At 68.7% G+C, this 44,704-nt stretch carries 43 protein-coding genes and 3 pseudogenes (1 of these 46 running past the window's edge); 18 read left to right on the forward strand and 28 right to left on the reverse strand.

Going from position 1 to position 44,704, the window contains the following annotated elements:
* The 3 genes and pseudogenes from ABH941_RS36525 to ABH941_RS36535 all read right to left on the reverse strand — a co-directional run.
* Positions 1 to 1,795, reverse strand: the 5' portion of a protein-coding gene (locus tag ABH941_RS36525; RefSeq protein WP_370134823.1) for a DUF4012 domain-containing protein. Its footprint begins 98 nt before the window's first position; only the first 1,795 of its 1,893 coding nucleotides appear in the window; its start codon is at positions 1,793 to 1,795; the stop codon falls past the left edge of the window.
* A 15-nt stretch (positions 1,796 to 1,810) separates the two neighbouring features.
* Entirely contained in the window at positions 1,811 to 2,428 is a 618-nt protein-coding gene (locus tag ABH941_RS36530) for a hypothetical protein (RefSeq protein WP_370134826.1), read from the reverse strand.
* A 193-nt stretch (positions 2,429 to 2,621) separates the two neighbouring features.
* Positions 2,622 to 3,218 (reverse strand): annotated as a pseudogene (locus tag ABH941_RS36535) (sugar transferase); the annotation flags it as partial.
* 243 nt (positions 3,219 to 3,461) lie between these two features.
* Here ABH941_RS36535 and ABH941_RS36540 point away from each other — a divergent pair.
* Both ABH941_RS36540 and ABH941_RS36545 read left to right on the forward strand, forming a co-directional pair.
* Entirely contained in the window at positions 3,462 to 4,511 is a 1,050-nt protein-coding gene (locus tag ABH941_RS36540; protein WP_370134830.1) for a UDP-glucuronic acid decarboxylase family protein, read from the forward strand.
* 198 nt (positions 4,512 to 4,709) lie between these two features.
* On the forward strand, positions 4,710 to 5,441 hold the full coding sequence (locus ABH941_RS36545) for a WecB/TagA/CpsF family glycosyltransferase (protein ID WP_370134833.1): 732 nt from the start codon (positions 4,710 to 4,712) through the stop codon (positions 5,439 to 5,441).
* A 162-nt stretch (positions 5,442 to 5,603) separates the two neighbouring features.
* On the opposite strand, the pseudogene ABH941_RS36550 reads toward ABH941_RS36545, so the two are convergent.
* Positions 5,604 to 7,007, reverse strand: a pseudogene (locus ABH941_RS36550) (ANTAR domain-containing protein); the annotation flags it as partial.
* A gap of 1,023 nt (positions 7,008 to 8,030) precedes the next feature.
* Between ABH941_RS36550 and ABH941_RS36555 the strand changes: the two are divergent.
* The 6 genes from ABH941_RS36555 (at position 8,031) to cas6e (ending at position 14,239) form a co-directional block, all read left to right on the forward strand.
* The gene (locus tag ABH941_RS36555) at positions 8,031 to 8,753 is read left to right on the forward strand and encodes a DUF2637 domain-containing protein (protein ID WP_370134836.1); all 723 of its coding nucleotides are present in this window, start codon (positions 8,031 to 8,033) and stop codon (positions 8,751 to 8,753) included.
* Between the two features lie 818 nt (positions 8,754 to 9,571).
* The gene (casA, locus tag ABH941_RS36560; protein ID WP_370134839.1) at positions 9,572 to 11,053 is read left to right on the forward strand and encodes a type I-E CRISPR-associated protein Cse1/CasA; all 1,482 of its coding nucleotides are present in this window, start codon (positions 9,572 to 9,574) and stop codon (positions 11,051 to 11,053) included.
* Positions 11,050 to 11,568: a type I-E CRISPR-associated protein Cse2/CasB gene (locus tag ABH941_RS36565; protein WP_370134842.1), complete on the forward strand. Its 519-nt coding sequence runs from the start codon at positions 11,050 to 11,052 to the stop codon at positions 11,566 to 11,568. Before casA ends, ABH941_RS36565 begins: the two co-directional genes overlap by 4 nt.
* A gap of 4 nt (positions 11,569 to 11,572) precedes the next feature.
* Positions 11,573 to 12,799: a type I-E CRISPR-associated protein Cas7/Cse4/CasC gene (cas7e, locus tag ABH941_RS36570; RefSeq protein ID WP_370134845.1), complete on the forward strand. Its 1,227-nt coding sequence runs from the start codon at positions 11,573 to 11,575 to the stop codon at positions 12,797 to 12,799.
* Positions 12,799 to 13,503, forward strand: coding sequence for a type I-E CRISPR-associated protein Cas5/CasD (gene cas5e, locus ABH941_RS36575; RefSeq protein ID WP_370134847.1), 705 nt, complete (start codon positions 12,799 to 12,801; stop codon positions 13,501 to 13,503). Before cas7e ends, cas5e begins: the two co-directional genes overlap by 1 nt.
* A 4-nt stretch (positions 13,504 to 13,507) precedes the next feature.
* A complete protein-coding gene (cas6e, locus tag ABH941_RS36580) occupies positions 13,508 to 14,239 on the forward strand; it encodes a type I-E CRISPR-associated protein Cas6/Cse3/CasE (protein ID WP_370134850.1) in 732 nt (243 codons plus the stop codon).
* A gap of 357 nt (positions 14,240 to 14,596) precedes the next feature.
* Here the strand turns inward: cas6e and pqqB are convergent, their stop codons facing one another.
* The 6 genes from pqqB to ABH941_RS36610 form a co-directional block, all read right to left on the reverse strand.
* Positions 14,597 to 15,496: a pyrroloquinoline quinone biosynthesis protein PqqB gene (pqqB, locus tag ABH941_RS36585; protein ID WP_370134853.1), complete on the reverse strand. Its 900-nt coding sequence runs from the start codon at positions 15,494 to 15,496 to the stop codon at positions 14,597 to 14,599.
* 16 nt (positions 15,497 to 15,512) lie between these two features.
* Positions 15,513 to 16,619, reverse strand: coding sequence for a pyrroloquinoline quinone biosynthesis protein PqqE (gene pqqE / locus ABH941_RS36590; RefSeq protein ID WP_370134856.1), 1,107 nt, complete (start codon positions 16,617 to 16,619; stop codon positions 15,513 to 15,515).
* Positions 16,612 to 16,920, reverse strand: a complete 309-nt coding sequence (gene pqqD, locus ABH941_RS36595) for a pyrroloquinoline quinone biosynthesis peptide chaperone PqqD (protein WP_370134859.1) — start codon at positions 16,918 to 16,920, stop codon at positions 16,612 to 16,614. Before pqqD ends, pqqE begins: the two co-directional genes overlap by 8 nt.
* Positions 16,917 to 17,654, reverse strand: a complete 738-nt coding sequence (gene pqqC / locus ABH941_RS36600) for a pyrroloquinoline-quinone synthase PqqC (protein ID WP_370134862.1) — start codon at positions 17,652 to 17,654, stop codon at positions 16,917 to 16,919. Before pqqC ends, pqqD begins: the two co-directional genes overlap by 4 nt.
* Positions 17,655 to 17,682: 28 nt before the next feature.
* Complete coding sequence (locus ABH941_RS36605; RefSeq protein WP_370134865.1) at positions 17,683 to 17,844, reverse strand: hypothetical protein; 162 nt, start codon at positions 17,842 to 17,844, stop codon at positions 17,683 to 17,685.
* Positions 17,845 to 18,005: 161 nt separating this feature from the next.
* Positions 18,006 to 18,662, reverse strand: a complete 657-nt coding sequence (locus ABH941_RS36610; RefSeq protein WP_370134867.1) for a hypothetical protein — start codon at positions 18,660 to 18,662, stop codon at positions 18,006 to 18,008.
* Between the two features lie 514 nt (positions 18,663 to 19,176).
* Here ABH941_RS36610 and ABH941_RS36615 point away from each other — a divergent pair.
* A complete protein-coding gene (locus ABH941_RS36615; protein WP_370134870.1) occupies positions 19,177 to 21,747 on the forward strand; it encodes a choice-of-anchor D domain-containing protein in 2,571 nt (856 codons plus the stop codon).
* 92 nt (positions 21,748 to 21,839) lie between these two features.
* Here the strand turns inward: ABH941_RS36615 and ABH941_RS36620 are convergent, their stop codons facing one another.
* Together ABH941_RS36620 and ABH941_RS36625 are read right to left on the reverse strand one after the other, a co-directional pair.
* Positions 21,840 to 22,973, reverse strand: a complete 1,134-nt coding sequence (locus ABH941_RS36620; RefSeq protein WP_370134873.1) for a glycosyltransferase family 4 protein — start codon at positions 22,971 to 22,973, stop codon at positions 21,840 to 21,842.
* Positions 22,970 to 24,166, reverse strand: a complete 1,197-nt coding sequence (locus ABH941_RS36625) for a glycosyltransferase family 4 protein (RefSeq protein ID WP_370134875.1) — start codon at positions 24,164 to 24,166, stop codon at positions 22,970 to 22,972. Before ABH941_RS36625 ends, ABH941_RS36620 begins: the two co-directional genes overlap by 4 nt.
* Positions 24,167 to 24,740: 574 nt before the next feature.
* Between ABH941_RS36625 and ABH941_RS36630 the strand changes: the two genes are divergently transcribed.
* Positions 24,741 to 25,103 (forward strand): hypothetical protein, encoded by a 363-nt coding sequence (locus ABH941_RS36630; RefSeq protein ID WP_370134877.1) that lies wholly within the window; start codon positions 24,741 to 24,743, stop codon positions 25,101 to 25,103.
* A 32-nt stretch (positions 25,104 to 25,135) separates the two neighbouring features.
* Here the strand turns inward: ABH941_RS36630 and ABH941_RS36635 are convergent, their stop codons facing one another.
* From ABH941_RS36635 to ABH941_RS36650, 4 genes are all read right to left on the reverse strand, one after another.
* Positions 25,136 to 26,107 (reverse strand): peptidase, encoded by a 972-nt coding sequence (locus tag ABH941_RS36635; protein ID WP_370134880.1) that lies wholly within the window; start codon positions 26,105 to 26,107, stop codon positions 25,136 to 25,138.
* A gap of 22 nt (positions 26,108 to 26,129) precedes the next feature.
* Complete coding sequence (locus ABH941_RS36640; RefSeq protein ID WP_370134882.1) at positions 26,130 to 26,630, reverse strand: hypothetical protein; 501 nt, start codon at positions 26,628 to 26,630, stop codon at positions 26,130 to 26,132.
* 176 nt (positions 26,631 to 26,806) lie between these two features.
* Entirely contained in the window at positions 26,807 to 27,670 is an 864-nt protein-coding gene (locus tag ABH941_RS36645) for a universal stress protein (RefSeq protein WP_370134884.1), read from the reverse strand.
* Positions 27,671 to 27,771: 101 nt separating this feature from the next.
* Positions 27,772 to 28,152: a hypothetical protein gene (locus ABH941_RS36650; RefSeq protein WP_370134886.1), complete on the reverse strand. Its 381-nt coding sequence runs from the start codon at positions 28,150 to 28,152 to the stop codon at positions 27,772 to 27,774.
* 297 nt (positions 28,153 to 28,449) lie between these two features.
* On the opposite strand from ABH941_RS36650, the gene ABH941_RS36655 reads away from it, so the two are divergent.
* Positions 28,450 to 28,896 carry a hypothetical protein gene (locus ABH941_RS36655; protein ID WP_370134889.1) on the forward strand — a complete coding sequence of 149 codons (447 nt, stop codon included), beginning with the start codon at positions 28,450 to 28,452 and terminating at the stop codon, positions 28,894 to 28,896.
* Positions 28,897 to 28,925: 29 nt separating this feature from the next.
* Here the strand turns inward: ABH941_RS36655 and ABH941_RS36660 are convergent, their stop codons facing one another.
* The 5 genes from ABH941_RS36660 to ABH941_RS36680 all read right to left on the reverse strand — a co-directional run bounded on the left by ABH941_RS36660 (position 28,926) and on the right by ABH941_RS36680 (position 31,466).
* On the reverse strand, positions 28,926 to 29,138 hold the full coding sequence (locus tag ABH941_RS36660; protein ID WP_370134892.1) for a hypothetical protein: 213 nt from the start codon (positions 29,136 to 29,138) through the stop codon (positions 28,926 to 28,928).
* 225 nt (positions 29,139 to 29,363) lie between these two features.
* Positions 29,364 to 29,951, reverse strand: a complete 588-nt coding sequence (locus ABH941_RS36665) for a hypothetical protein (protein ID WP_370134894.1) — start codon at positions 29,949 to 29,951, stop codon at positions 29,364 to 29,366.
* A 252-nt stretch (positions 29,952 to 30,203) separates the two neighbouring features.
* Positions 30,204 to 30,467: a hypothetical protein gene (locus ABH941_RS36670; RefSeq protein WP_370134896.1), complete on the reverse strand. Its 264-nt coding sequence runs from the start codon at positions 30,465 to 30,467 to the stop codon at positions 30,204 to 30,206.
* 391 nt (positions 30,468 to 30,858) lie between these two features.
* Positions 30,859 to 31,230 (reverse strand): fic family toxin-antitoxin system, toxin component, encoded by a 372-nt coding sequence (locus tag ABH941_RS36675; RefSeq protein WP_370134899.1) that lies wholly within the window; start codon positions 31,228 to 31,230, stop codon positions 30,859 to 30,861.
* Complete coding sequence (locus tag ABH941_RS36680) at positions 31,227 to 31,466, reverse strand: hypothetical protein (RefSeq protein ID WP_370134901.1); 240 nt, start codon at positions 31,464 to 31,466, stop codon at positions 31,227 to 31,229. The genes ABH941_RS36675 and ABH941_RS36680 overlap by 4 nt, the downstream gene beginning before the upstream one ends.
* Before the next feature lie 190 nt (positions 31,467 to 31,656).
* Here ABH941_RS36680 and ABH941_RS36685 point away from each other — a divergent pair, with 190 nt between their 5' ends.
* Positions 31,657 to 31,854, forward strand: a complete 198-nt coding sequence (locus ABH941_RS36685; protein WP_370134904.1) for a DUF1918 domain-containing protein — start codon at positions 31,657 to 31,659, stop codon at positions 31,852 to 31,854.
* Between the two features lie 74 nt (positions 31,855 to 31,928).
* Here the strand turns inward: ABH941_RS36685 and ABH941_RS36690 are convergent, their stop codons facing one another.
* The 5 genes from ABH941_RS36690 to ABH941_RS36710 all read right to left on the reverse strand — a co-directional run bounded on the left by ABH941_RS36690 (position 31,929) and on the right by ABH941_RS36710 (position 36,631).
* A complete protein-coding gene (locus ABH941_RS36690) occupies positions 31,929 to 32,333 on the reverse strand; it encodes a hypothetical protein (RefSeq protein ID WP_370134907.1) in 405 nt (134 codons plus the stop codon).
* A gap of 86 nt (positions 32,334 to 32,419) precedes the next feature.
* Entirely contained in the window at positions 32,420 to 33,814 is a 1,395-nt protein-coding gene (locus ABH941_RS36695; RefSeq protein ID WP_370134910.1) for a DUF4331 domain-containing protein, read from the reverse strand.
* Between the two features lie 97 nt (positions 33,815 to 33,911).
* Entirely contained in the window at positions 33,912 to 34,232 is a 321-nt protein-coding gene (locus ABH941_RS36700) for a hypothetical protein (RefSeq protein ID WP_370134912.1), read from the reverse strand.
* Positions 34,233 to 34,904: 672 nt separating this feature from the next.
* On the reverse strand, positions 34,905 to 35,723 hold the full coding sequence (locus ABH941_RS36705) for a class I SAM-dependent methyltransferase (protein WP_370134914.1): 819 nt from the start codon (positions 35,721 to 35,723) through the stop codon (positions 34,905 to 34,907).
* 290 nt (positions 35,724 to 36,013) lie between these two features.
* A complete protein-coding gene (locus tag ABH941_RS36710) occupies positions 36,014 to 36,631 on the reverse strand; it encodes a hypothetical protein (protein ID WP_370134917.1) in 618 nt (205 codons plus the stop codon).
* A gap of 859 nt (positions 36,632 to 37,490) precedes the next feature.
* On the opposite strand from ABH941_RS36710, the gene ABH941_RS36715 reads away from it, so the two are divergent.
* From ABH941_RS36715 to ABH941_RS36725, 3 genes are read left to right on the forward strand one after another with little or no spacing between them, the layout of a single operon-like run.
* Positions 37,491 to 38,348, forward strand: coding sequence for a hypothetical protein (locus ABH941_RS36715; protein WP_370134919.1), 858 nt, complete (start codon positions 37,491 to 37,493; stop codon positions 38,346 to 38,348).
* Complete coding sequence (locus tag ABH941_RS36720; RefSeq protein ID WP_370134922.1) at positions 38,341 to 38,634, forward strand: hypothetical protein; 294 nt, start codon at positions 38,341 to 38,343, stop codon at positions 38,632 to 38,634. The genes ABH941_RS36715 and ABH941_RS36720 overlap by 8 nt, the downstream gene beginning before the upstream one ends.
* A complete protein-coding gene (locus tag ABH941_RS36725; protein ID WP_370134925.1) occupies positions 38,631 to 39,023 on the forward strand; it encodes a hypothetical protein in 393 nt (130 codons plus the stop codon). Before ABH941_RS36720 ends, ABH941_RS36725 begins: the two co-directional genes overlap by 4 nt.
* A gap of 184 nt (positions 39,024 to 39,207) precedes the next feature.
* Here the strand turns inward: ABH941_RS36725 and ABH941_RS36730 are convergent, their stop codons facing one another.
* Entirely contained in the window at positions 39,208 to 41,517 is a 2,310-nt protein-coding gene (locus ABH941_RS36730) for an FtsX-like permease family protein (RefSeq protein WP_370134928.1), read from the reverse strand.
* Entirely contained in the window at positions 41,514 to 42,227 is a 714-nt protein-coding gene (locus ABH941_RS36735; RefSeq protein WP_370134931.1) for an ABC transporter ATP-binding protein, read from the reverse strand. The genes ABH941_RS36730 and ABH941_RS36735 overlap by 4 nt, the downstream gene beginning before the upstream one ends.
* Before the next feature lie 137 nt (positions 42,228 to 42,364).
* Here ABH941_RS36735 and ABH941_RS36740 point away from each other — a divergent pair, with 137 nt between their 5' ends.
* The 3 genes and pseudogenes from ABH941_RS36740 to ABH941_RS36750 all read left to right on the forward strand — a co-directional run.
* Positions 42,365 to 43,207: a sensor histidine kinase gene (locus ABH941_RS36740; RefSeq protein ID WP_370134934.1), complete on the forward strand. Its 843-nt coding sequence runs from the start codon at positions 42,365 to 42,367 to the stop codon at positions 43,205 to 43,207.
* Positions 43,204 to 43,923, forward strand: a complete 720-nt coding sequence (locus ABH941_RS36745) for a response regulator (protein ID WP_370134936.1) — start codon at positions 43,204 to 43,206, stop codon at positions 43,921 to 43,923. Before ABH941_RS36740 ends, ABH941_RS36745 begins: the two co-directional genes overlap by 4 nt.
* Positions 43,924 to 44,026: 103 nt before the next feature.
* Positions 44,027 to 44,228 (forward strand): annotated as a pseudogene (locus tag ABH941_RS36750) (transposase family protein); the annotation flags it as partial.
* Positions 44,229 to 44,704 lie beyond the last annotated feature (476 nt).

The raw sequence follows: 44,704 nt of genomic DNA on the forward strand, positions 1-44,704 counted from the left end.
CGAGGGGCTGGCGAAGCAGCGTGGGCGACCGGTCGGAGGGTGGCTCAAGGAGGCGCAGCACCAGCGTGCGTGTGGACCGGGCCGGGAGTTCCAGGTCAAGCGTGTACGTCGGGTGGCCACGCTCGAGGCCGGGCTGCAACAGGACGGTGCGGCCGTCCAGGGTGGCGCCGACGAGGCTCGCCCCGGAGGTCGCGAAGTACGACACAAGCAGGCGGTTGTCGCCTGGGCGGGTCGGGTAGTTCGGGGCGTCCACCCGCTGGGTGACATAGGCCGGCAGTGCCGCCGTGGGAGCTCGGTTCGTGAGGCCCACCGTCACGGTGACTTCACGCCCTGCCGGCGTGGACGGTGCTGCCGTCCAGTCCAAGTCGCGCTCGAGATAGTAGTCAAGCTTGGTGCCGGCCGCGTTGTTGACCACCAGGCCGGCGAAGGGGGCCGGGCCCTCGGGGACTACACCGCCGACGGCGCGCGATTCAAGCTCTCGTTGCTCGCCCGGGTGCGCGCTCCATACCAGTACATGACCGCCGGACATGGCCGTGTGCAGCGCAGGCAAGAGCGCGGACAGTTGTGGGGAACCGTGCGCTGCGCCGAGAACCTTCGCGGCGGCCGCGCGGGCAACCGTGAGAAAGAACGCCTTGCGCTGGGACGTGTCCTGGTAGGTCGCGTAGCTGGTTCTTTCCGTGAGGTCCACGACATTGGCGCCGGTAAGCACTGTGCCGTCCGGGAGGCGGGTGGGTCCGGTGGCGGTGAGGAGGGGAGCCAGTGCGCTGGGGTCGATCGCAATCACGCCGTCCACGTTCTGGCCGCTGTGCTGATGCCATGCGGCGGCCCAGATGCGGGCTGCGTCGGGGAAGTGGGGGCTGAGGTTGGAGTTGACCCAGGTGCGCGTTGGCCCGTTGTGGCCGTACATGGCGGCGTAGTCGGCTCCGAGGTCCACTGCCGCTTCGGTGTGGGCCATCGCGGTGTCGTTGCCGAAATCCTCGAACCCGACCTGCCCGTGGTCGGCGGTGAGTACCGCGAAGGCTCCGGGGAGCCCTCCGGTACCGCGTGACTCCGCGGTGTTCTGGAAGACCATGAAGTAGCGCCGCTCGCCGTCGGCCCCCAGCACAGGCGGCAGCAGGCGGGCGGCCGTCGCCGCTTCAGCCGTCGCTGAGGCGATCTGGTCGAGGCGGTCTGCCAGTTGGGCTCGGGCGCGGTCGGCTTCGGGCAGCCAGGTGCTTCGGGGGAGTGCGTCGGTCTCGGCGCGTACGTGGGCAGCGGTGCGCGCTGCCCGGTCCAGAGCAGGGGCGCTGTCACGGAGGGCGGCGAGGTTGAGGTGCCCGTTGCCCTGGCCTGTTCCTGCGGTGAGTTGGGCCGCCGCGTGCAGGAGCGGGGGGAGCACATCGTGCGCCAGCCGGTTGGCGGTGTCCGCGGTACCCCGCACGGTGCGCAGGGGGGCGCCCACGACAGGTAGGCGCGAAGCGGCGTACCACAGCGGGCCGGTGGTGAGCCGGTGGGCTCGATTCGTGCGCATGGCAGCGGTTCTCAGTTCCACCGCCGGGTCCAGGTGAGGAGGAGCGCCGTCCCGGGATGTGTGCTCGGCGGAAACCAGATCGGAGGACATCCGCAACCGCTCCAGGTCGTGCTGGGCGCCGAGCAATTCCGAGCGGGCCAGCAGGCTGGTCGTGAAAAGCCAGGCGGCGGCTGCCAGGAGCAGGCCCGTGCCGACCAGCAGCACCTGGAAGGCGCGGCGCATGCGCCGCTGCCCAGCCCTGGGCGTGCCGGCCGGCTCGGTGTCGTGCTGGAAGAACGCATCCATGCGCTGCGGCCGTTGTCAGTCCTGGTCGTTGCGGGAGCGACGTCGGCGCACCGCCACAACCGCTGCGCCGACGCCGACAGCCAGCCCGGCGGCAGCGGTGACCTGCCGGGACGGGGCACCTGACTCAGACGTGGCGAGCGGCTTCTTGTATGCGGTGTCGAGGGCGTTGAGCTGCACGTTCGCGGACGCGTTGGTGCGCGGCAGGCTTACCCGGATCGGTGTCGACAGCACATGCTTGGAGCCCGGTGCGGTGACAGTGAGCTGATAGTCGCCGGGTGCGGTGTTGGCGGGGATGGTGACCTGACCGGAGACGTGGCCCTGGGGATCGGCGGTGAAGGTGGCCAGCCGCTGGGTCAGCGGGGCCCGCCGGGCCACCCCGCGGCTCGCCGCACCGGGCAGCGCGGTCGGCAGCGAGGGAAGAGTGACCTGCACCAGGATCGGCGGCCCCGAGGGAAGCGTCGCGGTGAAGGTGAGGTGGCCGCCGACGATGACGAGACTGGTGCTGACGCTGATGTCGCCGAGCCCGGGTGGGTAGTCCGCGGCATGGGCTGCCTGGGCGCAGGCCACGGGGGCTGCGGCGATGAGACCGGTGGCCGCGACCGCGAGGGCGGCGCGCTTGGAAGGTGTGGGCATCTCTCGGGGACTCCTTGCATCGACCCGGGGTGCTGGCCCCCGGGAGGTTTCAGTGGAACTCGAAACAGCAGGGTGCGACATCAGAGATGAATACGGACAAGCGGCCATGCTGTAACACGGTGGGCGCATAAATCCGTCGGATGGCGCAGCACGCACAGTGACCGGGACCCGCCGGCCGGGAGGTGGTCCGGGATCAGTAAGCACCCTCTCCGCGAAGGACGGCGGGAAGGGTGCGGACGATGATCGCGAAGTCCAGGCGGAGCGACCAGGCGTCGATGTAGTGCAGATCAAGACGAAGAGCTTCCTCCCAGGGAAGCTCTGACCGACCGCTGATCTGCCACAGACCAGTGATCCCAGGACGGACCAGGAGCCGGCGCCGGGCGTCCCCGGTGAAAGCGGAGTCCGCGACCGGAAGAGGTCGTGGCCCGACCAGGGACATATGGCCGGCCATGACGTTCAGCAACTGCGGCAGCTCGTCCAGGGAGTAGCGGCGCAGCCAGCGTCCGACCGGCGTGACGCGGGGGTCGTCCCGGATCTTGAACAGATGGCCGTCGGCTTCGTTGCGGGCTGCGAGATCGGCCCTGCGCCCCTCCGAGCCGACGTGCATGGTACGCAGTTTGAGTACGTGGAAGTCCTGGCCGTACCAACCGGAACGGAGTTGCCGGAAGAGGATGGGACCGGCGCTGTCCGCCTTCACAGCGAGGGCCGCCGCGAACAGGATCGGCGCCAGCAGGAGCAGCAGAAAGCCCGCACCCGCCAAGTCGATGGCCCGTTTGACCGTTCGGGGGCCGAGACGCTGCGCCTGGGACGGACGACCGGCGCGGCATCTTGCTGGAGAACCGAGCACTCCGCTTCCTTTCTGCTACCGAACAGGCGATGTGACGACCTGTTTGGAGCAATGTGCGCCTGCTATGCGCTTCAATTCGGGCGATACGGAATAAATGGAGGTAAGCATGACATCGCCTAGGAATTCGCGACCGACACTTCCGGCGGTCTGGGCACGCCTCCGGACCGGCGGTCCGAGAGGATCTTTATGCGCGCGGTAGTGACCGGCGGAGCCGGTTTCATCGGCTCCCACCTGTGTGAGCGCCTCCTCGCTGATGGATGCGATGTGGTGTGCGTGGACAACTTCCTCACATCCACTCCGCGCAACATCGAGCATCTCCTGAAGCATCCAGGCTTCCGCCTGCACCGACGGGATGTCACGCATGGTCTGCAACTGCGCGGCTCGGTGGACGCCGTGTTCCACCTGGCGTCCCCTGCATCACCGGCGGACTATCTCAGGATGCCGCTGGAGACCATGCGGGTGGGCTCCGCCGGCACCTGGCACGCACTGGACCTCGCGGCCGCCACCGGCGCCCGCTTCCTGCTCGCTTCCACCTCGGAGTCCTACGGCGACCCGCAGGTCCACCCCCAGCCTGAGGACTATTGGGGTCACGTCAATCCTGTCGGACCACGCTCGGTGTACGACGAAGCGAAGCGCTTCGGGGAGGCACTGACCATGGCATACCGCCGAACCTGCGGTGTCGACGCCAAGATCGTGCGCATCTTCAACACCTTCGGCCCGCGGATGCGGCCCGACGACGGCCGAGCCATCCCGACCTTCGTTCGCCAGGCAGTGCAGGGCGCTCCCATCACCGTAACCGGCTCAGGTACTCAGACCCGATCCCTGTGCTATGTCGCGGACGTGGTCGACGGCCTGATCCGCATGCTCAACAGCAGCCATGCCGGTCCGGTAAACCTGGGGAATCCCCACGAACTGTCGATGCTTCAGCTCGCCCAGTGGATTGCCGAACTCGCCGGCTCCACCTCCGGGATCACCCTGATCCCCCGCCCGGAGGACGACCCGGAGAAGCGGCGGCCCGAGATCACGGCCGCCCGTGAGCTTCTGAACTGGGAACCGAGCACACCGGTCGAACAAGGGATGCGCGAGACCATCTCCTGGTTCCGCCGCAGCCTCGGCGGTTCCGAGTTCGACCAGAACGCCGTTGCCTCGATGGTCATCGGACAGCAGTCCCGACACGACCTTCCGGATCCGGAGGCGTCGCCCGCCGCCCCACAGCCAGGGCCGCACGCCCACTGACCCGGCACCCGATCGATCCGGAAACATTCGCGTAGCCCGATATACAGAGGACCGACGACATTGGACGCACCCACCACACCCGGGCACGGCGGGTCGACACGATATCCACTCTCCAAGCACCTCCCGACGCCTGCCCTCGGATCAGTGCCGCCCGCGCCCCGGCCAGGACCGCCATCGCGCGTCCTTCGCTGCGCGAACGTGCCCATCCTCACGTGCCCACCTGTCGAGGCGGCGCGCCAGGTCCTCTCTCTCGCCACCTCTCGCCTGGACCGCGGGGCGGACATTCATCTGTGCAACGCCTACACCATCGCACTCGCCGATCGCGACCCCGGCCTAGCGACCCTGCTGAAGGAGGCGACAGCCAACTTCCCTGACGGCAAGTCAGTCGTCTGGGCCAACAGGTGGCTGCATCGCAGGCAGTCCCCACCCAAAACCGATCGCGTGTACGGCCCTGACCTCTTCCTCGACGTGTTCGCGCTGGGCGAGCCGATCGAGCTTCGGCACTACCTCGTCGGCGGCACTCCGCAGGTTCTGGTCGACCTACAGGATCGACTGCGGGAACGCTTCCCATCCGCCACCATCGTGGGCGCCGAGTCACCACCGTTCCGCACGCCGACCGACAACGAGCGCCGCGCGCAGGTGGCACGGATCCGCAACGCACGCGCCCAGATCGTCTGGCTCGGCCTCGGGACTCCCAAACAGGACCGTGAAGCGGCCTGGCTCGCATCGCAGTTGCCCGTTGCCGTCGTCGCGGTCGGTGCCGCATTCGACTTCGTCTCCGGGAACAAGCCGCAGGCATCACCGTGGATTCAGGACAGCGGCCTCGAATGGCTCTTCCGACTGTGCAGCGAACCCCGCCGACTGTGGCGGCGCTATCTGTTCGGGAACGCCAGATTCCTGCGATGCGTGGTCGCCCAGGCGATCCGCTGACGGTGGAACCGCGCCGAGTTGGCTACGGGCCTCCGCTGCCGAACCCGTCCCCGGATGAACGTGCACCCACGACGGCGCTGTCGGATCGGGGTGGGCCACCGGGGGCGACCCGGCAGGGCATCCGAGCAGGCTGACGTCGGTGGTGCCGTCGATGACATTGCGTGCCAGGTCGGCGAGCGACTGCCGATGGGCTTGGGCGTGGTCGCGCAGCAACACGAATGCCTCGTCGATCCCGATACTGCGGCCGGCCGCTACCACGCCCTTCGCTTGGGCGATGGCGATCCGGGACCGCACGCCCAGGCGAAACTGCCCATGCGCCGACTCGCGCAGGGCATCGGCTTCGGCCATGGCCGCAGCCCCCGGAGGACGGCTGACACTGCCTGGGCAGAACGCCGATTTTGCGGGTACCGCGCGCGGAGGGCGATCCAGCACGACGGCGTGGCTGCGGCTGGTCACCGTCTCTCCGGCCCCTTGCGGGGCAACCGTGTGCCGGGCGATTACCGCTCCACCGGCTGTGGCAATCGACAAGCACGGTTCGTCAAGGCTCCACCGCACTTCAACAGCAGCGTCGGACAGATCTGGCTGGACGGCGTAGAAGTTCCCCCGGAACGGCACCATGCCGTCGGACGTGACCGTGCGCATGACGCAGATCTGGGCCGGGAAGGGCGTGTCCGGCAACTCCTGCAATCTCTGCGCACCGGCGTGCACACCGCCGGCTGCACGCGCGATGCGGGTGAACTGACGGCGCCGGTCCATCCATGCTGCGAGCTGGTCGAGACTGTCCTGTGCGACCTGGATACGCGTGCCGTCGCCCACTGTGCTCCACCAGTTCTGGGAGACCGATCGTAGATCCTCCTCCGACATCACGTGTCGGCTGCCCTGCCAGGGCGGGAAGCCGATTCCGACCCCGTAGAACTCAGCCACCTGGGCAAATGCCCGCTTGACCTTGCCGGTCGACTGGGAGAACACGGCAAGTGGCTGATCGAACCGCCAGATTCGGGCCGTGCCTCCCAGGCGTCTCAGTACCTGGTCGATGGCTTCCACGAGCTGCGGGAAATCCTCACTGTCGTCCGTGAGTACTGCGCGCCAGCGGCCCGTGCTCGCGAGCGCGCCCACCAGCAGGCGGGCGCAGCTCCCGTAGCCCCACCGCGCGGGCGGGTCGGGAAGCTTGAGCCATGCGAACCTCACCTCCTCGCGTGCCGGGTGGGGGGCGGGCGCTCCGTCCTTGCTAAGGTTTCGGCAGCACAGTGCGCAGAGCGGCCGCACCTGGTGCTTGCGCAGTGCGCGCGTGAACGTCGAGTAGCCGCCCAGATAGCCCAGGGCGACGACTTCGTCGAACAGTTCGGTAGCCTGCATGTGCGCGGCCTCGGCCAGACGCTGGCGGCAGTACGGCAGGAACCGCTGGAACTCATCCGCTACGGGCCTTCGGACGCCGGCGACGCGTTCCCCTCCGAGGTAGTCCCGTACGGTCTTGCGATCGCGGGCCAGGTGCCGGGAGATCGCCGAGATAGACCATCCCTGGCCGCGCAGCGCACGCGCCTCCGCGTATTCCTCCTTGGTTAGCATCCAAACCTCCTTGCAAGGCTCTCCTGACGTCGCGCACTCCGAGTTCTTGAAGCCCGCTCTAATCCGGCCGGAAACATAACACAAAGGTTACCCAAGTCACACCGAAAAAAGGTTTCTCCTGCGCCCATGAACCCCTGGGCAATTTCGCCGAGCGCCATCGGATGCACCGATGACTCGTTTGCGCCACCCCCGATGTCGGAGCGTGATCAATTCACGGGAAAGGGGGGTGGTACATGCGCCACCCCCCTTCTCGGGAGGGGAGTTTCGCTGAGCGCCACTGTGGCCGAATACGGCTCATGCGGACGAAAGGCGAGGTAGCGGGGACGGCATCGGTGAATTTCGCCGAGCGCCACCGGAACACAGGGGTGGCGCATCGCGCCACCCCTGTGAGGCCCTCGGATGGTCAATCCGTGGGGAAGGCGCGCCAGTTTGCGCCACCCCCCTGGGAGGGGATTTTCACCGAGTATCAGCGGCTGTCACAGGAGTACCATGCGCTACTTTGTGCACTTGGGCATCTGCTGTCCCCATGCACAACCCCTGTAGTTCCGCTCTGTGCCTGACTTGCTGCGACCCCTCGACCAGCCCTGCCAGGGCGGGTAATTTCACGGAGCGCTCCAGGAACTGAATATAGAAAGACGCCCGTATGCCGTACATCGCCACCGGTGGGGTCCTCGTTTATAGAGCATGATTTCAATGCAACAGCCGAGGACTCTGCTGCCACAGGAGCAGGAGCCGATCTGCAGCCTCGGAAAGTGGCTCTTCGTCCCTGACCGAAGGAACCCCGCGGGCGACGTTCGAATCGGACATCTATCCTGCAACGGCGAGCGAGTCACCTTGCAATACTGTTCCGGCGTCCTTGCCGACTTTGTGCGGACGATCCGCCAGATCGAGCATGCCTTCCTCGCGCGATGCGGAACTGATCCGGCATCGGCCGGGGGGTGAATCCCGGCGCAATTCGGAGCAGGGACACCGCGGCCGGAGCCGCAAGCCGACGAGCGTACGGAGCGGTCCGTGTATGACCCTATGGGCGAGTTCTTTCCCCTCTACGGGGCCGGCGCTTACGCCCCCGCGCAGGATCGTGTGCGGGCTGCGCCGTACGAGCCGAGCGGTCGGCGCGACGAGCGTGTCGTGGGTGCTGCCTCGCGGCTCTCGTACCCGACGGTCGAGGCGTGGGGCGCATTGGGCGGTTGGGAGACCGGGGGAGACTTCCTGCCGCGTCCCGGTGATCCTGTCAAGGATTCAGCGGCGCGCGCGGGTACCGCCGTTCCGGCGCCTCGCAGGAGTCGTCGTCGCGCGGGACCACCGGCTGCGTCCCCGGTACTCCGCTGCCTTTTCGAGGTGCTGACCGCGGCGACCGTCATCGTCGTGTGCCTGCTGGGATACATGCTCTCCTACGGCCCGCTGCAGCAGCTGGCGTCTCCGAGGGTTCCGACCGGACTCTCGCAGCCATGGCCGGTCATCGTCTACGGGCCATGGCTCGCCGGCGGGCTGTCGGTCCTGCGGGCTGCTCTGGAAGGGCGTCAGGCGATGCATTCCTGGGTCGTGGTCGTTCTGTTCTCCACTGTCGCAACCGGGTTGTGTGTCGCTGACGTGCCAAGGACCCTGCCTGACATGGTCGTCGCCGGCCTGCCCCCGATCACTGCGGTGGTCTCCTTGCATCAGCTCGTGCGCCAAATCAGCTGCAGTCGTCGGAGTACACGGCGCAGACATACGTCCCGACGCGCTTCGCACAGGGCGTCCCGCTAGACCGCGTCCGCTCTCGGCCCGGGGGCCGAGAGCGGACTGTAGCGGCGGTGGCTGGAGCGGACCCGGAAGGGTGACGCACCGCCCGCGCCCCGTTGGAGGTTGGATTCAGTTGCGGCAGGGTGACCCAGGCATGCAGAGAACCTGCCCAGTCACGCACGACGGCCCTTGTGGCGATGACTGCGGGTCCGGCGCGGCGGCGCGAGCCGGCAGCGGAGCGCGGGTTCCCCGCGGGCCGGTCGCAGCGGGAGACGGGTTCGCGGTGCGGACGTGCATGCAGGACGTCGGCCGGGGCCAGGAGCATCAGCACCATGACTTCGTGCCTGCCGAGCCGATGGGATCTCCGGGAGGAGAGCACGGCTGGCCGGCGCCGGGGGCCAACGCGCAAGGACGTCCTGGTGGCGAATGCGCTCAAGGGGCGCCCGCCACGCCCCTCTTTGACGCACTCGCTGAACAGTGGCACAAATCCGGTCGAACGGTCCCCGGGGTCCCCGATCCGGAATGGCTGTGGCTCGCGGACGTCGGGTCGGGCCGCCGGCGACGTGTGCCTCCACCCCGTTGGGTGCCCCACCAGCAGAGCCGGTCGTTCGAGATGTGAGTGGAGGGCTGCCCCCGCGAAAATCGGATCAGATAACTACATCGCATGCAGTTGACTGCCCCGGAAGAGGCTTTCCGGAGACGTTTGCAGATTAGCTGACTTGCTGTGTGTGGACATTCATTCGAGCGAGCGGTCGTGAGATATCTGTCCCTTTTCGGCGAGCCAAGTCGTCCGGGGAGGTAATTCGTTCATCGGTGCAGTGAATGCGCTATTGTCGCGTGCCATGCAGCTGAATGCCGCGACCGATCCGTGGATCATGGTCTCCGATGCGAGTGGCCAGACCATCGAGGCCTCGATGGCCGCGGTGTTGGCCGACGCCGGTCAGTGGTCCGGCCTGGCGGGTGAACCACCAGTGGCTGCCGCGGTGTTGCGACTCCTGATCGCAGTCGTTCTCGATGCGACGGGCGGCCCGCGAGATGACGCGGAATGGGAGCGCTGGTGGAACGAAGGCCTTCCCGTGCACAGCATCAGCGCCTACCTGGACCAGCACAGGGAGCGCATGCACCTGCACTCGACGAGTTCGCCGTTCCTGCAGGACGCAGGAACGCCCGACCGAGTCGGAGTGAAGTCCGTGGCCGAGCTCGCACCGCATCTGCCCACCGGGCAGAACCCAGTGATCTACAGCGACAGCACTGACCTGAACGGACCCAATCCTGCGCGGTTCACCCAGGCTGAGGCGCTGCGGTGGCTCGTGGCGTTCCATCAGTTCACCCGGACGGGGATGTGGGCGAACGCGGCCGGGAGCGGCCCGGCGTCCGGCCGTGCCGGGATTCTCCTGGACCGTCTACTGGCCATTCCCACCGGCCCGACCCTGGCCCACACCCTCATCCTCAACCTCCCGACCGGGACGGCCGTCGGTCGCCCGCCGTGGCGAGCGGATGCACCCGTGCACGGACGTCCCCCCCGGGACGTCATCGAATTGCTGACCTGGCAGACACGGCACGTGAAGCTACTGCCCGATGCCGACAGGATGGTGACCAGACTGCTCGTGGCCGTCGACCCCGGGATCGACCCGGCTGTGCCCAGGGACGTGATCGCATCTCTCGACCTGCACATCACCGCAGTCGAAGCTCCGAAAGCCGCCGAGGGGTGGGCGTTGCTGGGCTACGAGCCGAACGTGGCGACCTGGCGCGCCGCCACGGCACTGGGAGCAGGAGCCAGCGGCGCACGGATGGTCCATGCCCTCGCCCAGCGCGCCGAGGTGATCGGCAAGACCCCGGTGTGCATCGAAACGGTGGGTCTGGCCGTCGAGGCGAAGTCGAAGTACGTGTCGTGGATGAGGGAGACCATGCCGGTCGCCATGCACACCACGACGCACATGCGCAGTGCCGTACTGATCGCGGAGACCGTCGCCGACGCTTGCGGGAGCGCGCTGCTGACCGCGCGACAGGACGCAGGCCTGGTGGCGGGCAACCCCCCTCGCGAGCAGCGCGCCCGGGTGACCCAGGCCGCGCAGCGGGCGTTCTGGCCCAAAGTGGATCGGTATGGCGTCGACCTGTCCGAGGAGTTGGAACGCGCTGCCGATGAGGGTGCCCGTGCCCACCTCTTGGACGCCTGGCTGCGCCAGGTCGCGTCCGCGGCCCATGACGCACTGGATTCCTGTACCACCTCGCTGCCCCCCGCCCCCCGGTACGCGGCGGCTCGCGCGCGGGGCCACCGCATCATCCGCGGCACCGTTCGTGATCTGGCTCAGGAGTGCGCATGAACGCTCCGACGCCCGACTGGGCGCGTCCCTTGCCCGACGCACTGGCACGGATGAAGACCAGGGGGAACCTGGGCGTACTGGCCACACTGCGCCGCGCCCTGCGCTACCTCCCTGACCGTCCCGATCCATCCGCGCTGCCCTACGTCATCCCCCATGTCCGGCCGTGGCGCGCCGCGCAGGACGCCGGCCTGCTGACCGCAGGCCTGTGGGCGCGCTGGCACACGGCCTATCACCAGCCCATCAGCGGCACTCTGGACCTGGGCGCCGCCCTGGCGCGGGTTCGGGACGAGAGTGTCCGGGAGCGCCACATCACTGCGCTGGTCAACGCGGCCCCTGCCACTCTTCCGCGTCGCCTGTCCGCCGCAGTCGACGTCCTGGCTACGGAGCACGTCGCGCTGGACTGGCCCAAATTGCACGCAGACGTCTCCCACCTGCTGGACAACCGTAGCGATCGGGTGCACCGCCGCTGGCTTACCAGCCTCTACCACCCCGTGATCGCCACCGAACCGGAGTAGCGCCGTGCCCACCCTCGAGATCCACATGCTCCACCAGCTTCCCCCATCGCTGATCAACCGGGACGAGGACGGCCAGCCCAAGACGGCGCACTTCGGCGGAGCCAAACGGGTCCGCTGGTCATCCCAGTCCGCCAAGCGAGCCATGCGCATCCACTTCGGCGACGCCGGACTGATCCCGGCGCAGAACCTCTCATCGCGGACCCGGAAGATCCCCACCCTGCTGACCGCCGCCCTCGCTGATCTGGGCCACAGCGCAGCGGACGCGCACGCGTTGGCCGTCAACACCGTCTGGGGCGCAGGGCTCCTGGACACCGATCCCGCCAAGGCGGCACTGAAGCAGTCGAACGTCCTGCTGCTGATCTCCGACCAGGAGGTCCGGTCGATCGCCGAGCGTGTGCACGAGCGCGCTGACGAGCTCCTCGCGGTCGCGGTGCCCGATCACACCATCTGGCCCTCAGGAGACGACGGGGAGTCCAAGGCGGCCGCGAGGAGGTCGAAGAAGGAACGCAAGGCGGACTGTCCTGCGGAGTTCCGCGAGTTGGGCAAGGATGCCCTACGCCGCCTGGACGCCACCAAGGCGGCCGACATCGCACTGTTCGGCCGCATGATGGCCCAGGCGCCGGAGGCAGGGGTGGACGGTGCACTCCATGTCGCCCATGCGATCGGCACCAACGCCATCGTCGACGACCTCGACTACTTCACCGCCGTCGACGACCACGCCGCCCCGGGCGAGGCCGCGACCGGGTTCCTGGACACCGCGAGCCTGACCTCAGCGGTGTTCTACCGCTACCACAGCCTTCAGCTCGGGCAGCTCGGCAAGAACCTCGCCCACGACGACAAGATCATCGAAGCGACCGTCAACGCGGCCCTGACCGCTTCGGTCAGCGCCATGCCAACCGCCAAGCAGACCTCCACGGCTCCCTGGACCCGCCCATCCCTGGTTCTGACCGTACTGCGCGAGGACCAGCCGTTGTCCCTGGCCAACGGCTTCTCCCGACCGGTGCGCGCCGACTACGGCAGCGACCTCATCATCGCCTCCGCCCGTGCGCTGGCCCGACACTGGGACACCCTGGGGCGCAGCTGGGGGCATCAGGGCGTCATCGCCGCCTGGCACACCTGGAGCGGGGAGCCCGACGCGATCACCGAACCAGGTCTGCCCGGCCAGGCCCTGCCCATCCGCGACCACCTCACCACCGCCGCCGCCCGCGCCGTTCTGCACACGGGACCCTGATGCCGACTCTCCTCCTGCGTTTGGACGGACCCATGCAGGCATGGGGCTCCTCCAGCATGTTCGAGCAGCGCGCCACAGACCTGCACCCCACCAAGTCCGGGATCATCGGCCTCCTGGCCGCCGCTCTCGGCCGTCCCCGCGAGGCGGACATCCTCGACCTGGCCGCATTGCGCTGCGCGGTGCGCGTGGACCAACCCGGAGAAATCCTCCACGACTTCCAGATCGTCGGCATCGACGGCTGGTACTCCGCCTCGGGAAAAGTGACCGTCGGTCAGCCCAAGCTCTCCCGCCGTCAGTACCTCGCGGACGCGGTGTTCACCGTCGCCGTGGGAGGGGAGAACACCGCCCTGATCGAGGACTGCGCCATCGCGCTGACCCGCCCCGCCTACGGGCTGTTCCTCGGCCGGAAGTCCTGCCCGCCCGCAGCACCGATCTACGTCACGACCACCGAACAGGATCCCGTCACGGCTCTCGCCGGCTTCCCCTACCAGGGGCGCCTGCGCGCACCCGCACTCCTGCGCATCATCGGCGAAGACCCGGCCGGCCCCTGTCTGACCGCCGATCAACCCGTCAGTTTCGCTCCGGGCCGGCGCACCTACACGGGCCGGCGCACCAGGACGACCTCGATCCCGACGCCCCTGCACTCCCCCCAACCCGGCGCCGCACCGTTCTCCGGCGGTGACCCCTACGAACTCGGAAGGTGAAGCGATGTCGCTGTACCTCTCCCGGATTGTCCTCGACCCCCGCCGCCGCTGGACCGCCACCATCCTGCGGAACTCCCAGGCCGCACACGCATTCGCTCTGACTCCCTTTGCCGGAACCCGCGCCGAGAACCAGGTCCTCCACCACCTCAACGCCCCAGCACACCAGGAACCGGTCCTGCTCATTCAGTCCGCCAGTCCCCCCGACTGGGAGCGTGCCAACCCCAATCTGGGCATCCGTCCCACAGTCAAGGACATCACCGCCTTCCACGCCGGGCTGCGGGCCGGCCAGAAGCTGCGGTTCCGCCTCATCGCCGCACCCACACGGACCTCCCCGGGCGGCTTCCCAGGACGCGAACGAGGGACCAGGCTCCCGCTGCTGGACCCCGACGCACAGACAGCATGGCTCACCCGTCGTACCGAGGGGGCCTGCGCCATCGACACGCTCGTCGTACTACCGCACGGCAAGCGGTCCGGGTGGCAGAGCACCTCGCGCGACGACGTCTACGAGCTCGAGAACAAGCACGGCCCGCGAACGATCACCCACAACCAGGTCTCCTACAGCGGAGTCCTGACCATCCGTGACCCCGACGAACTTCGGGCCCTGGCCGCCGTCGGTATCGGCCCGGGCAAGGCATACGGCTGCGGACTCCTGGCCCTCGCGCATCTCACCCAGAACCCAGGTCCCACAGACGGCCGCGCCGACCGACACGCCTCCGCCCTGTACGCACGGGGATGAGTCCAGCAGCCATGCCGGCCCGGCAACCTTGGCAACTCCACCCTGTACGCACAGGGATGAGTCCTCGAACCAGCAGGTTCCGACAGCAGAGACGCACTCCACCCTGCATCCGCGGGGATGAGCCTCCGAACGCGTCGCCGCACTACGTCGGTCGTGTCTCCACCCCGCACACGTGGGGAGTCGGTCGTGTCTCCACCCCGCACACGTGGGGATGAGTCCGTTCGCGAGATCTTGTTGGACATCGTGCTGAGCTCCACCCCGCATCCGCGGGGATGAGTCCTGCTCCTTACGGTCATGCCAGCCTGGTCCAGAGTCCGCCCCGCATGTGTGGGGATGAGCCGCCGTCCACCCCGCCGATCAGCACGTCAAGATCATCCTTTCGGAGGCGACCGCCGCACCGGTGGCCTCGATCACTGCGTGCTCCGGGGATGCGGCACACACCAGGGGGTTGGTGTTGTTGAGGTGCGTGTACAGCACGCGCATCCCCCCGTGCTCACGTGCGTGTTCCAGGCTGCCGCCGGGTCCTGCGATGGGCATGTGACCCATGCTGAGGGCGCTCGCGCCGCGACCAGTGGCCCGCGTCATCTCGTCGTCGTAGTAGAAGGTGCCGTCGATGATCAGGTAGTCGGCGCCGACGCAGGCGTCGTCGAGGTCGCGCGTCCACGCCGCCAGGCACGGGGCGTAGACCAGGGCTCCTCCGGTGCGCAGGTCCTCCACGCGGTAGCCGACCACCCAAGGCGCATCGTCGGGTGGCGCTGCCGCATAGCGGGGGCGCTTGGTGCCCAGGGCGATTGTGGTCACGGACAGGTGGCCACCGAGGCGCAGCGGCGTGCCGGGCGCCGTCGCAGTCCAGGTCCAGGCCCCCTCATAGGGCTGGAGCAGTCTTCGCAGCGGGAATCCCGTGTTCAGGGCATCGAGCACCGGAGCAGTGGCGTACACGTCCAGCGCCGTGGCTTCGCGCAGGGCAACCAGGCCCATGGTGTGGTCGAGTTCAGCGTCGGTGAGCAGCACCCCGCGGATCGGTGTCTGCCGGGGCGCGGGGCCGGGGGCGAGTTCGTCCGTGCGGAGAATCTGCGTTCGCAGGTCGGGTGAGGCATTGATGAGGTACCAGCCGCTGTGTCCGTCGGTGACGGCGATGGAATCCTGGGTTCGCCAGGCCGACGAGCCAAGGCCGCGCAGGCGCGCGCACGGGTTGCACGCACAGTTCCACTGGGGCGCGCCGCCGCCGGCGGCCGTACCCAAGATGCGTACACGCATGTCGGTCACCTGGTCTCTAGCGAGAGGGGCGGGGGGCGATTCTCGGTCGTAGCGTCTGATCGCCCAGCTGCGCGGCATCGGGGACCAGCAGGGCGGTGAGGGCGTCATGGTGCGGGGAGAGCCGGCACACCGGGTCGGTGGCGGCCGCGTCCCCGGTGAGCTGGAACGCCTGACAGCGGCAGCCGCCGAAGTCGATGTGCTTGCGGGGGCAGGCGGCGCAGGGCTGGGGCATCCACCGCGTTCCGCGGAACCGGTTGAACGCCCTGGAGGAATACCAGATCGCCGCCAGTGAACGCTCGCGGACGTTCTCGATGCCCAGGCCCGGGATCTGCGCCGCCCCGGCGCACGGGAGGACGTCGCCGTTGGGTGCGACCGTGAGTTGCTGGCTGCCCCATCCGTGCATGCAGGGCTTGGGCGTCTCCTCGAAGTAGTCGGGAAGAACGTAGAGGATCTCGAGGCGTGGATGACGTCGCCGGGCCGCAGCCACCACAGGCTCCAGCCTGACGATCTGCTCGCGACTGGGAAGCAGCGCAGCCCGGTTGCGCAGCGCCCAACCGTAGTACTGCGCGTTCGCCAGTTCCAGCCGGTCGGCTCCAAGCCGAACCGCCAGTTCCACGATCTCCGTGGCGCGTTCGATATTCGCCCGGTGCAGGACGACGTTCACCGTCAACGGCAGTCCCAGGCGCCGCACCGCCTGGGCGGCGGCGAGCTTGTGGTGGAAGGACGTGGTCCCTGCGACAGCGTCGGACCGTGCCGCGTCAGCGTCCTGGATACTGAGTTGGACGTGCTCCAGGCCGGCGGCGGCGAGGGCATCCATCGCGCCTGCCCCCTGTGGGACCCCGCTCGTGACGAGATTGGTGTACATGCCCTGTGCCGCGGCATGCTGCACCAGAGCAGCCAGTCCGGGCCGGACCAGCGGTTCCCCTCCGGAGAAGTGCACCTGCAGCACGCCCAGTTCACGTGCCTGGTCCAGGACGCCCCGCCATTGGTCGTCGGTCAGCTCCGGTCGGTAGGCTGCGAATTCGACGGGATTCGAACAGTACGGACAGCGCAGAGGACACCTGTAGGTCAGTTCGGCGACCAGCCCCAGTGGAGGGCCGACCTCCTGCGCCGTGTCACTCACCCGGTCGCCCCGGCACAGTGCCTTCGTCGATGAGGTACCGGTTGACCAGCGACGTGAGCACGTCGCTCACCTCCTCGCTGCGGACCCCGCGGTATGCGGCGCCGAGGCCGGCGACGATCGCCGCGACCGGAGTCGCGCCGTCGCAGCGAGCCACGATCGCTGCGGCAGTCTCGTTGAGCACCAGCACGCTCTCCGGAGACAGCAGCACGTGTGCATCGCGAACCCTGTCGTAGGCGAGGCGGACCCCGCGGCACAGTCGCGGTCCTACGACATCGATGCTCGCGACGGCCAGGTCCCTCATGCCATGGATCCCTCGGTGTACCGGGGCTCATGCTCCTGGCACGACGCCCCGTGCTCGATCGAATCGAGGATGTGCCACAGGACATCGCATTTGAACGCCAGGGCCGCCAGCGCAGCCTCCTGCTGTTCCCGTCCCACGCAGTGCGCGACCACCAGGTCCAGGGTGTAGGCGGAGTCGATGGACACCTGCTCGATCCGGTTCTCGAAGTACGCGCTGCCCTCAGCGGCAATCCACGGGTAGTGCCGGCGGAAGACGGCCACCCGGTCGAGCATGAGGTCCGGAGAGAACAGTTCGGTGAGTGACGCCGCCACCGACTGGATCCACGGGCGCGTTCGCGCAAAGGTCACGTAGGAGTCGACCGCGAACCGCACTCCGGGCAGAACGTGCCGCTCGTCGAGAACCTCCTCCCGGCTCAACCCGACCGCCTCTGCCAGGATCAGCCAGTCCGACAAGCCGCCCTCGGTTCCGGTGCCCCCGTCCTGGAAGGCGATGCGTGGCAGCCAGTGACGCCGTACTTCCGGGATCGGGCAATTCGAAACGATCGCAGCATTCTTGGCGGGGAGGCTCTTCTGGTAGTACCACCGGTTTGCCACCCAGGCCTGCACCGCAGCCTTGTCCAGGGCTCCCTGATGCATCCGCACATGGAACGGGTGCGTGTCCCAGTACCGCTGACGGCACGCCCACAACCGAGCTGTGAACTCTACCGGGTCCCACTCAGTGGCCGCAGTACGCATCAATCGCCCTTCTTCTCAACGATCGGACCTATCGGCGAGCCGAATAGTTGGTGACCTCAGCAGCTGTGTCGAAGCCGTCGAGCGAGGGCGTGAACCACTCTCGCACGACCAGCGGATCGCGGTTGTCAGCGTGCGTGTCGTCGCCTTCAACGGGCGCGCCGACGGTCGTCACCATCAATGTTGATCCCATGGGTTCTTCCTTTGTCGATGGATTTCCTTGAGTCACCGTAAACGCGGGGGAGTGCGTTCGCACGTGGGGTCGGCTCACGCGGGACGCTGAGCTCCGACGGCGCCGCGAGGTGGTGGGAGCGGACGAACCCGCCCCCACCGAACGTCACTCGGTGCCCGAAGTCAGTGCTGGGGCCTGTGGTGGTGGACCCTGTGGGCTCCCCTGTGCATCCGAGGGTGGTGGCCGTTGCCCTCGATGCGGTTCTTCACTGTGGCAACCACGCTGCCGCTCAAGGCATTGGTGTTGCGGGAGTCGACGTAGACATTGACGATGATCGGTCCACCGGGGCGGCTCGCGGAGCTGATGCGGGTGTTGTCGTACGCGGAGGCGTTCGGCGCGCCCCCTCCGCTGATCGTGGCCGTGTTCGTGACCTCCTCCGGGGCGCTCGGCGCCACATCGACCGTCAGCGTGATGGGTGCATAGCTCTGCCCGGGGTTGAGCACGTCGGTGCGGGTGCAGGACAGGGTGCCCAGAGAGCAGGTCCAACTGGGTCCCCCGTCAAGACCTGTGGCGGTGAGGCCGGTGGGCAGGACATCAGCGACCGTGACCGGAGTGGCATCGGTCGGGCTGGCTCCTGCGGCATTGGACACGGTGATGGTGTAGATCCCGGTGCGTCCGCGGGTGAAGTCCCCGTCGTGGGTCTTCATGACGCTCAGGACGGGACCCGTGGGGTCCGCGAAGGCGGGTGTCGCGATGGCGACGAGAGGTGCCGCGGAGCCGATGACGATCGTCGCCAACGCGGCCAGGGTGCGTCGGGCGCGGCAGGATTCCTGCGTCATGAAGGGGTTTGCTCCAATTCTCGGCATCGGGCGCGCAGCGCGTCCGATGTGTACAGGTGGCGGCACCGGACTCCAAAGCCTCTGACTCAGGTCATTCAGGCCGGCATTCGGAACCCGCCCGGAAATCGCCCTCGTTCGCTCAAGTCATGGCTCCGGCAGGGGCTGAAGTTGTCGGCGGGTTGGCGTCCGGCTTGCAGATGATTGTCTCAGGACTCCACGCCGGATAACCCCCCACTGGTGAGTCACACCCAAAATGGCTAAGCGGTTGCCATTCCTCCTCCATCATTTCTGGGCGACCGAGTGGGGAAAATCTCTGATTTCGACCGGACGCCACTCCGACAGTTGCGGTCCAATTGGGCGCAACTGTCCACCTGGGCCATCCCTTTGGAGTGAGTGCCAGCGCGGTCGCACTCAATCGGCGTGTGTTTCCCGGCGCAGTTTGAACAATGGCGGTTCCAAGAGGAACTTCTGACCCTCACTCACCTGACTGGATGTGTGGATGCAGTCCTTTCGCATGCCTTCCTTCGAGGGTCGCCGCCGGCCGATCCCTCTCCGATTCCGCTCCACCGCCGCTCTGGCCGCAGCCTCGCTGGTGCTGGGAACCGCCGCTCTGGCCACCCCCGTGCTCACCGCCACACCAGCTCACGCCGACGAGTCGACGATCTCGGTCGATCCCCTGCGCACGGGTTGGGACCCCAATGAACCGGGGCTCACTCCAGCGCAGGTGTCCAGCGCGGACTTCCACCGACTGTTCTCGACGAAGGTCGACGGATCGGTGTACGCGCAACCGGTGATCGCAGGGTCGACGGTCGTCGTCGCCACGGAGAACAACAACGCAGTAGGTATCAACGCCACCAGTGGAAGGGTCACCTGGTCCCGGTCGCTGGGCAGTCCCTGGCCTGCCTCCGTCAGCGGATGCGGCGACCTGGTACCCAATATCGGGGTGACCTCGACACCGGTCTACGACGCAGCCAGCGGCACCGTCTACCTCATCGCCAAGAAGAACGACGGCCCCAACGCGAACCACCCCCACTGGTACGTCCACGCGATCGACGCCGCCACCGGAGGTGAGCGCAGAGGCTGGCCGGTCCAGGTGCACGGAGCCCCCGTCAACGACCCCCAGCACGCGTTCAATTCGCTCACTGCCATGCAGCGACCCGGGCTGCTCCTGATGGGCGGATCGATCTACGCCGGCTTCGCCTCCAACTGTGATCACGGCCCCTACGTGGGTTACGTGATGGGGATCAACACCTCGACCCGCGGGCTCACGCTGTGGTCCACGGAGAGGTCCTCCGGCAATGGCGAAGCCGGCGTCTGGATGAGCGGCGGGGGCCTGGTGTCCGACGGGCCCGGCAGGATCTTCCTGTCCACAGGCAACGGTGCCTCGCCTGCGCCGGGCCCGGGATCGCGCCCGCCGGGCGAACTCGCAGAATCGGTCGTCCGGTTGGAGGTGACCGGCAACGGCACCCTCGAGGCGCGGGATTTCTTCAGCCCCTCCAACGCGGAAGCCCTCGACAAGCGCGACACCGACCTCGGCTCCGGAGGCCCGGTGGGCCTGCCTTCCCCCGCCTTCGGCAACGCAGCTCATCCGCATCTGATGGTCGAAGTCGGGAAGGACGGCAGAGTCTTCCTCCTGGATCGGGACGATCTCGGCGGCCGCGGTCAGGGGCCCCACGGCTCCGACAAGGTGCTCGGCACCTTCGGTCCCTTCAGCGGCGTGTGGGGACACCCCGGCGTCTGGGGCGGAGACGGCGGCTACGTCTACATGGTGGGCAGTCGCGGCCCCCTGCGAGCGTTCACGTACGGCACCACCGGCGACGGCCTGCCGACCCTCAGCAGCGCAGCGACCAGCAGGGAGTCGTTCGGCTACACCTCCGGTTCCCCGGTGGTCACCTCGACGGGAACCACCTCGGGATCCGCCCTGGTGTGGTCGGAGTACGCCAGCGGGTCCAACGGAACCAGGGCGCAGCTGCGCGCCTACGACGCGGTGCCCGTCAACGGCACCATGCGGCTGCGCTTCTCGGCCCCGATCGGTACGGCCTCCAAGTTCGCGGTACCGGCCACCGACGGCGGCCGGGTCTACGTCGGCACCCGCGACGGCCACCTGCTCGCCTTCGGCCGACCCACTCAAGCCGCCTTGCTGAGCAACCCGGTCGGGTTCGGCGACGTGTCAGTCGGTGCCGTGAAGAACGCCACGGTGACCGTGACCGCGACCCGGCCGGTCACGGTCACCTCGGTCAGCGTGCCACAGGGCGCGCCGTTCGCCACCGCTCAGTCCACGGGCAGCCTGCCCAGGACGCTGAGCGCCGGTCAGAGGCTGTCGGTTCCGGTGTCATTCGCTCCAACGACGCCGGGCAGAACCGCGGGGGCGGTGACTTTTCACACCAACCTCGGCCCCATCGGCGTGGATCTCTCCGGCAACGGCACACGGTCCGGATTCTCGGCATCACCGCCGTCGCTCGCCTTCGGCACGCTGACGACGGGCACCTCCCAGACCCTGGGAACCACCATCACCAACACCGGCACGACCCCTGAGACGGTCTCGGGAACAACTCTCCCGTGCCCGCCGTTCAGCGTGTCCGGCCTACCGGCAGTCGGTACCACCCTGGCCCCGGGCAACTCGTTCACCGTCCAAGTGACCTACGCGCCCACAAGTGCTGGGACCAACAGCTCCTCGCTGACCATCTCCGGAGCCGGTGGCTCCGCGACAGTACCGCTGACCGGCAACGCCGCCTCCGGTCAAGGACGGTTGACGATCACCCCCACACATACCGACTTCGGGAAGGTTCCAGTCGGAAAGTCCCTCACCAAGACCTTCGACATCGCCAACGAGGGCAACGTCCCGCTGACGATCAGCAAGGCCGCCCCACCCGCCGGCCCCTTCATCACCAGCAACCCCATCAGTGAAGGCCAGGTCCTGGCCGCCGGCGAAGTCGTCCACCAGTCCGTGACCTTCCGGCCCGAGCGCGCCGGCACAGCCACCGGCACCTACCAGATCGCCTCGGACGACGGCCGAGGACCTCAGAACGAGCTCCTCACCGGCACCGGGGTGCGGCCGTCGGCGTCCGCGCACGCCAAGCGATAGCGGACGCCGCGCACGCACGCGACACCACCCGATCGGCTCCGCCGTCCCAGGCCGAGCCGATCGGGTGGTGTCCCCGACCCCGCTGAGGGTCATCACACACACATCCGCAGGATCCCTTCGGCGAATTGGCGGCTCATGTGCTGAATCGTGTAGCGACCCGCGTCGGCCGCACAGCCCTGGCGCAGCCGCTCCAGCAGGTCCGGGTTGGAGAGCGCAGCCACGACTCCCTCCGCGTACTTCTGCGCTCCTCCGTCAATGATCAGGGAGTTGTGCCCGTGCCGCAGGTACTCGAACTCGGGGCTGTGGAGGGGCCAGCGGGTGGTCACCAGCGGTGTGCGCAGCGCGAAGGAGTCGACTGCGCACAGACCGACAAGTCCGGGCATCAGCATCAGGCGCGACACGGCGCCCAGCAGCGCCCGCTGGTCTCCGAAGACTGGTCCGAGATAGACGATGTTCTTGTATCGCGCGGCCGCCGACTGGACCATGGGCCGGTGCGGACCGTCTCCTGCGACCAGCAAGGTGAAACCGGGAAGCAGCCGGGCCGCATGCTGCACCGCCTGCATCAGGAAGGGGATCCTCTTCGGGCCGTCGAGCCTGCCCAGGTACAGCACGGTCCGCTCGGGGACCAGGCCGTGGTCTGCGGCGAACCTCGCCCTCTGTTCGGAGGTGACCCTTTCCCGGGCCGCCTGGAGAGAGCCGGTATCGGTGGCGTTGTTCACGACGGTGATACGGCTGGTCGGGAACCCATCGGCCGCCAGGTGGTCGGCACCGCCCTGGGTGTAGGCGAAGAACCAGTCGGCCCGGCGAGTCAGGCCGCGTTTCACCGCACGGGTCAGTGCCCCAGTGGTTCTGTCGTAGGTTCGGCCGTGTCCCCACAGTGCGACGGCGGGTGCGGACCGGGAACTGAGCAGCAGCGGGTAGGAGTCGAGGTTGTGCAGAGCCTGCTCCAGCACCACGACGTCGGCGCGGGACGCGAGCGCCCCCAGGTCACGCCAGACGACTGTACGGGAACCAAGACGGAACAGGCGCTGCCGTAGCTGGACAGCCCCGTCGAGTGCCACGGCGTCGCCCCGTGGGGCCCATTCGTCGGTGGGGCCACCGTGCACCACCGTGGGCTCGACGTTGTGATCGGTCAAGGCGGCGGCAAGGCCCTGGAAGAAGGGCACTCGGTACTGCGGGACATACGGCTGGACGATGAGCACGCGGCGCGGTCGGTTCGTGCTCATGCGCCGGTCCCCGTGCGCCTCCGCATGGCCCAGTGCTCGGCCGCGTCCTGGTAGAGACGCAGCATGCGGTGGAGCCATCGCGGCTCGCTGTACTCGGCTTCATACACCTCACGACAGCGCTGACGCAGCGTGGTCACGGCGAGTCGTGCCTCGGCGAGTGCGGACGCGAGCTGCGCGTCCGGTTGCATCACCAGGCCGGTTCCGTGCTCCCGGACCGCCTGGCTGACCGAGGAGCCGGGCCACGCGAGGACGGGAAGGCCGGCGGCGAGCGCCTCCGGGTAGACCAGTGGGGCTCCTTCGAAACAACGACTCGGGAAGACCAGGCCCCCCCAGGAGGGCAGTCTCCGGCGTACCTCGTGCCGTTCGAGTGCGCCCAGGAAGCGCACCGATGGCGGAGCGGCTTGGCGGCACGCCTGCAGGAGGTCGCCTTCGCCGACCACATCGAGCGGTTCGCTCTGTGGCCAGCTGCTCAGGAGTTCCAGGATGCCCTTCTCCGGACTGAGCCGCCCTACGTAGACCCATCTGGTGCGATCCTCCGCGGTGTGATCGCACGCGCCGGGGGATGAGACGAAGTTGGGCACCAGTGCCAGTCGGTCAGCAGGCAATCCCGCGCGGACGTACAGCTCTCTGCTCTGTTGGGAGAGCACGACCACCCGGTCGGCGCGCCGCAGCAGCGGATCCGCGGCCGCTCCTTGCCGGCCGGCCAGGGCGAGCGGCAGCGTGGCGAGACTCGAGCCCCGGTAGCAGCTGTGGCGCACCCCGGCCCAACGATCGCCGTCCGGGCAACGAGTGCATACGGCGCCCTCGCGGTAGAGCGTGGCGGCGGCACACAGGGGTCGGTAGTTGTGCACGGTGGCCACGAGCGGGCCGTCCCACGAACTCGCCCAGGAACGACCGAAGTTGGGGAAGAGGTTGTGGACATGGACGACATCCGGACGAAGACGCCGCAGCACCGCGGCCGGCGAGCGCCCCCGGCCGGTGGCCACGCTGAGGCCGGCGCGCGCTGAATACAGGGGCCGTTCCTGCTGGCCGTCCGTGTGAGCCTCCACCATGGACACGATGTGTCCTGCCCGTCGTAGGGCACGCACACTGTCGAGGACTGCCTGGTTCTCCCCGCTGGGACTGGCAGAACCGTAGAAGCTGTGCACGAGCGCTACTCGCAGACGGCGGGATGGAGCCACAGCAAGGGACATGTCTCCAGTGTGATGATTTTTCGGACATCCCGATGTTGCCCCGCCCGCGTGCATCGGCGATCGCGAAATTCCCCACCCCGATTGGGCTCATCATTGTTCCGCCCCTCGGAATATGTGACAGGCGGGTTTCATTCTGTATTTCGATGACCGGAGCGCTCGGTTAAATTCCTCACCACGGAGCACTCGAGAGTGGTTTTTGGGCGGCGTAATCAGTGCCGAATGGCGTGCTAGGATTCCGGTCGCATTGTGGCGCTCGGTCAAAATCCGGAGTCCAATGCACAAGGGAAGCTCCAGCTGAAATGGCCGCTATTATGATTTTTCGACTACTGAGTACAAGGATGGCACGTGGCGACGGAGCACGGCCATGATGGTCTCTGAACTGCTGGCCGGGAGGACTTCACCGCACGGCACCTTGCTCGTCGCTGTTGCCGTCTCGGCCGCGATGGCAAGGCTGGCAAACCCATGCATTCGGCCGTCCCGTAGTCCGGCTGCCGACAGGCTCGCATTTTCACTGCGCGTCGCCCTCCAAAAGATCCGCGTCTTGGGTCGTAGAAATTCGGGAAATTGAACTGACATGGACACCTGCATCTCAGTCCACGAAGCGATTCGCCGCAAGGCGGTTGGAATGACGCGAGAGCAAGTCGCGAGGGCCGTCGAAGTGGCCCGGATTCACGAGCGCCTACGCTCCTGGTCCAGCGGCAACCAGCAGGATCAGGCCGTCATTCGCGGCCTCGAACAGGCCCACGAGGAATGGCTGCGCATCGCCTACGTGATGTGCGTGGAAAAGATGACTACCTATCAACTCGACCAGGACCCCGCCGTTCATTTCTGGCTCCGCGATGATGGCCCGGAAGTTTGTGATCGAGGCCGCAGTCCGGGATCGGACAGCGCCCAGGGATGCCTCTGCTCCGACAGCGGGTCGGTTCGGAGCGCCTGACGCAGCACAGGGGAGAAGGTCGATGCCCGCGACTACGAAGGGCGGGCCGATCTGCGGCGCCCCCTGCGGTACACGAGAGAGCCGACGAGTACGGCGGCGGCCGCGGCGGCCGTTCCCAGCACCGCGGCCCGGCTGCCGGCTGCGGGGCCTGCTCTGACCGGTCCCTGTGCGCCGACACTGTGAGGGAAGGTCAGGGCGGCGGTGACGGCATGCCGGACCAGTCCGCTGGTCAGAGTGAGGTGGGCTGTCCAAGGCCCGTCCGGCAGGTGCTTGTCCAGGGGCAAGGTGACGTGTTCGGTGTCGTTGATGCCCAGTGTCGTGCCCAGGTTCGCGGGGAACGGGCCGGCGCTGAGGGATCCGGGCCCGTCGCTCAGCGAAAGGGACCCGCTCATGTCCAGGGCGCGCCCGCCGGTGTTGTGGACCCCCGCGAGGACCTCGGGCGTCCCGTCGGCGGCGCGCGCAGCGACCATGTCGATGATCCGGAAGTCGGAGGGGCGTTCGCCACCGGGTCCGACGTCGAGGTAGACGCGCACTCCGACCCGGTTGACCATCCGGATGTTGCCCACCGAGTCCGGCGCGCCGTTGTCCTGCGCCCAGATGACGGCGTACCGCTCGCCGCGCCACGCGGCCCGCGGCACGGTGATGGTGGCCTCGATCCGCGCGCTGCCGTGAGCGGGGACCTCGCGCCTGGCAGCGTCAATACGCACCCAACCGGTCAGCTCATTCGCGGTGCGGTCCGGAGCGAAGGTGAACGTGCCGTCCTCGATCCTGGCCGCCCCCGCATACAGCCCGACACTTTGCACCGTATCCGAAGTGTTGGTGACCTCAAGTCTGCGGTGGATGACCGCGCCGGGCGCGAGATGGTCGATGATGTAGGCGCGTGCACGCGGGTCCGCCTGGCGGCTGACGGGGGCTTCCAGCAGCCGGATGCCGATGCTGCCCGCGGGCTCGCTGCCCCCGGCCGTGGCGCCCGGGGCGTACATGAAGGTGAGCAGCACCGTCATCGCGCCGAGCGGGCACACTCGACTACGCCACCGAATGGGCCACCGTCCCGGTGTAGGTGCCGACGACCGCGGCGGCGGGCAGCGCGACGACGAGGGTGGGGTTCCAGGTCGCGGTGTTGTTCCCTGTGCCCGCAGTCAGAGTGAACGCGGTACGAGAGACATTCAGGGTCTGCGCCAACGCCGCGGTGGCCTGGCCCGGAGTGAACACCCCGACCCCGGTGCTCGCGGTCGCCGTACCCGACCAGTACGACACGGCAGTGCTCGGAACGGTCTCCGCGGTGGTGGCCCCGCCAGTGGTGAAACTGGTGGACGACACCGAGGCCGTCCACCCGGCCGTGAGCAGGGCCCGACCGTCGATGACCTGCACGGTGCCGAGCTGTGCGGAGATCGAAGTACCCGGCGCACCGGCGCCAAGGCTTGCTGTGCTGGGCACCGTGATCCCCAGAGCGCCTCCCGAAACGTTGAACGTCGTGGTGGTGTCGACCGGCGCGGCGTGAGCCGGCGCGGTGACGGTGGCACTCATCAATGCCGCCACTACGGGAACTACGTACCGCATACGCATGAGCGCTCTCCTCGCAGCCTCGGGGCAGGGTGTGTCGGACCCATTCAGTGATCAACATCTACCTCATGGCCAAGTCAAATTGCTGTATATGGGTCCGTTCGGTGTGCCCAACAGTCGCCTCTGGATGCGGCGGTCGGTCAGCTGGCCGGCACGACCGCGACGGGCGTCGGTGCGTGCGACAGGAGGCCGTGTACGACGTAGCCCGCGCCGACCGACAGGGGGCCGTGGTGCCGGTGCGCTCCGACGACCAGCAGGCGTGATCCGCGGGCCGCTTCGATCAGGACCGGAACGGCGTTGCCGTGCGCGATGCTCCTCGATACCGCGACATCCGGGTACTCCCGGCGGAAGTCCTGGAGGAGGGCGTCGACCTCGTCCGATTCCCGGTTCTCCCGCTCGGTCGGATCGGCGTGGCCGCCGAACCCGGGGTGCGCCTGCCATGCGCGTACGGCGCGCACCGGGATGCCGAGCTTCGCGGCCGACTCGAACGCGAACCGGATCGGCGCCTGGACCTCGTTCGGCTCGACGCCCAGCACGATCTCCTGGACCGGTGCCACGGGATCCTCGCCCCGTACGACGACGGCGGGGCTGTGGGCGTGGGTCGCCAGTTTCAGGCTGACCGACCCGAGCAGCATCCCGGCGAAGCCTCCGTGCCCGCGCGTTCCGACGACAACGAGCTCCGCGCCGCTGCTCAGGGCCACCAGCGTCTCGGGGGCCTCGAGTTCGGAGAGCTCGGTGGTGACGGTCAGGTCCGGATGGAGTTCCTGCAGTGCGGCGGCATGGCGTTGGAGCAGTTTCGCCCCGGTCTCGCGTTGGGTCGCGGTGAAGCCGGGCGGTTCATAGACCATGGCCGAGGCGCCCGGGAGATGCAGCGCGTGCACCAGCTGCAGCGACGCTCCCCGGTCCACGGCCTCCCGCGCGGCCCAGGCGGCCGCACGCGCGGCGTTGTCGGACCGGTCGACGCCCACGACGATGCGCCGCGGCGTAGCGGTGTCGGCTTCCACGGGGTCTCCGGCGGGATCGACGAGAACGGTCAACCGATCATCATCCGTCCCGGACCGTTTCTGCAGCTCCAGACTGCCATTCGGGCGAGTGGCGGCACGGCCTAGATGATGCCGACGATCTCCACTGGGATCTCACCGATCGTCTTCTGCTCCATCGGGAGTGCGTCCAGCCACGCGGCGGGGTGGCTGTTCCCTGAGGAGAACTCGTCCGGCATCTGCTGGTCGGTCAACATGGCGTACAGCACCCGATGTTGGAACAATGCGGCCCGCACGGACGGGTCCAGCTGGTGCTGGCGCTCCAGAAGTGGCATCCCGAGAACCCGCATCTCCTGGATACGCCCCTCGGGCGTGAGCCTCAGGTAGGAATGGGGCAGCAGACCGGGAGCGCTGCTCTGCGCGGTCCGTAGCTCCTGCAGAACCTCTACCTGTTCGATCAGTAGGACAGCGCGCACGTCGCCGTTCTCGAAGCCGATCGGATACATGTGAGGGACGGAATGGCTCGTGGGGGTCATATCCGAAACGATGACGCCCGGGATCCTCGACGTCTATCACCGACACCAGCTGGTCGGGAGGGGCCGCTCTCGATGTGCGCCGGGGCGTGAACAGCAACAGCCTGGAGGGAGAGGACCGGTCTTCAGGACCGGCAGCTCCTGCGGGCGGGAACCGTTGATTCCTCGGCTGCGGGGGAGGGATCTAGAGGCTGGTGAATGAGTTCCGGGACAGCCGGGAGTGCCGATTCGCGGAAGGCTGCACCGGGAACGCCGTCAGCGCTTTCGGCAGTGGACCTGCGCTGGATCCCGGACGACTTCGACAGCGCCGCCCGGCGGGATCTGGGTGTGCCGCCCGGAGTCCCACTGGTCGGTACGGTGTGCCGAATCGACCGTCAGAAGGCGCCGCTGGACTTCGTCCGGATGGCAGCCGCTGGGCGGGCGGACCATCCGGACGTCGCGTTCGTGATGGAGCCCGAACGACCGCACCGTCCGAGCGTCCCGGGTCCGGCGCTGATCCCGCACGGCGTGGTCCGCAACCGAAAGGACCGGCCGGTTCCCGGCCTGGTCTCCCACGCCGCCGGCCCCAGCCCCACGGGGTGGTTCGTGGCAGACGTCTGGGAGTCCGAAGAGGCGTTCCAGAAGTTCGGGGAGAAGCTCGCGCCGCTGATGCAGGCAGCCGGAATGCCCATGGGTGAACCGACCGTCTACCAGGCGTTCGACGTGGTGACCGACTAGCCAGACAGAGGCCTGCCTTGGGGGGTGGATCAGTCCGCGGTGGGGGCCCGGCCGCTCCTGTCCGCGCTCGCCATGGCCTGGCCGATGGATTCCAGGCAGGGCTCGCAGTAGCGCGTGACGGCATCGTGGCCGGGCGATCCCTGGGAGGTGGGCAGACGGCGGCCGCACACGGTCATGTCGGTGGCGCGATCGTCCATGACGTGCCACATGTGTTCCCCGTGGTGGGCGCGGATCTGGTGCATGGGGTGACCTTCCGGAATGCAGCTCGGTGACCGGGCTGCTCGTGCGTGGTTCCAGACAATCACCGCAGGTCGGGCCGTGCCACTGGTTCCCGAGCGCACCGGGGCTGCTGCGGGGCGGCGTGTAGGCCGGACGGGTGGCCCGCCCGCCGCACGGGCAGGTTCGCTGCGGCTCGTCGCGCTGCTGCCCTGCGAGGTGGCCGTGGCTGGTCGCGTACTCGGCGACGCTCAACGAGACGGCATCATGCGCGTCCTGAGCGGTGCGCTGCTGATTCTGCCGTCCGGACGGGGGGACGGCAGGTAAGTTCTGTCCGGCCCGGACCAGCCCGAGGCCTGGGGATCGTCGCAGGGATGGCAGGCGGCCTGGGCGGGCACGCCGGTGGAGGATGGCACGGTGCTCCTCATGGCCGCCTTGAGTGCTTCGGGATCGTTGAGGGTGCCCTGGCCGTCGGGGGGACAGAGCCACTGAATGCCGCGGACATGACGACCAGGCAGGGGAACCACGATCCACGTCCCTGGGCCGGCGAGACGACTGCCGGTGTCCGTCCACCGCCCCATCACGCGCGGAGGGACGAAGAACCCCACCTGATCACTGACGAAGTCGGCCAGGGCCGGACCCGGCTTGCGAGCACCGTGCAGCAGGGCTCCCAGGACCAGCAGGCCCGGCTGGAGGGGGAGCATGAGCACGTCCCAGAGCCGTCCGGCGGGCAGCAACTGCGTCCCCAGTTCGTCCTGCCGCCAATGCCACTCGCACACGCGGGGATCGAATGCTGCCGCCGACAACCACTCCAACGCTGTCCTGCTGCGCGGATTCATGGTGTCCTCCTGTGAAGTCGCCGGGCGGACACATATGTTCAGCGAATGACCGTCTGTCATGTGCCAGGACGTGAATCAATGCTAGAGAACCCGCAAGGGGCAGGAAGGGGTGGCGCGCCCTGGCGAATGGCCGCGTTTCAGGTGCCGAACACTGGCCGGGCGCCGCCTCGGGCACCCTGCCGGACAGCGTGGCCCGGGTGTCGGCCGCCCTGGCGCCTGCGCCTTCCTGGGGCGTACGTCGGCGGGGCAGTGTCAGGTGGGGTCGGTGGCTCGGCGCCCGGTGCCGGTCAGGCGGGCGATCCAGCGTCGGCCCTTGCGGTCGCGTTCGGCGTGCTCGGTGATGGTGAGCAGGCCGCAGGCCTGGAGCGGCTTGAGGGTGGCCAGGTGCAGGCCGCCGATCTGGCGGGCCGCGGTCAGGCCCTGGTCCTCCAGTCGGCGGATCTGCCCGAGGGCGTCCCACTGCCGGTTGCTGAGCATGCCGGGATCGAACTCGCTCGGCTCGTCCTGCTCGGTCACGGTTCCTCCCGATTCAGCATCCAGTGATCGTAGTGTCCTTGCAGCCTCCGGGGACAGCTGCCCTGTCCGTGGTGGACGAGACGCTGATACCTGTGCCCGGCCCCTGTGAGAGCGGCTGCGTCCTGGCGATCAATGCGGACCCGGTGACCATCAAGAACATCGAGGCCCGGGAGGGCTGCTGCGGTACGGCATTCCCTCCTTCAAGATGGAGAAATTCCAGCTGGACCGGCGCCTGGACCAGATGCGCGCCGAGGGGACGGTCTTCCACACCGGCGTCGACGTCGGCACCGGCGTCGACGCCGCCGACCTCTTGGGGCGCCACGACGCCATACTGCTCGCGGTCGGTGCCGCCGGAGGCCGGCGCACGCGGCCTGAGCGTGCCCTACGACCGCTATCGGTACCAGGTGCGAATGGCCTCGGCGCACTGGCGCACATCCGCCGCGCCGTCACGGATCCGCAGGGCCAGGTCGGCCGCCACCTTGGCCTCAGCGGTCACGACCTCTCCCGAGGCGGTGAGGTAGGCAGCCGCCACGACAGCGGCGAACTGCTCGTTCGCGAACTCCAGCGCCGGCACGCGCACCAGCTGGTGCATGAGCGCGGCTGCCCGGTGATGGCTCTCCGCGTACACCGGCACGTCCATCACCGCGTCCGCGTGCCGGGCCACTGCCGCGGCCAGCGTGCCGAAGTCGGTGACGTCCGGGTCCCCGGGCAGAAACTGGTGCGCGAGGTCCAGCAGCCAGCCGCGATCCACATGGAGGATCACGCGACGCTCCGCCCGTCCTTCTCCCGAACCGGGTAGGGACCAAACGCCGCCTCGAAGGCTGGCCCCCAGTCCTGGGAGAAGTGCGCGGCCGCGGTCAGGAACCGGGCCCGCTGCTCGTCCGCGTCCTCGGTCAGGATCCGACGCGCGTACTCGGGCAAGGTCATCCCGGCCGCCGCGGCCCGCTGCTCCAGGCCGACGGCAACCTCGTCGTCAAGACGTACGTTCAGCTGCTTCATGTCCCCAGCGTAGCGAGGTGTACGGAACGCTACAAGCGATCTACGACCCCGCGCGCTCCGACCACGCCAGGGCGTCCATTGCCCAGAGTGACGCATTCGTCACTATCTGATTAGGTTGGGTACGCAACACTGCCCAGCAGCCGAACGCGGTACTGGGCTCCCGGTCCCACCTGAAGAGGAGCCAGCTGATATGCACGCAAGCGTGGGCGACCGCATTTTGGTTCACGGCCGCACGGTCGGTCAGCAGGACCGACAGGCCGAGGTTGTCGAGGTTCTGGGCCCGGACGGAACGCCGCCTTTCAGGGTGCGGTTCGACGACGGCCACGAGACGCTCATGTCGCCTGGCCCCGACACTGTCGTCCGTCACATCGCGGAGGAGGGGCGCTGACTTCCGCTCCCCGCCCTGAAGGGCGGGGAGGACAACCTCGCCCTGGCCCGCGGGGCGTGGGCGTTGGATGCGGCCTACGGTCGCTGCGCCACCGCCTTCCTTCCTGCCGACGCCTTCGGCGCCCGGGAGGCCCAGTGGTAGTCGCTGACCTCGCCGTCGGTGATGTGGACGGTGCCGTGGCTGGCGTCGTCGCCCTTCCACACGGTGTAGCGGCCGACGGGGACAGGGGTGATGACGGCGGCGTAGACGGTGCGGGCGGACAGGTGGCGCGGGCGGACGGCGGCGTGGGTGCGCTGGTGGGGGTGGTCCTCGGGGCTGATGTGGATCTCCAGCCCGTCATCGTCCGCGGTGGCGTGGATGACCAGGGCGCCGGTGCCGGCCCCGATGTCGAGGACGACGCTGCCCTGGTGGGACGGGGCCGGCAGGGGCGGATGCTCGTGTCCGTGGTGGTCCTGGGTGTCCGGACGGGGGTGGGTCATGACCAGCTCCTCTGAGGCTGGTTGGGGCTCCGGCGCCCCTGTGCGGGAGGCACTGCCGCAGTCAGGGGCACCGGAAGCGAGCCGGTTCAGGAGGCGGGGTGGTGGTAGCCGTCGTAGGGGACGCCGAGGTACGGGAAGGTTTCCAGGTAGGGGTTCTCCGGTGCGGTGCTGTCGAGACCGTCGGTGATCTGGCCGGCGGCGCCGTCGGGAGTGAAGGTCTTGTCGACGAGCGGGAAGGTCAGGCCCGCGATGGCACGCAGTTCGACGGTGACGACGTCGTCGAAGACCCGGCGCCCGTTGGGGAAGCCGGCCGCGTCGCCCGCTACCAGGCCCAGGATGTTCGGCTTTCCCGTCGGCGGGACCGCGACGTTGAGGCGCAGCATGTCGGCCTCAATGGTTCCGGTGAAGTTCTGGAAGCCGGAGACGATGCCCTTGGGGATGCCGGTGAGCAGGATCGCGAGCAGGTCCGCACGCGGCTTGCCGGACTTGTCCAGCGCCTCCAGGTTCGGGAACACCCCCGGGTAGAGCACCGGGAGTAGCCCGGCGAGTTCCGGCTTGGCGACGTAGCCGGCGAACCTCTTGTCGTCCGCCGGGGGCACGGCGTTCCACTCGTCCTTGCGGGCCATCGGCACGATGACCTCGTTGAAGAGCGGGTTCCCCAGCCGGGAGACCTGAACGAACGGACCGGACTGGGCATCCATTCCGCGGCCATGCTCGATGACGCGCGCGGCGCGGCGGCTCGCGGAGGTCCACACACCGATGACGGCGCGTGGGTCGTCCACGTCTGTGCCGCTCCAGCGGCCGCGGGTCAGCTCGTGGATCGGGACCTGCAGGGCGAGGCTGTGGACGTTCAGCTCCTCGGTGGAGTCCACTCCGGGAGCGCTCTGGAAGTGCATCGCCTTCGCGAACACCTGGAGTTCCTGGAACGGTCGCAGGTTGCCGAGGTCGAAGATCGAGCCGAGGTCGACGTAGAAGCCCTCGGCGCGCTGTCCGGCGAACACCTTCCGCTCCTCGCCCAGGCTGTGCACGGCCGCCTTGGCGAGGGAGGGGTAGTCGGGGGTGGACAGCGGGCCGATGTTGCACGGCGGACAGGTCAGGTCCCTGCCGAGGACCGTCGTGCGCCCGCCCGCCTCGACACGGGTGACCGTGTAGGTCTGGAAGCGATTCCAGTTCGGCGAGTTCAGGGAGGTGATCGGGCCGGTGTTGTACAGGAACGTGTTGTGATTTCGAAGGTGGGTGGTGAAGCGGAACTGGTAGGTGATGTCCGCCCGGCCGTCTCCGTCGTTGTCGATGTGGATCTCGTAGAGCACGTCGTCGCCGAACTCGTAGAAGTTCGGGCCGCCCGCGGGACTCTGGAGCGGGATGTAGTTGGCGATCAGTGTGACGGTGTCGCAGGCGTCGGGGCTGACGAACGCGTAGAGGTCGGTGCTGTCGGCGACCGGGTCCTTGGCGATCTCGGGGGCTTCACGGTGGGAGGACAAGACGAACCTCACAGATGGGGGCAGGGACAGGTACGGTCCGGCCGGGGCCGTGCGGAATGCGGGCCCCGGCCGGGGATTCAGGTGGAGAACCCGGGAGTCAGCGGGCCGCGCGCAGGAGCTCGGCGACGAGCTTGCGGTCGCGGACGCGGTGGTGGCGGTGGCCTTGGAAGATGTCGAGCTCGCCGGTGCGGACGTCGACGACGCGAACCATCAACGGCTCGTCCGAGATCTTCGGCTTCGTGTGCTCGGGCGCCCTGGTCGTGTCGCCGGCCGCCGCGGCGGTACCGGCCAGGCCGGTGCTCAGGGCGAACCCCGCGGCGACGGTCGCGGTGCCGGCTACTGCGGCGTGCTTGATCAGGCCGCGACGTGACATGGGTGATGCTGCATCAGGTTCGGTGGGGTCGAGGGTTTCGGGCATGGGCAGTCCTCCGAAGTGGCGCGAGGTGGGGATGCCGCGATCGTCGGGCTCCGTGCCGACCCGTCGGCACAAAAGCCAACCGACCCCCGTAGGAGAGGGCAGGCCGGAGTGAGCGGGGAGAAGGTTCCCGACGAGACGGCGACGGTCGCTCGCAGTCAAGCCCCGACTGTTACATTCAGTCAAGTACCGCTCACGTGGGGCAACCTCGCCAAGGTTGTGGGAGCGCGGTGAAACCGCAGCTCACGGCTGCACGTCGCGACTGAAAGGGTGAACCTGGCAGCGCGCTCACGCGTCGACACATCCTCGGCGTGAGCCGAGCCGGACCGGCTGATGAGGCTCCTTGAATCTCCCCGCCCGACGCTCGGCGGTGGGACAGACCCGCTCTCCGAGATTCCCCACCCACGATCCCCTGGCCTGGGCTCCGACCGGCCCTGAGACCCCGTGGACGTGATGGTCGACGACAGCGCGGGCGCGGAATCCCTGGGCTTGGCCTACGCCGGTTCCCGCTCGTGCCACCGGAGTACGCGCATCGCCCGCACGGTGTTCCACCGGCTCGGCTTTCCTGCACCGTCGTCGATCGCGAATGTGCCTTCCCGCAGGGCCGAATCGCGATCGAGCATCTGACGATCACTACGCGTGCACGTACGCCGACGAGTGCACCGCGCCTGCTCGTCACTGCCTCTGGGCGACGATGCAGACCGCAGACGGGCGCAGTTTCTGCCAGAGATTGTCCGCGTGGTACCGGTAGTTCCAGGCGGTGCTCACCGCCAGGGCACGGTCGACGGCAGCGCCCCACCTCGTTCCGTACAGGTTGCGCCGGAGTACTCGGCCGATCCTGGGCGTCAGCGTCGCTGCGCAGAACACACTTGACTGGATCGAGAAACCTGCGTCGCGCACTGCCGCTTCGAGCAGCCGCCGCGGGATCCCGCGCTCCCTTTTCGTCAGTCCCGGGTGCTGTCGCGAGCGCCAGTCACCCATGGAGATGACCGGTTCCCGGATGACGACCCATCCGCCCGGGGCGACCACCCGCCCCATCTCCTGGACCACCTTGGTGACGTTGGGGATGTGGTGGAGCACTCCGAGACACACGGCCAGCTCGAAGGTGTCCGTCTCGAAGGGCATGTCGCCCGCCGGCGAGGGGTCGACGTAGCGCAGCGGGACGCTTCGCAGGTCCGTCGAGCGCAGTCTCGATGACGGTTCCAGGATCGTGATCTTGTCGATTCGCTCGAGGAGCGGGAGGAACTCGCCGCCGAAGGCGCTGCCCACGCCCAGGGCGTGGGCGAAGCGACGACCCGGGAGATGGCGGTAGCCGGATTGCAGGTTCAGTCCGTGGTAGCCATAGGCCTCCGCGCAGGAGGATGCGGATCCCAGGTCTGCGTACGCTTCGCGTTCGTCGGCGAACCACTCCTCGATCTGCTGCGGAGTGAAATCGTCTCCCCAGAGTGCATCCCCGGACAGATAGCGTGCGGCAAAGGTGTCCATAGCGGTCATATCGCGCACCCTAGCCAGCCGTCGTCTGTCCGTCTGACTGACGCACTCTGCCGCCACCTCGTTCTCACCCTTACGATCCACCGCGAATGAGCACGGCTGCCCGAGCGGACCAGGGTCGAGGAGCCCGAGGAGTGTGCGGCGAACGTCGCCAGGACCGATGCGGCGAACCCCCCTGCCCAGGCACCTGCAGAGCACCCGCATCGCCGTAGCTGAGGGGCCCCGGGTCCGCGAGAACCACCCGGAGTTCCGCACGGAGTCAGCGGCCCCCGCCCGGCGTGCTGTTGCGGGGTTCAGGGCATTTCAGGCATCGTCATGAAGGCCAGCTCGAACTCCTCCACGCTGCGCAGGGTGAAGCGTGCCTTGGTGATGGCTTCGCCGCGGACCGCCGCCTGGGCGGCTCGGGATGCGGCCAGGGCGGTGTGGTCGGTGTAGAGCACGCCCACGGTTGCCCGACCTCTCGCGCGGTCGATGAACAGCGACGTCCCCTCGAACCCGGGGATGGCCTGGAACTTGGGTACGACCATGTTCTTGAACGTCTCCACCAGCAGGTCGCCGTCGGACGGTTCGAACTCCAGCCGGCCCATCCGGAAGCCCGCGCCGGCCGCGAGCGGTCGCGACGGGCGGGTGAAGACGGCCGCCTCCCAGTTCTCGGTGGCCAACGTGGTCACGTACGGGGCGAGCATGGCTGTGCGTTGCCCGCGCAGGTGCGCGTCACTGGCGTCCCGGGACTGCTCGTCCTGCCACCACGTGCCCACGGCCACTTTCCCCAGCTCGCGGTCGACGAAGACCCCGAGACCGCGGAAGCCCGGCTGGTCGGCGAGCAGTTTGTGGCCGGCGGTGCTGAGCACCTCGACGGCCCCGTCCACCTTTGCGGGGTCACCGGTTGCGTAGAGCGTGCGTGTGTACATGGCACCCTTTCCTGCGATCGGGCGGGTCCCGGACGGGCCCCGCGACCTGTACCCCATGCGATGGCCCAGGCCAAGCGCAGGCAAGGCGGTCGGGGCGTTCGGGTGACGCTCGGTGCCGACTGCGCACGGCCTCAGCCGGCCACCACCCGCATCCGCACCCTGGCCGAACCCACTGAGCGCACCACCACTCTCGTCCAGACCGCCCGCCAGGCTCGGGCTTCAGCGTGTCCAGGTCATCGCGCGGGCCCTGCACGCCGACGATCAGCGCCGTAACGACACGGTGGTCCGGCAACTGCTCTTCGACCCGATCGACGATCGGGGTCGCCGCCTGGAGACCGTCACCGACCAGGTCCGCGGCCGCTTCGCATCCGCGCGGCTGTACCCAGCCTCACAGCCCCACACGGCGTAGGACGCCAAGCTTTCCCAAAAGGTTTATGTGCGCTGTGAGTTGAGACGATCGCCCTGGTCGGCCCGATGGGCTGTCCGGGGGAAGGTCCTTGCTACCGGGTGGTCCTGACGCCAGTCTGGCTCGTGCGCCTGTGTCCGAAAGCCGGGCGCACCGGCCGGTAACTGTCTGCCGGCACGGCCGGGGGCTCCTGTTCTGTGGCAGGGGCCCCTAACGGCCGCCGGGGATCGAGCAGCTGTCGGCGACCGCGGCACACCGGTCTCCGGCTCGGGGTCGGTCGGGTCGAGCCGGATCCGCACACCGAGCCGATTCACCGGCACCGGGCAACCGGCGTAGCCAACCGCGGCTGGCCGGCTCCAGGAAGGCCAGGAGGCGACCTCGGCATCGCGCAGGGCCAGATGGGCCCGCAGGCCGGGAGCATCACCGAATTCCGGATTCACGCTTCCGGCGCAGGTGAACGCCGGGTTCGTCACCTTCGCCACGACCACCGCGGACCCGACGGGCCACGCCCTGCAGGGCTTCCGGCTGAACGCCGGCGTGACCCAGGCCAAGGCGCTCCAGGACCTGAAGCAGGCCACCTCCACCACACCGTCGGTCTCGGCCGCCGGGATCACCGCCGCCACGAAGGACATCACGGCCGTCGGCGGCGCCACGGTGGACCCGGCCACCCCGGTCCAGGTCACCATCCCGCTCACCGCAGGCACCTACTACTTCCTGGACTTCAACCAGCTGTTCACTCCGGGCCACCAGGTGACCCTGCAGACCATGCAGGTGACCGGGGCCTTCGACAGCGACACTCCGGCCCACGACCAGGAGATCGTCCAGACCACGGTCAACGGCCGGCCCCGCTTCACCGCCCCGGGGACGACAAGACCGGCGTCCCGCACGCGTTCCTGGGCATGCACCAGGTCGTCGCACTCTCCGCAGTCAACGGACCGGTGGGCGCGGGTCGCGGTGGCGGCGTCAGGGCCGGCGACACGCGGGAGCTCGCCCTCGGAGCCGGACTCACCGCTGCAGCCCTGCTCGCCGGCTTGGCCCTCCTGCGCCGTCGGGCAGCCGCCAAGGCGTGACCGCTCGCGCCCGCCGAACGAAGGCGTGGCCCGCCCCGCCCGTCACGACGAGGAGCGAGCGGGGCCGGGCCGCTCCGCTCGGGAGGCGCGCCGCGCGGTGCGGGTGAATCAGCCGGGTGGCGTTGACGGCGGCCGCCAGGTAGCCCAGGAACCGCAAGAAAGACGCCAGACCAATCGTTCAACTCACGAGCGAGTCGTTTACGAGAAGTATTCACCAGGTATACCATGTGCCCATGGCTGATACGACGATCAAGGTCTCGACGGAAACGAGGGACCGCCTGGCGACGCTGGCATCCCAGAACGGCACCAGCATCGGGCAACTGGTCGCCCGGCTGTCCCACCAGCAGTTCACGGCTGAGGAAATCGCCGGGCGGGTTGCGCGGACCCGACAGGTCCTGCGCGAATCGTTCGGCATGACACTCACCGACGAGGAACTCGACACCGGCCCGAACATCCTCAACCGGGTCTACGAGATCGCCGCACAGGACGCCCGGGCCAAGCTCAAGCGGCCCGGACACGCCGCGTGATCATCCTGGACACCAGCGCCGTGACCGCCTTCGCCACCGGACACCGCAAAATGCACCGCCTGGTCAGCAACGCCGCAGCCTCCCCTTTCGAGCACCTGCTCGTGCCCGCCCTGTGCCTGATGGCCGCCGAGGTCGCGGACGAAGGCGCCGCAGGCCGCATCCTGGCCCTGCCCGTCGTGGAGATCGAACCCCTGGACGCCGCCCAGGCCACCACGGTCGGCACGATGATCCGCGACGGCTACGGCAGCCCGGAAACCTGCCACGCCATCGCCGCATGCCTGCCGACACCACTGCGCCCGACCCAGCAGCTGATCCTGACCGACCGCCAGGAGGACTATCCTCCCGGCATCGTCACCGTCAGCATCAACGACCCGCGCCTCAACGGCTGACGTACACCCCCGCCGACCCCGCTGCACCTGGAACGCCACGGCCTACACGCTGGTCGACGTCAACCCGTGGTCCCTGGCGTGGCCCCTTCCGTCGTCGCTTCCGCTGCCCCTTCCAGACCGCCCCCTGAACCGTGCCGTATCAGCCCAGTTCAGAGGGACCCACAGGCCGAGGGCAGCCACAGGACTATTCGTTGTGGAGCACGGCGGCGATTGTCAGGCGGGCCGCCGACCGTGCGGGGATCAGCGCGCCGAGGACGGCGATGGCGACCCCGGCCAGGGCGAGGGCGGCCAACTGCGGCGGGTGCCAGACGTCCTTCATGGACTCGGTGAATTCGATGACTCCGACGTGGTCCACGATCAGTCGGTGCACGAGGATACCCAGGGGAATGCCGGCCAAGCCGCTGACCAGCCCGAGCCCGGCAGCGGAGGTCACCGTCATCGCGATCACCTGGCGCGGCGTCATCCCGATCGACTTGAGCATGCCCAGGTCGCGTCGGCGCTCGCGGGTGTTCAGCAGGACAGTGTTGAAGACTCCCAGGGCGGCGACAATGGTCAGGAGCAGTGTGAACGCGGACGAGAAGCTGACGACGGCGACGGTCGGGCCGATCGGGAAACTGGCCGACGCGGCGTACAGGCCCGGGTCCGCGGCCCGGATCGCGTGAAGGACGGTCTGGGTGTCGGTGCCTGGGGCGAGTTGGAGGGTGTAGGCGTTCGCTCGGCGGTCGGGGGCGAGATCGGCCAGGGTTGGCCAGGAGGCGTTCAGGCCCCGGGCGTCCCCGTCGACGGTCTGGCCGACGATGGTCATGGCGGCGCTCCGCCCGTTCAGCTGGAGGGTGAGCCGGTCGCCGATCGCCAGCCCGTGCTGCGCCAGGAACTGCGGTCCGACCACCGCCTGCCCCGGACCGTCCAGCCAGTGGCCCTTGACCATCTGGTAGGACGCGGCGGGTGGGTCGCCACGGAAGAAGAACGCGGTGGTGGGCTGCGTGTAGCCGATCACGTGCACCACCAAGGACGCATTGGCGGCGAACTGCCGCACGCCCGGGAGGGAGCGCAGTACCGCCTCGTCCTGGGCGTCGCTCAGCGTTGGCAGGGCTTGGCCGGCTGCGGTCGATCCCGTCTGGATGTCGATCTGTGGGGTGCCCGGTCCCGCGTCGGTATAGGCGACCATGGTGCTGCTCAGGCCGGTCGTCAGGGTCACCGTGGCGACGCCGAGGACGATCGCGGCTGCGGTCATCAGGGTGCGGGCGGGGCGGGCGAACGGCTGACCCAGGCCCAGGGTGACCGGGCGTGGAAGACGGGTGCCGCCGAGCCGGCGCTGGATGCGCAGTCCGCGCCCGGCTCGCGGTGCGCTGCCCGCGGTGATGGCTCGGGCTGCCGGCAGCCGGTGCGCGCGCAGCGCGGGGATCAGCGCGGCGAGGGCGACGATGAGGGGCATGCCGAGGAGGCAGACGGCGGGGACCCAGGCGGCGATCGCGGGGGTGGCGCCGCCGGTCTGGACGCCGTGGAAGACGATTCCCAGCATGGGTTGTGCGAGCGCGGTGCCGAGCAGGGTGCCCAGGACGGAGCCGGCGATCGCAGGTACCGAGACCATCCCGAGGTACACGGCGACCACCTGGTTGGGCGTGAAGCCCACGGCCTTGAGGACGCCGATGTGCCGGTAGCCGGAGACGACCGCGCCGCTGACCACGTTCGCGACGATCAGGACGGAGACCAGCAGGCTGAGGACGCCGAAGAGCGTCATGAAGGGCAGGTAGGAGTCGGCCAGGGCGGAGAAGGCCTGCTTGAGGGTGAGGTAGGACTGCGAGGCCTTCAGCGCGCCCGCGGGTAGTCCGGCGGTGACCTGGTTCAGGCCGGCGCGCAGCTGTGTTTCCGTCCCGGAGGTGGTGAAGCGGTAGAGCATCTGGGCGGAGGTCGGGTGCAGCGCAGCGATCTGCCTGGGCGTTACCCAGGCGTCGGCGGACCTGCTGACGCTGCTGGCGAGTCCGACCACCTTCAGTGGCGGGGCGCCGTCGGCCTGGAGTGTGCTGCCCAGAGGGCAGTGTCCCGCCTGGCCGCAGGTCTTGCCGCCGCCCATGCCCAGGACGACCTCACCGGGGGCGGTGGCCCAGCGCCCCGCCTGGAGCGTGAGGTCGTCCACCGGGCCGGAGGGTGTGGACCGGCCCACCACGGTGAGGGCCCCGGGTGGGCTGCCGAGGAAATCCTTGGAGAAGGTGAGCACGGCTTGGTCGAACGGCCCCGCCGCGGCCTGCACCCCCGGGCGCTGTGCCGTCAGGGACAGCTGCTCGTCGGAGGCCTTCGTGGTGTCGAAAGTGGCCACGACGTGGGCGCCGCGCTGCTGGGAGTACGCCCGGTCGAAGGGGGTGGACGCGGCGTCGAGCACGCCCAGCGCGCACAGGATCGCCGTGGTGGAGCACATGACGGCCAGTCCGATGACGATCGTCTGGAGCCGGCGGCGTTTCACGGCCCCGCGCGAGGCCCGCCACACCGCGCTCACGCGGTCCGCTCCAGGCTGCTCTCGCGGGCCACCCGGCCGTCGGCAACCTCGATCAGGCGATTGGCGCACCGGGTGGCCAGCTTCGGGTCGTGGGTGACCATCAGGAGCGTCTGGCCGATCTGGTTGAGGTCGATCAGCAGATCCATCACCTGCTCGCCCGAGCGGCTGTCCAGGGCGCCGGTCGGCTCGTCGGCCAGCAGCAGCGCGGGACGGTTCATCAGCGCCCTGGCCACGGCGACGCGTTGCCGCTCGCCGCCGCTGAGCGCCGCTGGGTACATGTCCTTTTGATCGGCGATGCCGAGTTCGTCGAGCAGCTCCAGCGCGCGCCGGCGCGCCTGCTTGGCGGAGGTTCCGGTCAGCTGTGCGGCCAGCGCGACGTTGTCCAGCGCGGGCAGGTCGTCGATGAGGTTGAAGAACTGGAAGATCATGCCGACGTGGTGCCGCCGGAACAACGCCAGCCCGGTCTCGTTCAGCTTCCCCAGGTCCTGGCCCCGCACCTCGATCGTGCCCGATGACGGGCGGTCCAGACCCGCGACCATGTTCAACAGCGTCGACTTACCGCAGCCGGAGGGCCCCATCACCGCCACCGCCTCCCCGGCGCGGATCTCCAGCGACACTCCGTCCAGGGCCATCGCCTCGCCGCCGTACTCCTTGCGCACACCGTCCAGGCGCACGACGACCTGTGGCGAACCGCCATCATCAATAGTCATGGCACGAACCTAGAAGCGGGCGCGTGCTCGGGCGTCACCCCACGGATGTAACCGGCCGGGCACGTCATGCCGTGGATGTACGGGGCTGGACCTTGAGCATGATGCGGAACGGGCCGCAGGCTGCAAGGGTGAGACGGATGTGGGGTTCAGGCGTCGGTTGGCTGGTGGTCGCGCTGGTAGCGGCGTGCGCTGCCGCTGTCTGCTCGGGCGCTGCGCTGATCCGGACGCGGCGGCTGCACCTCAGGGCCATGGACCAGCGGGGATGGCTGCTTGAGCGCGAGCGCGCGAGTGCGGCGCGCACCGCCGTCGACGCCGAGCGGGCCAGGATCGCGGCGGAGCTCCACGACATCGTCAGCCACAACGTGAGCCTCATGGTCGTCCAAGCCGGGGCCGCGCGCGAGGTGCTGACCACCATGCCTGACGAGGCCGCGGCCGCGATGAGTGCCGTCGAGTCCGCCGGGCGCAGCACCATGACCGAGTTGCGGCACCTCCTCGGGCTGCTCGCACCCGCACCGAACGGCGACGACGAGCCGTACGCTGCCGGCCTGTCCCCGCAGCCCAGCCTCAGCCGGCTCAGCGCCCTGATCGACAAGATCTCCTTCGCCGGCCTGCCCGTCGACGTCCTTGTCTCGGGGGAGCCACGCCCTCTACCGACCGGAGTCGAGGTCACTGCCTACAGGATCATCCAGGAAGCCCTGACCAACGCACTCAAGCACGGGGACGGGACGAAGGCCGAGGTGAAGGTGCGCTACGCGGACCACTACATTCGCGTCGAGGTCCTGAACGGCGGACCCAGTGCGCTGACGGACCACGGCTCCACACCCCAGGGGCGCCCGACCAAGGAGCAGGCCGACGGAACAGGACGAGGGCTGCTCGGCCTCCGGGAGCGGGTCGCCGTCTACGGCGGCGACCTCGACGCCCGCCGCCGACTCGGCGGCGGCTACCGGGTCCGCGCCCGGATACCACTGGACCGGCCATGACGACTCGTACCGAACCCGCCCCCCGCGTCGTAATCGCCGACGACCAGGAACTGGTCCGCACCGGCTTCCGCCTCATTCTGACCGCCCGCGGGATCGACGTGGTCGGCGAGGCCGCCGACGGCCTTGAGGCGGTGGCCGCAGTGCGCAGGCTGCGCCCTGACGTCGTGCTCATGGACATCCGCATGCCCGGCATGGACGGTCTGGAGGCCGCCCGGCAGGTACTGGCGCAGAGCCCGGACTGCCGAGTGATCATGCTGACCACGTTCGATCTCGACCACTACGTCTATGCCGCCCTCGCCGCGGGCGCCAGCGGCTTCCTGCTCAAGGACGTCACCTCCGCGCACTTGGCCGCCGCCGTACGCCTGGTCAACACCGGCGACGCACTGCTCGCGCCCTCGATCACCCGCCGCCTCGTGGAGCGCTTCGCCTCCGGCGCCCCCAAGCCCGCGCCGGACCTCAACACCCCGGCCACCCACCGTGATCTCGCCCCGCTCACCCCCCGCGAATACGAGGTCCTCACCCTCATGGGCCGAGGCCTGTCCAACGCCGAACTGGCACAGTTCCTGACACTCAGCGAGGCCACGGTGAAAACCCACGTGGCTCGGATCTTCACCAAACTCTCCCTGCGCGACCGCGCCCAAGCCGTCGTCATCGCCTACGAAACAGGACTGGTCACCCCCGGCGAGGATCCCGAAACCGCCGCACCAGGCACATAGCGGGGTCTGTACGGTGAAGGGCTCTGTCCCGCAATCGGTGGTAGCTATGAGTCATGGCGTGCGGGCCTGGGGCATGGATGACGTCAACTCGATTGTCGGTGTGGTGTTTTCGGGTCTGTCTGCTTTGATGGTCGAGAGTGTGGCCGACGAGGGTGAGCTGATTCGGGTGGTGGCCCGCACGCGGGATGATCCGGTTCCGTGTCCGGTGCGGGACTCCGACCGGGCGGGTGCACGGGTTCCACGGCCGGACGGTGGCCGACGTGGCGGTGGACGGCAGACGTGTGGTGGTGTCGGTCCGTGTGCGGCCGGCTTCCAGGTGAACGCCCAGGGCGGGCGGCACGCGCCCACCTACGGAGGCTTTCCGGACTGCGCGAACCTGGGCTACGTCGTTGAGAACAGCCTCTACCATCCGGGCGACTCGCTGCACCTGCCCGACCGGCCGGTGGAGACCCTGCGGTCCCCCTGCAGGCGTCATGAATGCGGACGGACGAGGCAATCGACTTCGTGCGCTCCGTCCAACCCGGGAGTTCTCGACTCCACAGGTCACACGCGCCAGCAGGGCCGACGCCCGGGCAGGGGCCGCTCCCGCGGCCGGGAACAGCATCGACACCGCTCAAGGGACCTTGCCGGTCCATGCTGCGGAGGCGGTCACCGGAGCGAGGCGGTTCGGCTTCCTACACCACTTCGGATCGCGTCCCTTGGTGTGGTGTAGCCGATCAGTCAGCGGTGGTGTTGGGTAGTGCGGGGGCGCCCTTGGGGAGTTCGGTGGGGTAGAGCTCTT

Origin of the sequence: Streptacidiphilus sp. EB103A, assembly GCF_041261405.1 — a bacterium.
Classification (GTDB): domain Bacteria; phylum Actinomycetota; class Actinomycetes; order Streptomycetales; family Streptomycetaceae; genus Streptacidiphilus.

Excerpts from the sequence above, each read along its gene's own strand:
- ABH941_RS36530 (WP_370134826.1), bottom strand. The coding sequence starts at position 2,428 with ATGCCCACACCTTCCAAGCGCGCCGCCCTCGCGGTCGCGGCCACCGGT.
- ABH941_RS36540 (WP_370134830.1), top strand. The coding sequence starts at position 3,462 with ATGCGCGCGGTAGTGACCGGCGGAGCCGGTTTCATCGGCTCCCACCTG.
- ABH941_RS36555 (WP_370134836.1), top strand. The coding sequence starts at position 8,031 with ATGGGCGAGTTCTTTCCCCTCTACGGGGCCGGCGCTTACGCCCCCGCG.
- casA (WP_370134839.1), top strand. The coding sequence starts at position 9,572 with ATGCAGCTGAATGCCGCGACCGATCCGTGGATCATGGTCTCCGATGCG.
- ABH941_RS36565 (WP_370134842.1), top strand. The coding sequence starts at position 11,050 with ATGAACGCTCCGACGCCCGACTGGGCGCGTCCCTTGCCCGACGCACTG.
- cas5e (WP_370134847.1), top strand. The coding sequence starts at position 12,799 with ATGCCGACTCTCCTCCTGCGTTTGGACGGACCCATGCAGGCATGGGGC.
- cas6e (WP_370134850.1), top strand. The coding sequence starts at position 13,508 with ATGTCGCTGTACCTCTCCCGGATTGTCCTCGACCCCCGCCGCCGCTGG.
- pqqB (WP_370134853.1), bottom strand. The coding sequence starts at position 15,496 with ATGCGTGTACGCATCTTGGGTACGGCCGCCGGCGGCGGCGCGCCCCAG.
- pqqD (WP_370134859.1), bottom strand. The coding sequence starts at position 16,920 with ATGAGGGACCTGGCCGTCGCGAGCATCGATGTCGTAGGACCGCGACTG.
- pqqC (WP_370134862.1), bottom strand. The coding sequence starts at position 17,654 with ATGCGTACTGCGGCCACTGAGTGGGACCCGGTAGAGTTCACAGCTCGG.
- ABH941_RS36605 (WP_370134865.1), bottom strand. The coding sequence starts at position 17,844 with ATGGGATCAACATTGATGGTGACGACCGTCGGCGCGCCCGTTGAAGGC.
- ABH941_RS36610 (WP_370134867.1), bottom strand. The coding sequence starts at position 18,662 with ATGACGCAGGAATCCTGCCGCGCCCGACGCACCCTGGCCGCGTTGGCG.
- ABH941_RS36615 (WP_370134870.1), top strand. The coding sequence starts at position 19,177 with ATGCCTTCCTTCGAGGGTCGCCGCCGGCCGATCCCTCTCCGATTCCGC.
- ABH941_RS36620 (WP_370134873.1), bottom strand. The coding sequence starts at position 22,973 with ATGAGCACGAACCGACCGCGCCGCGTGCTCATCGTCCAGCCGTATGTC.
- ABH941_RS36625 (WP_370134875.1), bottom strand. The coding sequence starts at position 24,166 with ATGTCCCTTGCTGTGGCTCCATCCCGCCGTCTGCGAGTAGCGCTCGTG.
- ABH941_RS36630 (WP_370134877.1), top strand. The coding sequence starts at position 24,741 with ATGGACACCTGCATCTCAGTCCACGAAGCGATTCGCCGCAAGGCGGTT.
- ABH941_RS36635 (WP_370134880.1), bottom strand. The coding sequence starts at position 26,107 with ATGACGGTGCTGCTCACCTTCATGTACGCCCCGGGCGCCACGGCCGGG.
- ABH941_RS36640 (WP_370134882.1), bottom strand. The coding sequence starts at position 26,630 with ATGAGTGCCACCGTCACCGCGCCGGCTCACGCCGCGCCGGTCGACACC.
- ABH941_RS36650 (WP_370134886.1), bottom strand. The coding sequence starts at position 28,152 with ATGTATCCGATCGGCTTCGAGAACGGCGACGTGCGCGCTGTCCTACTG.
- ABH941_RS36660 (WP_370134892.1), bottom strand. The coding sequence starts at position 29,138 with ATGCACCAGATCCGCGCCCACCACGGGGAACACATGTGGCACGTCATG.
- ABH941_RS36665 (WP_370134894.1), bottom strand. The coding sequence starts at position 29,951 with ATGAATCCGCGCAGCAGGACAGCGTTGGAGTGGTTGTCGGCGGCAGCA.
- ABH941_RS36680 (WP_370134901.1), bottom strand. The coding sequence starts at position 31,466 with ATGAAGCAGCTGAACGTACGTCTTGACGACGAGGTTGCCGTCGGCCTG.
- ABH941_RS36685 (WP_370134904.1), top strand. The coding sequence starts at position 31,657 with ATGCACGCAAGCGTGGGCGACCGCATTTTGGTTCACGGCCGCACGGTC.
- ABH941_RS36690 (WP_370134907.1), bottom strand. The coding sequence starts at position 32,333 with ATGACCCACCCCCGTCCGGACACCCAGGACCACCACGGACACGAGCAT.
- ABH941_RS36700 (WP_370134912.1), bottom strand. The coding sequence starts at position 34,232 with ATGCCCGAAACCCTCGACCCCACCGAACCTGATGCAGCATCACCCATG.
- ABH941_RS36705 (WP_370134914.1), bottom strand. The coding sequence starts at position 35,723 with ATGACCGCTATGGACACCTTTGCCGCACGCTATCTGTCCGGGGATGCA.
- ABH941_RS36710 (WP_370134917.1), bottom strand. The coding sequence starts at position 36,631 with ATGTACACACGCACGCTCTACGCAACCGGTGACCCCGCAAAGGTGGAC.
- ABH941_RS36720 (WP_370134922.1), top strand. The coding sequence starts at position 38,341 with ATGGCTGATACGACGATCAAGGTCTCGACGGAAACGAGGGACCGCCTG.
- ABH941_RS36735 (WP_370134931.1), bottom strand. The coding sequence starts at position 42,227 with ATGACTATTGATGATGGCGGTTCGCCACAGGTCGTCGTGCGCCTGGAC.
- ABH941_RS36740 (WP_370134934.1), top strand. The coding sequence starts at position 42,365 with ATGTGGGGTTCAGGCGTCGGTTGGCTGGTGGTCGCGCTGGTAGCGGCG.
- ABH941_RS36745 (WP_370134936.1), top strand. The coding sequence starts at position 43,204 with ATGACGACTCGTACCGAACCCGCCCCCCGCGTCGTAATCGCCGACGAC.